The 57,671-nt window shown below is 71.5% G+C and carries 43 protein-coding genes and 1 pseudogene (2 of these 44 cut by a window edge); 34 read left to right on the forward strand and 10 right to left on the reverse strand.

Annotated features, from left to right (window positions below; all coding sequences use genetic code 11):
• On the forward strand, positions 1–56 hold the end of the coding sequence (locus tag AB0D18_RS06290) for a transaldolase family protein (RefSeq protein WP_362413518.1). Its footprint begins 1,084 nt before the window's first position; only the last 56 of its 1,140 coding nucleotides appear in the window; the start codon falls outside the window, past its left edge; the stop codon is at positions 54–56.
• Here the strand turns inward: AB0D18_RS06290 and pabB are convergent.
• Together pabB and AB0D18_RS06300 are read right to left on the reverse strand one after the other, a co-directional pair.
• Positions 28–2,283: an aminodeoxychorismate synthase component I gene (gene pabB, locus AB0D18_RS06295; protein ID WP_362413520.1), complete on the reverse strand. Its 2,256-nt coding sequence runs from the start codon at positions 2,281–2,283 to the stop codon at positions 28–30. The two genes, AB0D18_RS06290 and pabB, sit on opposite strands and share 29 nt — an antisense overlap.
• A gap of 49 nt (positions 2,284–2,332) precedes the next feature.
• Positions 2,333–3,043 carry a 50S ribosomal protein L11 methyltransferase gene (locus tag AB0D18_RS06300; protein ID WP_362413522.1) on the reverse strand — a complete coding sequence of 237 codons (711 nt, stop codon included), beginning with the start codon at positions 3,041–3,043 and terminating at the stop codon, positions 2,333–2,335.
• A gap of 198 nt (positions 3,044–3,241) precedes the next feature.
• Between AB0D18_RS06300 and AB0D18_RS06305 the strand changes: the two genes are divergently transcribed.
• Positions 3,242–5,209 (forward strand): helix-turn-helix domain-containing protein, encoded by a 1,968-nt coding sequence (locus AB0D18_RS06305; protein ID WP_362413524.1) that lies wholly within the window; start codon positions 3,242–3,244, stop codon positions 5,207–5,209.
• Here AB0D18_RS06305 and AB0D18_RS06310 read toward each other — a convergent pair.
• Positions 5,149–6,309 (reverse strand): transposase, encoded by a 1,161-nt coding sequence (locus AB0D18_RS06310; protein WP_362413526.1) that lies wholly within the window; start codon positions 6,307–6,309, stop codon positions 5,149–5,151. The two genes, AB0D18_RS06305 and AB0D18_RS06310, sit on opposite strands and share 61 nt — an antisense overlap.
• Before the next feature lie 224 nt (positions 6,310–6,533).
• Positions 6,534–7,139 carry a CGNR zinc finger domain-containing protein gene (locus AB0D18_RS06315; RefSeq protein WP_362413528.1) on the reverse strand — a complete coding sequence of 202 codons (606 nt, stop codon included), beginning with the start codon at positions 7,137–7,139 and terminating at the stop codon, positions 6,534–6,536.
• A gap of 385 nt (positions 7,140–7,524) precedes the next feature.
• Here AB0D18_RS06315 and AB0D18_RS06320 point away from each other — a divergent pair, with 385 nt between their 5' ends.
• From AB0D18_RS06320 to AB0D18_RS06350, 7 genes are all read left to right on the forward strand, one after another.
• Positions 7,525–8,010: a hypothetical protein gene (locus tag AB0D18_RS06320; protein WP_362413530.1), complete on the forward strand. Its 486-nt coding sequence runs from the start codon at positions 7,525–7,527 to the stop codon at positions 8,008–8,010.
• A gap of 92 nt (positions 8,011–8,102) precedes the next feature.
• Positions 8,103–8,993 carry a DUF2268 domain-containing putative Zn-dependent protease gene (locus tag AB0D18_RS06325; RefSeq protein ID WP_362413531.1) on the forward strand — a complete coding sequence of 297 codons (891 nt, stop codon included), beginning with the start codon at positions 8,103–8,105 and terminating at the stop codon, positions 8,991–8,993.
• A 189-nt stretch (positions 8,994–9,182) separates the two neighbouring features.
• Positions 9,183–10,538 (forward strand): carbohydrate-binding protein, encoded by a 1,356-nt coding sequence (locus AB0D18_RS06330; protein WP_362413533.1) that lies wholly within the window; start codon positions 9,183–9,185, stop codon positions 10,536–10,538.
• A gap of 295 nt (positions 10,539–10,833) precedes the next feature.
• Positions 10,834–11,223, forward strand: coding sequence for a cell division protein SepF (locus tag AB0D18_RS06335; RefSeq protein ID WP_362413535.1), 390 nt, complete (start codon positions 10,834–10,836; stop codon positions 11,221–11,223).
• 97 nt (positions 11,224–11,320) lie between these two features.
• On the forward strand, positions 11,321–12,559 hold the full coding sequence (locus AB0D18_RS06340; protein ID WP_362413537.1) for an ATP-binding protein: 1,239 nt from the start codon (positions 11,321–11,323) through the stop codon (positions 12,557–12,559).
• A 68-nt stretch (positions 12,560–12,627) separates the two neighbouring features.
• Positions 12,628–13,002, forward strand: a complete 375-nt coding sequence (locus AB0D18_RS06345; RefSeq protein WP_362414038.1) for a nucleotide pyrophosphohydrolase — start codon at positions 12,628–12,630, stop codon at positions 13,000–13,002.
• Between the two features lie 121 nt (positions 13,003–13,123).
• A complete protein-coding gene (locus AB0D18_RS06350) occupies positions 13,124–13,660 on the forward strand; it encodes a DUF6099 family protein (RefSeq protein ID WP_362413539.1) in 537 nt (178 codons plus the stop codon).
• 11 nt (positions 13,661–13,671) lie between these two features.
• Here AB0D18_RS06350 and AB0D18_RS06355 read toward each other — a convergent pair whose 3' ends face one another.
• The gene (locus AB0D18_RS06355; protein WP_362413541.1) at positions 13,672–13,956 is read right to left on the reverse strand and encodes a hypothetical protein; all 285 of its coding nucleotides are present in this window, start codon (positions 13,954–13,956) and stop codon (positions 13,672–13,674) included.
• Positions 13,957–14,202: 246 nt separating this feature from the next.
• On the opposite strand from AB0D18_RS06355, the gene AB0D18_RS06360 reads away from it, so the two are divergent.
• From AB0D18_RS06360 to AB0D18_RS06440, 17 genes are all read left to right on the forward strand, one after another.
• On the forward strand, positions 14,203–15,126 hold the full coding sequence (locus AB0D18_RS06360; protein WP_362413543.1) for an LLM class F420-dependent oxidoreductase: 924 nt from the start codon (positions 14,203–14,205) through the stop codon (positions 15,124–15,126).
• 88 nt (positions 15,127–15,214) lie between these two features.
• The gene (gene mmuM, locus AB0D18_RS06365) at positions 15,215–16,123 is read left to right on the forward strand and encodes a homocysteine S-methyltransferase (protein ID WP_362413545.1); all 909 of its coding nucleotides are present in this window, start codon (positions 15,215–15,217) and stop codon (positions 16,121–16,123) included.
• A 161-nt stretch (positions 16,124–16,284) separates the two neighbouring features.
• On the forward strand, positions 16,285–17,811 hold the full coding sequence (locus tag AB0D18_RS06370) for a 3' terminal RNA ribose 2'-O-methyltransferase Hen1 (protein WP_362413547.1): 1,527 nt from the start codon (positions 16,285–16,287) through the stop codon (positions 17,809–17,811).
• On the forward strand, positions 17,808–20,372 hold the full coding sequence (locus AB0D18_RS06375; protein ID WP_362413549.1) for a polynucleotide kinase-phosphatase: 2,565 nt from the start codon (positions 17,808–17,810) through the stop codon (positions 20,370–20,372). The genes AB0D18_RS06370 and AB0D18_RS06375 overlap by 4 nt, the downstream gene beginning before the upstream one ends.
• A 272-nt stretch (positions 20,373–20,644) precedes the next feature.
• Positions 20,645–21,385, forward strand: coding sequence for a Crp/Fnr family transcriptional regulator (locus AB0D18_RS06380; protein WP_362413551.1), 741 nt, complete (start codon positions 20,645–20,647; stop codon positions 21,383–21,385).
• A 68-nt stretch (positions 21,386–21,453) separates the two neighbouring features.
• Entirely contained in the window at positions 21,454–22,416 is a 963-nt protein-coding gene (locus AB0D18_RS06385; protein WP_362413553.1) for a hypothetical protein, read from the forward strand.
• Entirely contained in the window at positions 22,413–24,914 is a 2,502-nt protein-coding gene (locus tag AB0D18_RS06390; RefSeq protein WP_362413555.1) for a hypothetical protein, read from the forward strand. Before AB0D18_RS06385 ends, AB0D18_RS06390 begins: the two co-directional genes overlap by 4 nt.
• Entirely contained in the window at positions 24,911–26,572 is a 1,662-nt protein-coding gene (locus tag AB0D18_RS06395; RefSeq protein ID WP_362413557.1) for a hypothetical protein, read from the forward strand. Before AB0D18_RS06390 ends, AB0D18_RS06395 begins: the two co-directional genes overlap by 4 nt.
• Before the next feature lie 179 nt (positions 26,573–26,751).
• On the forward strand, positions 26,752–27,204 hold the full coding sequence (locus AB0D18_RS06400) for a Pycsar system effector family protein (protein ID WP_362413559.1): 453 nt from the start codon (positions 26,752–26,754) through the stop codon (positions 27,202–27,204).
• Positions 27,205–27,211: 7 nt separating this feature from the next.
• Complete coding sequence (locus tag AB0D18_RS06405) at positions 27,212–29,620, forward strand: vWA domain-containing protein (RefSeq protein ID WP_362413561.1); 2,409 nt, start codon at positions 27,212–27,214, stop codon at positions 29,618–29,620.
• Positions 29,621–29,680: 60 nt separating this feature from the next.
• The gene (locus AB0D18_RS06410) at positions 29,681–33,499 is read left to right on the forward strand and encodes a tubulin-like doman-containing protein (RefSeq protein ID WP_362413563.1); all 3,819 of its coding nucleotides are present in this window, start codon (positions 29,681–29,683) and stop codon (positions 33,497–33,499) included.
• A complete protein-coding gene (locus tag AB0D18_RS06415) occupies positions 33,496–36,267 on the forward strand; it encodes a hypothetical protein (RefSeq protein ID WP_362413565.1) in 2,772 nt (923 codons plus the stop codon). Before AB0D18_RS06410 ends, AB0D18_RS06415 begins: the two co-directional genes overlap by 4 nt.
• Positions 36,264–38,438, forward strand: a complete 2,175-nt coding sequence (locus tag AB0D18_RS06420) for a hypothetical protein (protein ID WP_362413567.1) — start codon at positions 36,264–36,266, stop codon at positions 38,436–38,438. Before AB0D18_RS06415 ends, AB0D18_RS06420 begins: the two co-directional genes overlap by 4 nt.
• Complete coding sequence (locus AB0D18_RS06425; protein ID WP_362413568.1) at positions 38,438–40,753, forward strand: hypothetical protein; 2,316 nt, start codon at positions 38,438–38,440, stop codon at positions 40,751–40,753. The genes AB0D18_RS06420 and AB0D18_RS06425 overlap by 1 nt, the downstream gene beginning before the upstream one ends.
• 51 nt (positions 40,754–40,804) lie before the next feature.
• Positions 40,805–42,037: an arginine deiminase gene (locus tag AB0D18_RS06430; protein ID WP_362413570.1), complete on the forward strand. Its 1,233-nt coding sequence runs from the start codon at positions 40,805–40,807 to the stop codon at positions 42,035–42,037.
• Positions 42,038–42,123: 86 nt separating this feature from the next.
• Positions 42,124–43,158: an ornithine carbamoyltransferase gene (argF, locus tag AB0D18_RS06435; RefSeq protein ID WP_362413572.1), complete on the forward strand. Its 1,035-nt coding sequence runs from the start codon at positions 42,124–42,126 to the stop codon at positions 43,156–43,158.
• A gap of 127 nt (positions 43,159–43,285) precedes the next feature.
• On the forward strand, positions 43,286–44,716 hold the full coding sequence (locus tag AB0D18_RS06440) for an amino acid permease (RefSeq protein WP_362413574.1): 1,431 nt from the start codon (positions 43,286–43,288) through the stop codon (positions 44,714–44,716).
• Between the two features lie 27 nt (positions 44,717–44,743).
• Here AB0D18_RS06440 and AB0D18_RS06445 read toward each other — a convergent pair whose 3' ends face one another.
• A complete protein-coding gene (locus AB0D18_RS06445) occupies positions 44,744–45,166 on the reverse strand; it encodes an ATP-binding protein (protein WP_362413576.1) in 423 nt (140 codons plus the stop codon).
• A 224-nt stretch (positions 45,167–45,390) separates the two neighbouring features.
• Between AB0D18_RS06445 and AB0D18_RS06450 the strand changes: the two genes are divergently transcribed.
• Together AB0D18_RS06450 and AB0D18_RS06455 are read left to right on the forward strand one after the other, a co-directional pair.
• Positions 45,391–46,218, forward strand: a complete 828-nt coding sequence (locus tag AB0D18_RS06450; RefSeq protein WP_362413578.1) for an enoyl-CoA hydratase family protein — start codon at positions 45,391–45,393, stop codon at positions 46,216–46,218.
• Between the two features lie 8 nt (positions 46,219–46,226).
• Positions 46,227–48,572 carry a bifunctional salicylyl-CoA 5-hydroxylase/oxidoreductase gene (locus tag AB0D18_RS06455; protein ID WP_362414040.1) on the forward strand — a complete coding sequence of 782 codons (2,346 nt, stop codon included), beginning with the start codon at positions 46,227–46,229 and terminating at the stop codon, positions 48,570–48,572.
• On the opposite strand, the gene AB0D18_RS06460 is transcribed toward AB0D18_RS06455, so the two are convergent.
• Genes AB0D18_RS06460 through AB0D18_RS06475 form a run of 4 tightly spaced genes read right to left on the reverse strand, consistent with a single transcriptional unit; the run spans position 48,553 to position 52,523 of the window.
• Positions 48,553–49,149: a hypothetical protein gene (locus AB0D18_RS06460; RefSeq protein WP_362413580.1), complete on the reverse strand. Its 597-nt coding sequence runs from the start codon at positions 49,147–49,149 to the stop codon at positions 48,553–48,555. The two genes, AB0D18_RS06455 and AB0D18_RS06460, sit on opposite strands and share 20 nt — an antisense overlap.
• Entirely contained in the window at positions 49,146–49,970 is an 825-nt protein-coding gene (locus tag AB0D18_RS06465; protein ID WP_362413582.1) for a GNAT family N-acetyltransferase, read from the reverse strand. The genes AB0D18_RS06460 and AB0D18_RS06465 overlap by 4 nt, the downstream gene beginning before the upstream one ends.
• Before the next feature lie 56 nt (positions 49,971–50,026).
• On the reverse strand, positions 50,027–50,869 hold the full coding sequence (locus tag AB0D18_RS06470) for a PaaX family transcriptional regulator C-terminal domain-containing protein (protein ID WP_362413584.1): 843 nt from the start codon (positions 50,867–50,869) through the stop codon (positions 50,027–50,029).
• 4 nt (positions 50,870–50,873) lie between these two features.
• Entirely contained in the window at positions 50,874–52,523 is a 1,650-nt protein-coding gene (locus tag AB0D18_RS06475; protein WP_362414042.1) for an AMP-binding protein, read from the reverse strand.
• 251 nt (positions 52,524–52,774) lie between these two features.
• On the opposite strand from AB0D18_RS06475, the gene AB0D18_RS06480 reads away from it, so the two are divergent.
• The 6 genes and pseudogenes from AB0D18_RS06480 to AB0D18_RS06505 all read left to right on the forward strand — a co-directional run.
• Complete coding sequence (locus tag AB0D18_RS06480) at positions 52,775–53,944, forward strand: acyl-CoA dehydrogenase (protein WP_362413585.1); 1,170 nt, start codon at positions 52,775–52,777, stop codon at positions 53,942–53,944.
• Positions 53,941–54,432, forward strand: coding sequence for a RidA family protein (locus AB0D18_RS06485; protein ID WP_362413586.1), 492 nt, complete (start codon positions 53,941–53,943; stop codon positions 54,430–54,432). Before AB0D18_RS06480 ends, AB0D18_RS06485 begins: the two co-directional genes overlap by 4 nt.
• 68 nt (positions 54,433–54,500) lie before the next feature.
• A pseudogene (locus AB0D18_RS06490) lies at positions 54,501–54,650 on the forward strand (FAD-dependent oxidoreductase); the annotation flags it as partial.
• Between the two features lie 251 nt (positions 54,651–54,901).
• Positions 54,902–55,762 (forward strand): dihydrodipicolinate synthase family protein, encoded by an 861-nt coding sequence (locus AB0D18_RS06495; RefSeq protein WP_362414044.1) that lies wholly within the window; start codon positions 54,902–54,904, stop codon positions 55,760–55,762.
• Positions 55,763–55,799: 37 nt separating this feature from the next.
• Complete coding sequence (locus AB0D18_RS06500) at positions 55,800–56,816, forward strand: proline racemase family protein (RefSeq protein WP_362414046.1); 1,017 nt, start codon at positions 55,800–55,802, stop codon at positions 56,814–56,816.
• Positions 56,813–57,671, forward strand: partial view of an aldehyde dehydrogenase family protein gene (locus AB0D18_RS06505; RefSeq protein WP_362413588.1) — the 5' portion only. Its footprint extends 536 nt past the window's final position; the window shows 859 of its 1,395 coding nt (coding positions 1–859); the start codon lies at positions 56,813–56,815; the stop codon falls past the right edge of the window. The genes AB0D18_RS06500 and AB0D18_RS06505 overlap by 4 nt, the downstream gene beginning before the upstream one ends.

The following is a 57,671-nucleotide window of genomic DNA, read 5'->3' on the forward strand; positions in this document are numbered from 1 at the left end:
AGCAGGCGGAGGACCGGGCGGCGCTCGTCAACTCGCTGCAGGAGCGTCCCCGTTAGGCGTACGGGAGCCGGCCGGGACAGGGGTCGAGTCGCGGCCGGGGAACGTGGCCCCCAGCGCCGCCAGCAGCGGCGCCGCTTTGACGGCCGTCTCCTCGAACTCCGCCTCCGGGTCCGACAGTGCGGTGATCGCCCCGCCGATTCCGTACCTCACCAGGCCCGGCGTGAGGACGGCCGTACGGATGACGATGCTCAGATCGGCCGCCCCGGTGAGGGAGAAGTACCCGATGGCCCCCGCGTAGATGCCCCGCGGTCCGCCTTCGAGCCGGTCGATGATCTGCATGGTCCGTTCCTTGGGAGCCCCGGTCATGGAACCGCCAGGGTGTGCCGCGCGCACGCAGTCGACGGCACTGCTGCGGGGGTCCAGGGTGGCGGTCACGGTACTGACGAGCTGGTGGACGGTGGCGTACGTCTCCACGCGGAAGACGTCGTCGGCAGCGACCGAACCGGGTCGGGCGCACCGTCCCAGATCGTTGCGGACCAGATCCACGATCATCAGGTTCTCCGCCAACTCCTTCTCGTCCAGGCGCAGTTCGGCGACGAGCGCGGTGTCCTGCTCGGGTGTGTTCCCGCGCGGCCTGGTGCCCTTGATCGGCCGTGATTCCGCGGTGCCGTCCGCGCCGACGCGCAGGAAGCGCTCCGGGGAACTGCTCAGCACCGACAGCTCGTCGAACCTCAGCAGCGCCGCGAACGGGGCCGGAGCGACGCGGCGCAGGTACCGGTAGCTCTGCCACGGGTCGAGGTTCACCCGTGCCGAGGCCATGTTGGTGAGACAGATCTCGTACGACTCGCCGGCTCCCAGCTCCGCCTGGCAGGACCTGATCAGGTCCAGGTACTCGTCGCGGTCGTGCCGCAGTTCCACCCGCACGCCGTCGGCGGCGGGAGGGGCGGGCGCGGGGGCCGGTTCCAGGCCCGCCAGGGCTTCGAGCCGGCGGGCGGTCTCCGCCAGCCAGGCGCCTGCCGCGTCCTGCTCGGAGCCCGTCGCCCCGTCGCATCCGTCGGGGCCCGTCGCCCCGTCGCTCTCCAGGGCCAGGAGGTACGTCATCCCCTCGCGGTGGTCGAGGACCACGGCGCGGTCGGCGAAGAGCATCGCCGCGTCCGGTTCCTGCGAAGGGTGCACCGGGACGCCGCCGGACGCGGACTGCAGCCCGTACCCCAGACACCCGACCCAGCCGAGGGCGAAATCGAAGGGCAGGTCCGGCGTTTGGGTGTCCGTACCGCGCAGGTCATTGTCGAGCCAGCTCAGGAAGTCGCCGGTGACGATCTCCGTTCCGGTGCGGGAGTCGACGTGGACCGTGCGGCTGGACACGTCGGCCGTGGCCACGCGGGCGAGCGGGCCCGAGGCATCGCCCATGAACGAGAACCGGCCGAGTCCACCAGCGGCGGTGGTTGCGCCGGAGGTGCTGCTGTCCAGCCAGAAGGACCGCGTGGCCGCTCCGTACAGCTGCCGGAAGACGACTTCGCCGTCCCACCGGGTCCGCAACCGCTCCGCACGGATCCGCAACCGGCGCTTCGGGGCCGCTTGTTGCACCGGCTCGGACGTGCCCTCCGGCGGGCGGCCGGAGGCCTGCCACGGGCGGCCGGAGACCTGCCACGGACGGTCGGAGACCTGCCACCGGGTACCGCCGAGGGAGACGGAGCGGGACGGCATCCGGCCCGGGGCAAGATCCACGAAATTCTTCAGGAGCCGCATTCCGAATTCGGTTCCGATCGATTCCGGATGGAACTGGACTCCGTGCAGCGGCCGGTTCCGATGCTGCATTCCCATGAGAACTCCGTCGGAACTCCAGGCTGTTGCTTCGAGTTCGTCAGGGAGCCGGGTGACAGCAAGCGAGTGGTAACGGACGGCATCGAAAGGGGAGGGGACCCCGGCGAACACCCCGGCCCCCGTGTGTGTCACCGGAGAAATTCGGCCGTGCCGGGGTTCCGGTGCCAGGGACACTTTTCCGCCACCGGCCAGAGCGATTCCCTGATGTCCGAGACACACGCCCAGCAGAGGAATTTGGGCGTCGTGGATGATTTCCTCACAGATTCCGAAATCTGCCCGTCGTGCGGCGCTTCCCGGACCCGGTGAAATGATCACCCGGTCGAAATCCCTGAGATGCGAGATCCGCCACCGTGGGTCGTCGTTGCGGACGACCGTCGGTTCTTCCCCGGTGATTTGTGCCAGGTAGTCGAACAGGTTGTAGGTGAAGGAGTCGTGGTTGTCGACCAGCAGGGTGCGCATAGGAGGTGGTGTCTCCTGAGAGTGGGGGGACGGTGCGGCGGTGCGGGGTTCAGGCCTCTGCCGGAAGCACTTCGAGCAGGAAGTGCTCGATCGGGTCGGCTCCTTCGAGCACCGTGCGGCGGCGCAGTACCCGCAGTTCACGACCGCACTCCTCGGCGATGCGCGCCAGTTCGGCCGCGTTGCCCCGTTCGCAGAAATGCAGCAGGGCGGATCCGGTGGCGGTCAGGTGATGCACCGCTTGTTCCAGATACCTGCGGTGGGTGCGGTATCCGGCGTCCATGTACGCGCGTTCATGGACCGACCCGTAGGAGTAGTCGGCCGGCGCCAGCACGTAGTTGGAGCTCCAGAAGATCCGGTCGAACCTGGCTCCTTCGCCGAGCGCGTCGAACAGGTCGCTGTGCAGCACCGTCACGCGATCGGTGACGCCGTGCCGCTCCGCGTTCATCCTGGTGTTCCGCACCGCGTTCGGATTGATGTCCGTCGCCACGGTCGTGCAGTGGGAGAGCGCGGCCTGGACGGAAATGACTCCGGAACCGCAGCCGATCTCCAGCAGGGAGGAAGGCGCTGCCCCGGGGTTCGGCTCGGTGAGTCCAAGGAATTCGAGCGATATTCTAGTGGACGGTGAATATACTGGTGCGAACACCTCGTCCAGTAAATCCCATTCACGACCCGAAAGGGAGAAAACCCGGGGGCGGTCCGGGTTGCTCATCGACAGTTTGCTGCGCTCCAAGGACTTGAGGTGGCTTCGCACGTCGAGCATCGAACCTCCGGGCTCTGCGGGTGAATCCTGCCTTGCCAATTACTCTTCTACGGTCCTCGGCCGGCCAGGAAGGTGACCCCGTGACAGGTCTGGCTGCGGCGATGGTGACGCGAACACCACCCAATGGGCGGGAGTGGAAAGCGTGCACGCTCCGTCGGATAAGGCAACGAAAAGATGAATTCAACTGAACATTCCGGTATGAGGGAAATGCTCAGCGTTCTTGAACTGCTGGCCGCGGAGGCGCCGTTGTCCGAGATCGAGGACCTGCTCGGGCGGGCTCGGGAGGCAGCCGCCGGATCCGACGAGGCGACGCACCTGGAGCGGGCGGGCCACATGGCGGCCGGCATCCACGCCCTGTTCTCGCGCCGTCAGCAGCGGGAGGCCGAACTGTCCGCGCTGGTGGACACCGCGCGCGACCTGACCCTCCCGTACGATCTCGACGCCCTGCTGGCGACCATCACCCGCCGCACCCGGACGCTGCTCGGCCTGGACATGTCGTACATCAGCTTCCGTGACGCCGAGGCGGGGGACAGCTTCGTCCGCACGGCGGACGGCCACGCGTCCGCACTGACGGTGGGCTACCGCGTCCCGTACTCCGCCGGCCTGGGCGACGAGGCCATCAACCAGTCCGTACCGATGTGGAGTTCCGACTACCTCGCGGACGACCGGATGCGGCACGCCGGGGTCCTGGACGACGTGGTCCGTGCCGAGGGGCTGCGGGCCGTCATCGCGGCCCCCCTGAAGTTTGGCGAAGACGCCTTCGGCGTGCTGTACGCCGCCGACCGCAACGTACGGCACTTCACCGTCGGCGACGTCTCCCTGATGAGCTCGCTCGGGGACATGGCCGCCGTGGCCATCGAGAAGACCCGCACGCTGGAACGCAGCCACGCCGATGTGCTCAGCCTCCAGTCCGGCACGTCGCAGATCACCACGCAGCTCAACGAGCTCCGAAGGCTCGCCGAGCGGCATGCCGCGCTGGTGGACCGTGCTCTCGGGGGAGGCAGTCTGAGCGCGCTCGTCTCCGAGGTGGCCGAGGCGTTCCGCGGTGCGGCGTGGGTGCGCGACATGGAGTACCGGCCGCTCGCGGGCTGCGGCACGTTGCCCGCGGTGGAGGAGACCGAGGTGTGGGAGGCGTCCCGCACAGTGTCCGCCCGGCGCGCGCCCGTCGTGCTGGCCACGGGCACCTGGGTCGTGCCGGTGACGGCCGGCGGCGAAGAACTCGCCGTGCTGCTCCTGCATCCCCGCGAGCCGCTGGACGGTCCAGGCGAGACCCTGCTGCGGCTGTCGGCCCAGTCGGTCGCGGTGCTGCTCCAGATGCACCGCGGTGAGGCGGCCGCCGCGAGCCCGTTCCGGGACGAGCTGTTCGAGGACCTGCTGGTCGCTCCGCACCGGTCGGCCGCGCAGTTCGTCCAGCGGGCCCGGAGGCTGAGCGTCGACCTCGAACGGCCGCACGTCGTCGTGGTTGTGCGCCCTGAGGGCGGCGCCCAGGGCAGGGCGGCCAGTTGGGCGGCGGCCTACGCACGGCGGATGGACGGGCTGAGGAGCATTCAGAACGGCTGCATCGCCCTGCTGCTGCCGTCCTTCGAGTCGTCGAGCATCGCGGCCGCGCAGGTCTCCGCCGAACTCACCCCTCTGCTCGGCCACCCGGTGACGGTGGGGGCGGCGGGCCCGGTCTCCAGCCCCGCCCTGATCCAGCAGGCTCACCAGGAGGCGCTGCGCTGCCTGGACGCGTTGGTCTCTCTCCACAGCGTCGGCGGCTACGCCTCCACCGAGGACCTGGGATTCCTCGGCGTGCTCCTGTCGGACGACCGGGACGCCGCGAGCTTCATCGCCGCCACCGTCGGACCGGTACTCGACTACGACGCCCAGCGCTCGACCGAACTCACCAGGACCCTCGACGAGTACTTCGCCGCAGGGGGCAGCCCGCGCCATGCCGCGGAGGCTCTCCACGTCCACCCCAACACCGTCTCCCGCCGACTGGAAAGGATCACCGAACTGCTCGGCGCCGACTGGCTCAGGCCGGAGCGGGCGCTGGAGGTGCAGGTGGCGCTCCGGCTGCACCGTACGCACGACGTACTGCTGCGGAAGAGGGACGGCGCGACCGCTCAGGCGACCAGGGAGGAGCCGCCCACGGACCCGGCGGACCGCAACTCCGCCATCGCGTAGGCGCAGGACGCCAGGGTCATGTGCCGGTGCCACCCCTGGAAGGAGCGCCCTTCGTAGTCCCGCAGCCCGACGTCCCTGCCGCGGGCCCGCCAGCCGGCGTCGACCCTGCGGACCAGCCGGGTCGCACGCAACAGGGCGGGCGACGACGGATCGCCGGCATTGGTGAGCCACAACTCGGCCGGGGCGCCGCGGAGTTCGTGCCACACGCCGAGGAGGGCCAGCCCGCCCGCAGTGCCCGTGCGCCCGGGGAGCCGCACGCTCACCGTCGCCGTCGCGAGCGGGCCCTCCCCGTACGGCGACCGGCCCGCGTAGCGCGTCCGGCGCGCCCGGTCGAGAGCCGAGTGGGCGGGAGCGAGGCGCTCGACGCGCCCGGCCCCCCGGCGCTGCTCGCCGACGGCGAGCAGCGTGCGCCCGCTGATGCGCACGGCGACGGGTGACGTATGCCCGAACAGCCGGGCCACCTGGGCCCGTTCGCCGACGCCCCGGGCGTCCGTCACGATCAGCCGCGGGGCGCCCTGCCCCGCGCGTGCGTCCGCGCGTGCGTCCTCGCGTACGTCCTCAAGGAGCTCCGCGACACAGTCCTGGGCGGTGCCGAGCCCGTCCGGCAGGCCGAGCCGCCAGCTGACCGGAGCGACCATCCGCGCCGAGGCGTACCACAGGGAGCAAGCCTGTTGCCCGACGACCCGGTGGCCGTCCTCGGCGGAGAAGTGCGGGGACACCCCCACCATGTGTCTGCCCGCCTTGGGGATCGACACCGGCAGGGCCACCCAGGCCGCATCGGGGTCGTCCCTGCCGAGGAAGGCCGCCAGCGCCCTGCGCACCGGGCTCACGGCCCAGCGGGAACTGTTGACGAAGTGGTGCAGGCGCTGTTCGTCCCCCGGTACGCCGACCGAGGCGGCGATGTTCGCGATCGACTTGCGTCCCTCGGCCTGGAGCAGCCCGTCCATGTACTGCCGCGCCCGGACGCGCTGGTCGTAGCCGCGGAACCTGGCGAAGAGGGCGGCGCAGAGCTCGGTGACGACGTCCGCGGGGCCGGCGGGGTGGGGGCGTGTCGTACGGGTGGGGGGAGCGAGGTCCTGGAGTGATGTGGCGTGGGCCATGGCGGCGCCTCCTGGTGCACGGGGTGTTCTCGCACTCCCACCAGGGTTCGGGTGCCGGGCCGTTGCGGGCGAGGTGTGACGGTGACACCGCGGCCGGTCCGGGTGGTGACCGGATCACCATGGACGGCTCCGTTCGCGACCTCAGGAGCGGGAACGGCGTCGCGAGGCGGTGGCCCGGCCACCGCCCCTCCTCGCAGCGCCGGCCACCGTCCCTTCGCGCGGCGTCACCCCTCGGCTCGCTGGGGGCGTGCCTCGCTCTCCTGGTGGCGGGCCCGGTAGTTGGCGACGTTCAGCCGGTTCCCGCACAGGCCGGGCATGCAGTAGCGGCGGCGGCCGGCCTTGCTGGTGTCGATGAACATGCCCGCGCACACCGGGGAGGCGCAGTGCCGGATACGGGCGTGGCTGAGGGTGTGCAGCACGCCTAGCAGCCCGATCCCCACGAGGGCGCCGAGCTCGTCGGCCGCGGAGGCCTGCGGGGAGGTGGCCACATGCCACTCCCAGTTCCCGGCAGGGTCCCGGAGCAGGGTCAGGCCCGCGGCTGCCCGCGCGGCCAGCTCGTTCGCGCCCTTGGCGACCTCGTCCTCGTCGTCGGTCTCCAGCAGTGCGCGCGTCTCCCGGCGCAGTGCGAGCACTTGGGCGAGGTCGGATTCGGTCGGCAGGGCGCCGCGGGGCAGGGCGTCGAGCCGTACCTCGTGTTCGTCCAGGAAGTGCGCCAACGCCTGCGGATCGGTGAGGACTTCACCCGTGCTGATCCGGACGGTGGCCGAGGTGTTGACGAGGTCGGTGGCGACACCGGCGCCGAAGCTGTAATTGGAAAAAACTGTCTTCACGTCTTACTCCATGCTAGCGTAATGAGAGAAGCTCGGTTATATCCGTTACTGACTCTACGCTCTACGCCGTGGAGTCGGATCGAGCGGCAGGCGCCCGGTTTTGCGCAGGTGCGCAGTCGTGCAGTCGCGCAGTCGCTCAGGAAGGAATCGCCGCAGATGCGTACTCTCCTCCGCTTCATGCTGCAGGCCGTCGGAGACGTGGTGTACGGGGTCAACGCAGGGCATGCGGTCAGGCACGGCCTGACGCCGCCCCCGCGACGCGGACTGCTCCTCTAGCCCCACCGCTCCGTATCGGAACCGCTCCGTTTCCGAACCGCGCCGTTTCCGAACCGCGCCGCAAGTGACCTGCTCCGCACCCGGGCCGTGCCCCCACAAGGAGAAATCCATGAACACCGCCGCGTTCCTCGCCTACCTCGACGGCCGACAGCTCCGCTGGGGGCTCGTTCTCGACGAGTGCGCCGGGGCGGCCGATCAGGATCCTCGCGCGCAGTTGCTCGCGGTCTTCGACGCGCTCACGGAGTGGGCGCACGCACCGTGCGACGGCTTCCGCAGCAACGCGTTCATCAACGCGCAGGCAGCACTGGCCGGGCCCGTCAGCGTGATCCACGAGGTCGTCGCCCAGCACAAGCGCGCACTGCGCGGCCGGCTGCTCGGCCTCGCCGAGGCCACCGGGACGCCCGACCCGGGCCTCCTCGCGGACCAACTGCTGCTGCTCTTCGAGGGGGCGATCTCCACCCACGCGCTGGGCAGCGTCGGAGAGTCCGCGGAGAAGGCACGCCACACAGCCTCCCAGCTCATCACCGCCGCCGCCCCGCGGACTCCCGGCCCTCGCAGGGGGGCGGGGCCGCGAACGGAAGAGCTCGGATTCTGACGTCCGGCGCTCTTCTGACGTCCGGCGCTGGTGTCACGGGCCTTCCGTACGCCTTGACCCTCCCGCAACAGGAGGGCCTAGCGTCCCGGGGCATGAAGATTGTTGTGCACGACACGGCGTCCGCCATGGCCGATCTCCTGAAGCGACCCCCGGAGGATCGGCCCGACGCGCTGCGGGAGATATACCGGCCGTTGGAGAGCGCGCTGTCCGTGATGGGTGAGGTGGACACGGTGCAGATGCACCGCACGGGCAACAGTGGTTTCCGGCTCGACCTGGAAGACCCGCGCCATTCGACGGCGCTGGGGCAGATGCGGGACGCGGGGGTGTGGAAGGAGGTCGAGGACCGTCTGGACGCCGCCCGGGAGCGGCTGGACGGTGCGGTGCCCGGGGTCAGGAGCGCCGAGACCGTGGATGTCGTTCTGGTGCTCGGGAACCCCGACGATCACCACCTGGTGGTGCGTTCGGAAGGCTACTTCGGGCTGGGCGGCTTCCCGGGAGGGATCCTTCTGGTGATGTGGCCCACCGAAACCAGCCTCGCGAAGATCGGCCACACCGCCGCGCACGAGCTCCACCACAACGTGCGGTACGCCAACGTCGTCTGGAACCCCGCGACGGTCACGGTCGGCGAGCAGGTCGTGGCCGAAGGGCTGGCGGAGGCGTTCGTACGGGAACTGGCCGGCGAGCAGGCCATGGGTCCCTGGGCGACGACGCTGACCGGTGCGGAACTGGACGAGGCCTACGAGAAGATCGTCGCGGCGATCGACGTGGCCGGGATGCAGAACCTGCCGCCGTACGTGCACGGCGACGCCACCGCGGAGCTCATGGGGCTCGAACCCGTCGGACTGCCGGACTTCGCCGGGTACGCGGTGGGCCTGCGGATCGTGGACGCCCACCTGGCGGCGTCCGGCCTGACCGCCGCCCAGAGCGTCGCGCTGCCGGCCCGCGAGATCCTCACCAACGCGGGCGTACCGACCGGCGCGTGACGCGGGATCCGGGAAGCCTGGCGGTACGAGCCGGTACGAGCCGGTACGAGCCGGTACGAGCCGGTCCGCTCGGTCCGTTCGGGCCGCTCGGGCCATAACACCGAGCGAGGGGGCAACTGGCAGCTCCCGCACAGCAGTTGTCCGACCCTACGGTTTCGGTACCCCCACCGAGATCGAGGAGATCCCCGCATGCTTCACAGACATGCCAGGGCAGCCTGTGCCGCGTTCGCCGCGGTCGGTGCGCTCGTACTGGCAGGGCTGCCCGGCACCGCGTCCGCGGACCCCGCCGCGGTCGCCGCGCCCTCGGCCGCCGACACCCTGGGCGTCGGCAAGGCGTCCCCCGAACTGCTGCGGGCCATGCAGCGCGACCTCGGCGTCACCGGGCAGCAGGCCAGAGTGCGACTGGCGAACGAGGCCGAGGCGGGTGCCGTCGCGGGCCTGCTGCAGAACGCGCTCGGGCGGGACTTCGCCGGTGCCTGGGTGCAGGGCGGCGACTCCGGGACACTGACCGTGGCCACCACCGACGCCGCCGATGTTCCCTCCATCGAGTCGAAGGGGGCACGCGCCCTCGTCGTACCGCACACCCTGCGGCAGCTGGACACAGCGCTGGCGAAGCTCGACAGGGCTGCCGCGGCGACAGTGGCGACGGACGTGCCCGTCCGCTTCGTGAACGTCAGGACGAACCAGGTGACCCTGCAGGCGCTCCACACGGCCGCCGGGAATGCCCTGGTCGCAGCCGCCGGTGTCGACCCCTCTCTCGTACGGACGGAGAAGTCCGCGCAGCAGCCCCGCCCGCTGTACGACATCAGGGGCGGTGACGCGTACTACATGAACGGCAGCGGCCGCTGCTCGGTCGGCTTCGCCGTCACCAAGGGAGCGCAGCAGGGCTTCGCCACCGCCGGACACTGCGGGCGGCCCGGCACCACGACCTCCGGCTACAACCAGGTCGCGCAGGGCTCCTTCCAGGCCTCCACCTTCCCCGGCCGCGACACCGCCTGGGTCGCCGCCAACTCCAACTGGACCTCGACGCCGTATGTGAAGGGCAGCAGCGGAAACGTCCAGGTCACCGGCTCGACGCAGGCAGCGGTCGGCGCCTCCGTGTGCCGGTCGGGATCCACCACCGGATGGCACTGCGGCACCATCCAGCAGCACAACACCAGCGTGACCTACCCCGAGGGGACCATCAGCGGGGTGACCCGTACCTCGGTCTGTGCCGAACCGGGCGACTCCGGCGGCTCGTTCATATCCGGCAGCCAGGCGCAGGGCGTCACCTCCGGCGGCTCCGGCAACTGCAGCTCCGGCGGCACGACCTTCTATCAGCCGATCAACCCCCTGCTCCAGGGGTACGCCCTGACCCTCAAAACCACCTCCGACGACCCGGGTCCCGGCCCGGGTGAGCCCGGCGGCACCTGGGCGGTGGGCACCGTCTACGCGACGGGCGCCCAGGTGACGTACGGGGGCACCACCTACCGGTGCCTCCAGGGCCATCAGGCGCAGGAGGGCTGGGCGCCCCCGAACGTCCCCGCCCTCTGGCAGGCCGTATGACCGCCGCCTCCTCATAGAGGCGGCGGCGCAGTAGGCAGCAACACAGCATGCAGCAGCGCAGTAGATCGTCGTCCGGTGCCGCGGTCCGCGGCACCGGACGCACTGCTGTGGCGGCGAGGGGCGCGGCGGCGAAGCTTGTGGCCGCGAAGCTTGTGGCGACAGGGGATGTGGCGGCGGGGGATGTGGCGGAAAATATGCGGCCGATCTTCCTCTGTACCGTGTCGCTGGTAGGCCGTACGGGTGAGGGGCGTCAGAATTGCCGGATGCAGATACAGCACGTGGGTGGGGTGATTCGGTGAGCAGGTATGACGTCACCGACGAGCAGTGGGAAGGGCTCGCCCAGGTCGTACCGCTGCGCAGCCGCAACGAATGGCCGTCCAGGACCGATCACCGGACGATGCCGCAGGAGTACGAGGCGGTGGAGCAGCGGCGGATGATCGTCCTGCGGGTGCAGATCTTCTCGGACGCCCGGGAGGTCGCCGAGTACCTGATCGCGCAGATTCCGGTGCTGCTGGACCTGACCAGCGCGGAGACCGACGTGGCCAAGCGGATCCTGGACTTCAGCAGTGGCGTGGTCTTCGGGCTCGGCAGTGGGATGCACCGGGTCGACCGGAACGTGTTCCTGCTCGCGCCGGTCGGCATGGAGGTCGAGGGCGCCGAGGCGGCGGCGGGCCCCCGGTCGTAGGAAGACCGCGGCGGCTGTCCCTCGATCGTAGGAAGGCTGCCCAGGTGTAACGGTTCGTCAGTGAGGTGGGTGCATGCGGATGCATAGCGTCCGCATCATGACTGTGCCTTCGCTCGCCCGCCCGTCCGTTCTCTCCTCCGCCACCTCCACCTCCGTCCCCACCTCCGCGGCTGCCGGTTCCGCTTCGGCTTCCGGTTCCGCTTCCGCTTCCGCTTCCGCTTCTGTACGCCCGCACCGCCCCGAGGTCACCGAACTGCGGCTCTCCGCCTTCGGTCCGCACCGCGGGGCGGTCTTTCCGCTCGCTCCGCTGACCTTCTTCGCGGGTCCGAGCGGGAGCGGCAAAACGACCGTGCTGCGGGTGTACGAGGCGCTGGCCAGGCTGGCGGCCGGCGACGAGCTCGGCGAGGTGTTCCCGGAACCGGCCGACTGCGTGCCGGAGCGGGTGGCAGCCGACGGCCAGGGGCGCCGCGGATTCCGTATCGGCTGCACGGTCGACGGCCCGGCCGGACCCGTACATCTCGATCTCGCGGTCCAGGCGGAGCCGGAACTCAGGATCGTCAGCGAACGTTTGACGTGCGAGGGGCAGGAACTCCTGACCACCGTGCTGTGCGACCCGAGGCAGAGCACGGTCCAGGCGGCCTGGTACACGGCGGGTGCGGTGCTGATGACGCGCGCGCCGCTGCCGGACGACCGGCTGGGTACGGCACTGCTGCCGCTGCGGGTGGCAGGCAAGACGGAGGGGCAGCTGCGGGTGCTGGCCGCGGCCGAGCAGGTGCTCGTCGCGCTGCGGTCGGCGTACGTCTGCGACCCCCAGCCGCAGCGGATGCGCGCACCGGTGGCGCTCGGCGAGGGGCTGCTGCGGCGCGGCTGCGACAACCTCGCGGCGGTCCTGCGGCGTACGGGAAGCGAGTGCGCGATCCGCCACACGGCACTCGTCGCGGCGGCCCGGGAGGGGTGCGCCGGCCCCGTCGAGGACCTGACGGCCCAGGACCTGGCCGACGGTTCGGTCCGGGCGGTGCTCGGCCGGGGCGCGCGGGGAGCGACACCCCTCGGACGGCTGGGCGAGGGCGAGTTGAGGTATCTGGCGTTCGCGGTGGTACTGCTGACCGGGCCGCGGGTGCTGGACATGGAGTACGTGGCCGAGGTGCCCGACGCGCACCAGGCGCTCGCGGTGCTGGCCGACGGCTTCGACCGGGGGCTGGACCGGAGGCAGGCGCGGGCACTGGGAGAGCTGGCAGGGAGGATGTGCGGGCGCGGTCACATCAGGCTGGTGGGTACGGTCACGGACGCCTCGTGCGTGCGTGAGACGGCAGGTGTGACGGTGGTAGACCTGTAGCCGTGAGAGACGATTCGAGAACGGTGGCGGGCGTGAACGGTACGGAACCCGAGGTGGCGGTGGGCCAGGTGGCGGAGCTCCAGCGCCGGCTGGCCGCGTTCGCCGCGGCGCGGGACTGGGAGCAGTACCACACGCCCAAGAACCTGGCGGCCGCGCTCAGCGTGGAGGCGTCCGAACTGGTGGAGATCTTCCAGTGGCTGACCCCGGAGCAGTCCGCCCGCGTGATGGAGAAGCCGGATTCCGCACACCGGGTGGCCGACGAGGTCGCGGACGTACTGGCCTATCTGCTGCAGTTCTGCGAAGTGCTGGGGATCGACCCGCTGGCGGCGCTGTCCGCGAAGATCGAGCGGAACGAACTGCGTTTCCCGGTACCGGGAGCCGGGGGGCCGGAAGCCGATGTTCCGGAAGTCATGGAGAAAGAGGTCCGTCACTCTTCGGAGTGACGGCAATATCCACAACCGCTTTTGTGTCCACAGATTTCCGCATAGCCCTGGTTTTCCTGGCCCCTTCCCCTCACTCTGGGTAGTGGACAGGGAGTGAGTGGGACGGCAACGGGGGTCGCTGATGGACGCGGTGAGACTCATTCGGGTCGGCAGACATGCGCTGGCGCAGAGTCAGGCGCCGCTGGACATCCTGACAGAGGCCTGGCAGGCACAGGCACTGACCCAGGCCATCGGCGGGATGCTGGCCATGAAGGGCCCGCCGGAGCTGCGGGGCGAGGCGCAGGGGCTCTGCGAGGCAGGCGGCAGGGGCTGCGGGACGATCGACTGGTCGACCCTGTGCGCCGGCGGGTCGTCCGTGCCGGGCTTCCCGGCCGGACAGCCTCCTGAACTGCGGCCGCGGGCCGCCCAGCTCGTCGAAATCGCCGATGCGCGGGGGGCGTTGGTGGGACTGGGCGCCCTGCTGGGAGAGGTGGGGATCGCGCTCGTCGGGGTGGCCTGCGCCTCGGACGAGGAAGGGTTCTACTGGCAGACCATCGAGGCGATCGACGCCGCCGACGAGTCGAACGACCGGGTGCGCGGACTGCTGCGCCGGCTCACGATGTGGGAGCACGGCAGGCTGCAGGGCGCCGCCCATGACTCGGCGGCGGGGCCGTCATGACCCTGCTCCGGTCAGTGGGACCGGTCGCGGCCGCCCTCGTGGCGGCCGGTGTCGCGGCTTTCGCGGCTTTCGCGGTGACCCTCCTGGCTGCCGGTGGTGCCGGTAGTGCCGGTGGCCGGCGGGCGGTCGCCCGTGGTCTGCAGATCGGCGTCGAGCTGCGAAAGGTCGGCGGTCAGCGCCGCCATCAGTTCCTCCATCTGCTGCAACAGGCCCTTCGGAGCGGCCTGCTGGCCCGGTACGGACTGCTGCACCGGATCTGCGGACGCGGCCTGTTCGGGCACGGCTTCCTGGGACATGGCGGCCTCCTCGGCCCAGGCCCTCCCGGTGGGGGAGAGCGGTGTTGCTGTCAATGCCCCGGCAGCGGTCGTCGGAGCGCGGGCCGGGCTGTCCGGCTCCGCCCGACCAAACGAGCACTTCGGGCACGGGTCACCGGCACGGCAGTGCGAGGACCCCCACGGTGACGAGTTTTCACCCGACCGGGCAGATGGGGGACAGGCGAGGTCAGCGGGGTTGACGACAGTTCGAAGGTGCAGGATGGAGGCATGGATCTTCGAATCTTCACCGAGCCCCAGCAGGGGGCGAGCTACGAGAAGCTGCTGACCGTCGCAAAGGCCACCGAGGCCCTCGGCTTCGACGCCTTCTTCCGGTCCGATCACTTTCTGAAGATGGGCACTGTCGACGGGCTGCCCGGACCGACCGACGCCTGGATCACGCTGGCCGGGCTCGCCCGGGAGACCGAGCGGATCCGGCTGGGGACGCTGATGACCGCGGGCACGTTCCGGCTCCCCGGGGTGCTGGCCATCCAGGTCGCACAGGTCGACCAGATGTCGGGCGGGCGGGTCGAACTGGGCCTGGGAGCAGGGTGGTTCGAGGAGGAGCACAAGGCGTACGGAATCCCCTTCCCGAAGGAGAAGTTCGGCAGGCTGGAGGAGCAGCTGGCCATCGTCACGGGGCTCTGGGAGACGGAGGTGGGCCAGACCTTCAGCTATGACGGGACGTACTACCAGCTGGCGGACTCGCCGGCGCTGCCCAAACCGGCCCAGCGCAAGGTGCCGGTGCTGATCGGAGGCCACGGAGCCGTCCGTACGCCGCGGCTCGCCGCGCAGTACGCCGACGAGTTCAACATTCCGTTCGCCTCGCTGGACGACACCGCGCGGCAGTTCGGCCGGGTCAGGGCGGCGGCGGAGCAGGCCGGGCGGAAGGCGGACGACCTGGTGTACTCCAACGCGCTGGTGGCGTGCGTGGGGAAGACCGACGCGGAAGTGGCGCGCCGGGCGGCGGCCGTCGGACGGGAGGTGGAGGACCTCAAGGCGAACGGACTGGCGGGATCGCCCGCCGAAGTGGTGGACCGGATCGGACAGTTCGAGGCGATCGGATCGTCCCGGGTCTATCTCCAGATGCTGGACCTGGACGACCTCGATCACCTGGATCTGATCTCCTCGCAGGTGCTGTCCCAGCTGAGCTGAGCCGGCCCGGCCGGCCCAGCCTGGCCCAGCCCGGGGCTGAGCCGAGCTGAGCCGGCCTCGTTCCTTCGTTCGTTGTCAGGAGTTCGTCGTGCAGCCCACCCGCCCGCTCGCCGCTGTGCTCGCCGAGGGGACCCTCGTCCTCGACGGCGGGTTGTCCAATCAACTGGAGTCACAGGGCTGCGACTTGTCCGACACGCTCTGGTCGGCGCGGCTGCTCGCCGACGACCCGGAGCAGATCCGCGCGGCCCACGCGTCGTACGTGCGGGCGGGTGCGCAGGTGCTCATCACCTCCAGCTACCAGGCGACATACGAGGGGTTCGCCGCGCGGGGCACGGGGCGCGCGGAGGCGGCCGGGCTGCTGGCCCGCAGCGTGGAGCTGGCACGCGCGGCGGGCGCGGCCGGGCCGCTGCCGGTGTGGGTGGCCGCCTCGGTCGGGCCGTACGGGGCGATGCTCGCCGACGGCAGCGAGTACCGGGGGCGGTACGGGCTGTCGGTGCGGGAGCTGGAGCGTTTCCACCGGCCCAGGGTCGGGACGCTGGCCGAGGCCGGGCCCGATGTGCTCGCGCTGGAGACGGTGCCGGACGCCGACGAGGCCCAGGCGCTGCTGCGGGCGGCCGAGGGGTGCGGTGTGCCCCTCTGGCTGTCGTACAGCATCGCGGGGGAGCGGACCCGGGCCGGGCAGCCGCTGGCCGACGCGTTCGCACTGGCGGCGGGCAACGACCAGGTGATCGCGGTCGGGGTGAACTGCTGCGAACCCTCCGACGTCGACCGGGCGGTGGAGATCGCCGCCGAGGTCACCGGGAAACCGGTCGTCGTCTACCCGAACAGCGGCGAGGAGTGGGACGCGTCCGGGCGCGGCTGGAAGGGGGACGGCACCTTCGACCCCGGCCGGGTACAGGGCTGGCAGTCGGCCGGAGCACGGCTGGTCGGAGGCTGCTGCCGGGTAGGACCGGAGCAGATCGCCGGACTGGCGGCGAGCGTGGGGCCCCGCCGCTGAGTCGCAGGGCCGCGGAGTTGGGTTCGGGAGCTGAGCCCGCGGAGTTGGGTTCGGGAGCTGAGCTCGGGGAGCTGGGTCCGGGGGGGGGGGGCTTCGGGGGCTGGGCTTCCTTCTGGGAAAACCCATGGTCGTAGCGGGCGAACCGGGTGATACTCGGACGCGTGTTCATGACGATCAGTACCACCGGCACCCAGGAACGCCCGGCGACCGACCTCGGATTTCTGCTGCACAAGCATCCCGGGCGGAAGCAGACGTTCTCCACCTCGCACGGCACGGCGCACGTCGTCTACCCCGAGGCGACCGCCGAGCGCTGCACGGCCGCGCTTCTCCTTGAGGTGGATCCGGTGGCGCTGGTCCGGCGAGGCAAGGGCAAGGGGCGCGGCGGTTCCCCCGACGCGGCGCTCTCGCAGTACGTCAACGACCGCCCCTACGCGGCCTCTTCACTGCTGGCCGTGGCGCTGAGCACCGTCTTCAAGAGCGCCCTGCACGGGGTGTGCAACGCCCGCCCGGAGCGTGCCGCCGAGCCGCTGCCGCTGCGCATCGAAGTCCCGGCGCTGCCCGCGCGCGGCGGCGTCGCACTGGTGGAGAAGCTGTTCGCACCGCTGGGCTGGAGCACGGTGGAGGCGGTGCCCGTGGCACTGGACACCCAGTTCCCGGAGTGGGGCGACTCGCGTTACGTACAGCTTGTGCTGGAGGGGGAGCTGCGGCTGGCCGATGCGCTGCGGCACCTCTACGTACTGCTGCCGGTGCTCGACGACGCCAAGCACTACTGGGTCTCGCCCGACGAGGTCGACAAGCTGCTGCGGGCCGGTGAGGGCTGGCTGCCGCAGCACCCCGAACAGAAGCTGATCACCAGCCGGTACCTGTCGCGGCGCTGGGGACTGACCCGGCAGGCCACCGAGCGGCTGGAGCTGGCCAGGCTCGCCGACGCCGACGACATCACGGTCGAGGAGATCGACAACGCGGTGGCCGAGGAGACCGAGACCGAGGAGCGGCCGACCCCGCTCTCCGTGCAGCGGCGCGAGGCGATCCTCGCCGCGCTGCGCGGGGCCGGAGCGGGCCGGGTGCTCGATCTCGGCTGCGGGCAGGGGCAGTTGGTGCAGGCGATGCTCAAGGATGTGAAGTTCACCGAGATCGTCGGTGTCGACGTGTCCGTGCGCGCGCTGACCATTGCCTCGCGACGGCTCAAGCTGGACCGGATGGGCGAGCGGCAGGCCGAGCGGGTCTCGCTGCTGCAGGGCTCGCTGACCTACACCGACAAGCGGCTGGCCGGGTACGACGCGGCCGTACTGAGCGAGGTCATCGAGCACCTGGACCTGCCGCGGCTGCCCGCGCTGGAGTACGCGGTGTTCGGGTCCGCGCGGCCCCGGACGGTGGTCGTGACCACGCCGAACGTCGAGTACAACGTGCGCTGGGAGGCCCTGCCCGCCGGACACGTCCGGCACGGCGACCACCGCTTCGAGTGGACGCGGCAGGAGTTCCGCGACTGGGCGGGCACGGTGGCCGAACGGCACGGGTACGGAGTCGAGTTCGTGCCCGTGGGGCCGGATGACCCGGAGGTCGGGCCGCCCACCCAGATGGCGGTCTTCACGATGACCGAGAAGCCGGGTACAGAGAAGCCGAGTGCCGAGAAGACGAGTAAAGACAAGACGAGTGCCGAGAACGTGAAGGAGGCGAAGGTCGCATGAGCAGCACCACCGAAGCAGCACCGAGCACCACCGCACCGCGCAGACTGCCGGTCACCGACCTGTCCCTCGTGGTACTGGTCGGAGCCACCGGTTCCGGCAAGTCCACCTTCGCGAGCAGGCACTTCAAGCCCACCGAGGTCATCTCCTCGGACTTCTGCCGCGGCCTGGTCGCCGACGACGAGAACGACCAGAGCGCGAGCCGCGACGCCTTCGACGTGCTGCACTACATCGCGGGCAAGCGCCTCGAAGCCGGCCGGCTGACCGTCGTCGACGCCACCAACGTCCAGTCGGAGAGCCGCAAGCAGCTCGTCCAGCTCGCCAGGAAGTACGACGTCCTGCCGATCGCGATCGTCCTCGACCTGCCAGAGGAAGTGTGCGCGGCCCGCAACGCCGAACGCCCCGACCGGGCCGGCATGCCCCGCCACGTCATCCAGAGGCACAAGCGCGAACTGCGCCGCTCGCTGCGCGGACTGGAGCGCGAGGGGTTCCGCAAGGTGCACATCCTGCGCAGCGTCGAGGAGGTCGACGCCGCCGGGATCGTTCTGGAGAAGCGCTACAACGACCTCACCCACCTCACAGGGCCCTTCGACATCATCGGCGACATCCACGGCTGCCGCTCCGAACTGGAGACGCTGCTGGGGAAGTTGGGTTACGAGGACGGGGCGCACCCGGAAGGGCGCACCGCCGTTTTCGTCGGCGACCTCGTAGACCGCGGCCCGGACAGCCCCGGCGTACTGCGCCGGGTCATGGGAATGGTCGCCTCCGGAAACGCGCTGTGCGTGCCGGGGAACCACGAGAACAAGCTCGGACGTTGGCTCAAGGGAAGGAACGTCCAGCACACCCACGGACTCGCGGAAACCATCGAGCAGTTGGACAAGGAGGAGGATGACTTCAAGGAGCAGGTGAAGGTCTTCATCGACGGCCTCGTCAGCCACTACGTCCTCGACGGCGGCAACCTCGTCGTCTGCCACGCCGGGCTGCCCGAGAAGTACCACGGGCGTACGTCCGGACGCGTCCGCTCCCACGCGCTGTACGGGGACACCACCGGCGAGACCGACGAGTTCGGCCTGCCCGTGCGCTACCCGTGGGCCGAGGAGTACCGCGGCCGCGCGGCCGTCGTGTACGGACACACACCTGTCCCCAACACCTCGTGGATCAACAACACCATCTGCCTCGACACCGGCGCGGTGTTCGGCGGGAAGATGACCGCGCTGCGCTGGCCCGAGCGCGAACTCGTCGAGGTCCCCGCCGAGAAGGTCTGGTACGAGCCCATCAAGCCGCTGCTCACCGAGGCGCCCGGCGGGCACGACGGGCGTCCGCTGGACCTCGCCGACGTCGCCGGGCGCCGGATCGTGGAGACCGGTGAGCACGGGCGCGTGGCGGTCCGCGAGGAGAACGCGGCGGCGGCGCTCGAAGTGATGAGCCGGTTCGCCGTCGACCCGCAGCTGCTGATGTACCTGCCGCCGACCATGGCGCCCACGGGGACGTCCCGGGTGGACGGCTACCTGGAGCACCCGGCCGAGGCGTTCGCGCAGTACAGGTCGGACGGGGTCGCGAAGGTCGTGTGCGAGGAGAAGCACATGGGCTCGCGCGCTGTGGTGCTGGTCTGCCGCGATGCCCGGGCCGCGCGGGAGCGGTTCGGCGTGGACGGCCCCACCGGGGTCGTGCACACGCGCACCGGACGGCCGTTCTTCGACGACGCGGCAGTCACCGAGCTCGTGCTCGACCGGCTGCGCACCGCGGTCGATGAGGCCGGGCTCTGGGACGAACTCGCCAGCGACTGGCTGCTGCTGGACGCCGAACTGATGCCCTGGTCGCTCAAGGCCTCCGGCCTGCTGCGGCAGCAGTACGCCGCCGTCGGCGCCGCGTCCGGGGCCGCCTTCCCCGGAGCGCTCGCCGCTCTTGAAGCTGCCGTGGCGCGTGGTGTCGAAGGTGCGGACGAGCTGTTGGTGCGCCAGCGGGAACGGGCGGCGGACGCCGGCCTGTTCACCGAGGCCTACCGGCGGTACTGCTGGCCGACCCAGGGCCTGGACGGGGTGCGGCTCGCGCCCTTCCAGCTGCTCGCTGTGCAGGGGCGCTCGCTCGCGGACGTACCGCACGACCGGCAACTCGCCTGGCTTGACCGGCTGGTGGAGCACGACTCGACCGGACTGCTGCAGACCACCCGCCGGCTGGTCGTCGACACGGGCGACGAGTCGTCGGTGCAGGCGGGTGTCGACTGGTGGCTGGAGATGACCAGCAGGGGCGGCGAGGGCATGGTCGTCAAGCCGCTCCAGGCCCTGGTGCGGGACGGCAAGCGCCGTCTCGTGCAGCCGGGCATCAAGGTGCGCGGCCGCGAATACCTGCGGATCATCTACGGCCCCGAGTACACCAGGCCGGAACAGCTGGAGAAGCTGCGGCAGCGGTTCCTCGGGCACAAGCGTTCGCTGGCGCTGCGGGAGTACGCGCTCGGGCTCGAAGCACTCGAACGGCTGGCGGCGGGTGAACCGCTGTGGCGGGTGCACGAAGCGGTGTTCGCGGTGCTGGCGCTAGAGTCGGAGCCGGTGGACCCGCGTCTGTGACCGACCGGCCGCCGCGTCTGTGACCGGCCGATCCGCCGACGTTGAGGCCGTAGCCGAAAGGCTGCGGCCTCAGCCGTTTCCGGGCGGGCCGGGGCCTCGTCCGTTCCCCTGCATCGCATGTGCTTTCGATCTGAGTGATCATCAACTGTGCTTCTGCAAAAGAGGAGTTGATCGTTCTTGACTAGTGTCTGGCGGGGTGCCTAGTCTTCCTTTCCTCTCAGCTTGACGCATCGTCACCACGTCGCGTCCTAGGCGCCATCGGGGGCGAGGCGATGAGTCTGTTCGGGCAGGGCCGTCCCTTTCTCGACGCCCTCACGAGGCAGGACCGGGAGAGCCTGTTGGCCCTGGGCGTGCCGCGCACCTACGAACCGGGGCAGGTCATGCTCCAGGAGCGTGACACCGGCACCTTCGTGCTCGCCGTGCGCAGCGGATGGTCCGTCGTCTCCGTCTCCACCGAGCGCGGCGCCCGTCTCATCCTCGCGCTGCGCGGAGCCGGCGAAGTAATAGGAGACCTCGCCGCGGTCGACCAGGGGCCGCGCAGCGCGACAGTGACCGCGCTCGGTCCCGTCGAGGCGACCTCCATCAGCGGGGAGCGGTTCCGGTACTTCCTCTCCGCGCGGCCGCACGCCACCGCGCTGATCATGCGTCAGCTCAGTGCGCGGCTGCGCAGCGCGGACAGCGAGCGGCGTTCCCTCGCTTCCGAGACGGTCCTGCGGCGTCTTGCCGTACGGCTGCTCGAACTCGCGCAGCGGACCGGGCGGACCGGCGACGACGGTGCGGTGGTCGTCGAACTGCCTCTTCCCCAGCACGACTTGGCCTCCGCGGTGGGTGCCACCCGGGAGGCGGTCGCCAAGGCGTTGCGGCTGCTGCGCGAGCAGGACGTCGTGCACACCGGAAATCGGAGGGTGACCGTGACCGACATGGAGTTGCTCCTTCTGCTGGCCCAGGGCAGGGCCGGGCCCGGGTCGGGGACCGGATCCGGGCCGGGGAAGAAAGCCGGACCGGATGTGTAAACGGCTACATCGCGCGGTGGCGGACGGTACGAGAGTGAAACCGGCGGACGAGCACGCAGGAGGCGACGGTGTACGGATCGACAGGCGCGGGGGCGAACGGGGAGGGACCGGGCGGGCCGGGAACGCAACCGGCTCCGGTCAACCGGCTCGTGGTCTTCGGCGACGTCTGCGGGTCCGGGTCCATGGGCCTGGAGACGAAGAAGCGGATGCGGACGGCGATGTACGCCGCGTTCGGGGAGGCGTTCGAGGTCGTCGGGGTGTCGCCCGGCAGACTCCACCAGGAGGACCGGGGCGACGGGATCCTGGCCGCGCTGCCCGCCGACATGCCGTCCTCGCTGATGGTCGGGCGCTGGCTGAGCACCCTCTACGAGAACCTGCGGGAGCACAATCGCGACAGGTCCGAGCGGTTGCGGATGCGGGTGGGGATGCACGTCGGGCCGGTGCTGGACGACGGGCGGGGGCTGGTGGGCAGAGCCGTCGATCTGACCTGCCGACTGTGCGACAGCGACACCGCGAAGCGGGTCATGGAGGCGGCGCCGGCCTCCGGGCTGATGCTCGTCGTCTCCGAGTGGCTCTACGCGAACGTGGTCGCCGAGGGTGGCCGGTACATCGAGCCGCAGCAGTATCTGAGCGGTCGGGTCCGTGCGAAGGAGACCGACGAGACCGCCTGGTTCCATGTCCCGGGGCTGGAGGCGCCGCCGATGGAGGCGGTGTCCTCACCCCGGGGTCCGACCGCGGTGAAACAGGCCGCGGAGCCCGGACGCGGCGGTGGGCCGAAGGGGGACAGCCCACCGCCGCCCGGTGTGCGGGGCGGGGAGCGTCCCGGGCCGGGGCTGTCGCAGGAGTTCCACGTCGGGGGCGACAACCTGAGCGTCACCGGGAGCACGATCAACGGGGGTTTCACCGGGTTCCGCAAGGACGCGCGAGGAGAAGCGGCACGGGGCGAAGAGACGCGGGTCGAAGAACCGCGGGGCCGGGACGAGGACGAAGAGCGCCCCGTATCCGCCGGTGAGAGCGAGGACCGGGCATGAGCGATCCGGACGAGGGCGCCTCCCCGGAAGTCGCGGCCGACCCCCCGCAGGACCGGGGAGCCGGTCAGGGAGGGGGCGGCAGAGGCGGGGACAAGGGCGGGGACAAAGGCGGGGGCAAAGGCGCCGACAAGGGTGGCGGCAGGGACAAGGGTGGCGACAACAAGGACGACAAGGCCGCCTCCCCGTCCGCCGACGGCAGCGACGAGGACGCCGAGCAGAAGCCCGAGGCGAGCCCCTTCGACCAGGTGGGGCGCGGCCCGCTCGGCGGCGCCGGCGGCGGCACCGGCGGTTCGGGTGCCGCGCACGCCGCGCTGCAGAACTTCGCCGCGCTCGGTGCCCTCGGCGCGCTGGGGCAGCGCTTCGACACGCACGGCGACAGCGTGCTGCTCCAGGGCAACCACGTGTACAACCAGTACGGTCCCTCCGGGCGCGGCGGCAGTGCCATGGTCGCGGGCCCCGTCCCCAAGGAGGAGCTGGACCGGCTCGCCGACGTCTACTGCGAAGCGGCCGGCTACCAGCGGATGAAGGACCTGCTGCGGGACTGCCGGCTCCTGGTCCTGTGCGGCGAGCCCGGCAGTGGCCGCACCGCCACCGCGCTCACCCTGCTCTCCGAGCTCACCGGCGACCGCGTCGACCGGCTGGACCCGAGCATCCCGCTGCACCGCATCGAAGCCTCCGACATCGAACACGGGCACGGCTATCTGCTGGAACTTCCCCCCGATGCGGGCAGTCAGCAAGCGCTGCACGAACGAGAGTTGAGGGGCTTCGAGCACTCGGCCCCGTACCGGCCCGGTCCCGGCCGCCCCACCGAGCTGCACCTCGACCGGCTCAGCGGACTCCTCGCGAAGCCCGGGGCCGAGCCCGGGGCCGAGCCCGGTTCCGAGCCCGAGGCCGGTTCGGAGCCCGGGGCGTACGCGGTGGTGCTGGCCGGGGGCGGGGAGCTGGCGAGCCAGTTCCTGCGCGGGAGGTACGGGCTGCTCTGCCGGCCGCCTCGCACCGAGGCGGTGATCCACCGCCATCTCCGCGTACTCCTCAAGGAAGAGCCCGAAGAGGCTCTGCGCGACGCGCGGCGGCTCTTCGCCGAGGAGGGTCTGCAGAAGGCGCTAGGGCTGGACGAGCTGCGGCCCAGGGAGGCCGCACGGCTCGCCGGTCAGCTCGCGCGCCGACAGCGTGAGGAGCTGACGGACGAGCAATTACGGCTGGACTGCGGCTCGTTCGTACGGGCGCAGGCGCGTGCGTGGTTCGCCGACGCGGACCGCCCCGGCACCCTTCCGGCGGCCGCGCCCACCCTCGGTGTCACCGCCTTCCGGATCGCGGTCGCCGTCTTCAACGGTTCTCCGTACAGCCTCACCGCGGAGGCGGGCGAGCAGCTGGCCTGGGAACTCGCGATGACGCTCGATCCCGAACAGGCGGTGGGGCGACGGCTGTTCGGGGTGCACGACGAGGACCGTCCGGCCCTCGCGCGGGCCGTGGTCGAGGACGGTGAACTCGACCTGGGGGACGCCAGGGTGCCGGTGCGGGCGGTCCGCTTCCAGGGGCAGGGGCTCGCCACCGCAGTGCTCCAGGAGGTGTGGCACGGATACCACAACTCGCGTGGCCCGCTGGTCCGCTGGCTGCGCTCGCTCTGCGACGACCCGCGCCCCCAGCTGTGGGTGCGGGCCTCCATCGCCGCCGGGGTGCTGTGCTCCTGGGACTGGGTGTACGGGGCCGGTGAACTGCTCGGCCCGATGGCCGCGTTGGACAGCCCCACCCTCCAGATGGCCGCGGCGACCGCGCTCGCCGAGGCCTCGCGCGAACCCTCCGTACGTCCGGCCGCCCGCGCGCTGCTGAAGGAGTGGGCGCGAAGCGGCGACGAGGCGCTGGTGTCGACCGCGCTGCTCACCCACGGCTACGGCATGACGGCCGGGTCCGTCGGGGCCTCGCTCGACGAACTGGCCAAGGTGGTACGGCGGGAGGAGACGGACCTCGACGAACTTGTCACCGCCGCCTTCAGCGTGACGCGGCTGCTGGCGGGCGCGGAACCCGCCACCGTCGTCGAGCGGCTCGGCAGCTGGCTGCGCGAGGACCGCAAGGATCTCGCCAACCTCGTACTGCTCGCGGTGATCGGCGCGGTGCGCACCAAGGCCACGTACCTCTGGGGGCTGCACGAGGACGAGGAGATGGAGCAGCACGGGTCGAAACCGCTCGTCGCCGCGCTGCTGGCGACCCGGCCGGAGCTGGCGAGGAGGCTGGCGGACCTGATCCGGCACGGCCTGTCCACCGCCCGTTCGGGCGAGGCCGCGCTGGACGCGCTCGCCAGTTGGATGCGCCGGGCGGCGGGGGACGCGGAACAGCTCGCACTCCTCTGCCGCTTCCTGCCGCTGATCGCCGTCGACCGCCGCGACCGCGACCGGCTGCGGCACCTGCTGGACCGGCTGGTGCACGACCCCGGTGACGCACTGGACAGAACGGCGGCCCACCGGATGTGGAACGCCGTGGGAGAGGGAGCCGAAGCATGACGGACAGGGAGCCGAACGGGCGGCGGCCGGAGCAGCCGCAGCGGCAGCAGCAGCCGCAGCGCCAGGACCGGCAGGACGAGCGGGCCCGGCAGGACGGACGAGGTCGGCAGGACGGGCAGGGTCGGCAGGACCGGCAGGGCGGGCAGGGCATCGGGGACCGCGCGCAGGATCCGCCCGTACGGCAGATGCGGCCCGGGCAGCCCCAACAGCCGCACGCATCAGTCGAGTCGGGGCAGGAGGCGCAGCCCAGGGGGCCGCTGATCGGCGAGTACGCGCCTCCGTACGTCCACCGGAGCGGCCAGGTCGCGGCCGTGCTGCTCTACAAGAAGGGCGGGTACAGCGTCCTGTGGCCCGATCGCCGCGAGGACTTCGACAAACCGTGGATGGGCTCGCCGTACACCGTCTTCGAGGTACGGCTCGGCTGGTATCTCACCTCCTTCGACCTGCGGCTGCCCGCATCGGGCGACGCGGCGTTCTTCGACGCGACGGCGCGGGTGCGCTGGGAGGTCGTCGACCCTCGTACCGTCGTGCGCCAGAACGTGCGGGACGTCGGCGAGCTGTTGCGCGACGAACTCCTCGCCGCGCTGCGGAACGTGTCGCGCCGCTTCCGGCTGACCGAGTCCCAGCGTGCCGACGACGCCGTCAGAGCGGCGGTGGAGGCGGGGCACATCGACCTCGGCCGGGAGCTCGGTCTCTCGACCCGCGTCCATGTCTTCATCGACCTCAGCGAGGACGTCAAGACGCGTGTCCACGAGAAGGACACCATCGCCATCGACATGGACACCGATGGCCTGAAGGCGGAGGCGGAACGGCGCAACGCGGCGCGCAGGCGCGAGGCGCTGCGCGAGGAGGCGGCGGAACTCCTGCACATGCTCAGGCAGGGCGACGACAGCGAGATCGCCTACCACATGGCCACGAATCCGGACAAGCAGTGGGAGATCCGGCAGGCGATCCGGGAGGAACGCCGGGAGGGCCAGGCCGACTTCATCGGTCTGTTCCACAAGCTGCTCGACACCGGGAACCTGGAGCGCCACGACATCGGCGAGCACATGTACGAGGTCCTGCAGTACTTGCGGGAGAACTCGGGCGGCGTCCTCGGCGGCGTCACGGAATCCGTCCTGCCGCCGCCCCGGCGCGGGGGGCCAGGCCGGGCGCTGGGCAGGGCCGGGGGCCAGGGCAGGGGCAGCGGCGGTGGCAGGGAATTGGAGAGCGGAGGCGGCCGGGGGGAGCGGGCCGAACCCGGGAGGCCGTACTGGGAGGAGGACGGGCCGGACTCCGGGTCGGGGGCGCAGCCGCCCGGCCGTCAGCGGCACGTGCACGAACCGACCCGGGTCGACTCCTCGGCGGACCTGGAACTGGAACGGGACCGGGGCCGGGACCGCGAACAGAACCGGAACCGGAACCGGGACGAGGAAACGGGCCGGGAACGCAACCGCGGGCGCACCGCAGAGCGTGGTCGAGGTCAGGACCCGGATGTCGACTGGCGCGACGGGTGGGACAACGACGCGTACGCCCAAGGGAGTTCGGGCCGCGGTGGCGGCTCCGGCGGCAGTTGGGGCGACGACGGGCGGGAGCGCGGAGGCGAACAAGCAGGCCGGGGCGGTGGAGGACGAGCCTCCCGACCGAGCGCGGATTTCGACGACTGGGACGACGAATGAATACGGAACCGCGCCGCCGCACGACGGGCACCCGGCGTGCCCCGGATCCGGTTCCCGAACCCGCCCAGACGCCCGCGCCGGTTCCCACCCCTGCGCCGGCCCCAGACCTTGGGCAGGTTCCGGTTCCGGTTCCGGGCCAGGGTCCTGAGCCAGGCCGGGACTCAGCCACCACCCCCGACGTGCGGTTCGTCGCCGAGCGGGTGCTGGACTCCGTGCGCGAGGACATAGGGCGGGCCGACGCCAAAGCGGCGGTTCTGCTGTCCGGAGGGCTGGCGTTCCTGGCCGTGGTGTGGGTCAGGGACGGGTCGGTCGTTCCCGAGGGGGCAGCGCTCGGACTGGTGGTGGCGGGTGGACTGCTGTGGCTGGCAGGGCTGTTGATGCTCATCGGCGTGGTGCTGCCGCGTACCCGGATCGGCGCGGACATCACGTTCCTGCGCGATCTGAGCGTCGGCGCGTCGCCCGAAGCGCTGCGGGACCGGCTGACCGTGTCCGGTGCGGATGTCGTGCGTTGGATGATCAGTGAGGCGACCGTCCTCGGGGCGGTCCTCACCGCCAAGTACCGCTGGCTGCGCGCGGGGGTCTGCTGTCTGACCCTCGGCGTGGTGCTTTCCGTAATCGGCCAGGTGTGGTGACGAGACGATGAATCAGCAGATGAAGCAGACCGCACGGAGTGGCCGTGGCCGTGGGTGGGTGCGGGGCCGGACGCCGTGGCGTGCGGCGGGGGCCGGGCTCGTACTCCTGGCGCTGGCAGGGGCCGCCGTACCCGTACAGGCACAGCAGCAACAATGGCGACAGGTTGCCGAAGGGCCCGATCCGATCGACTTCGCCGTCGTGGTGGACCTCTCCAAGAGCCTCTCCGAGAAGGACCTGGCCCGCGAAGTGGAGGCCGCCGCGCTGCTCAGCCAGGGCGAGATATCCGAGCGGTCGCGCGCCGCGGTGATCGGATTCGGGAGTTCCGAGAAGGCCGGGCAGTCCGCCGTGCGCGAGGTGTGCGGGCTGACCGTGTCCGACGCGGCGGGCCGCCAGACGCTCAGCGACTGCGTGCAGCAGCTGGGGAAGCGGGACAAGAACGGCACCGGGCCCGGCACCGACTTCCCGTCCGCCGTCCGGCAGGCGGTGAACCGGCTCACCAAGGAAGGCAGACCGGGCACCCCCAAGGTGGTGTTCCTGCTCACCGACGGGAAGCTGGACGTCGGCGACAGCCCCTCGTACGGACCGGACCGGCCGTCCCGGCAGGCCAACGCCGCCAAGCAGCTCACCGACGAACTCGCCCGCGCCCAGCGGGAGTCGGTGCAGATCTGGCCGCTCGGCTTCGGCAACGAGATCGACCGCGGGGCGCTCGCCGCGATGGCGAACGGCGGCTACCGCAACGGCTGCGCCGACCTCCCCGACGCCACGCCCCGCATGCGCGTCGTCGACAACTCCGAGCAGATCGACAAGGCCCTCCAGGAGACCTTCGCCGCCGCCCGCTGCGCCCAGGTCGTCGAGGGCACCCGCGGCAAACCGCCGGGGGAGCTGTCGGTGGTCATCCCGCCGATCGCCACCGACGGCTCGATCACGGTCAGCAAACACGACCCCAAGGTCTCGGTGACGTACTACGACCCCACCGGCAAGAAGGTCCCCACTAGCGGTTCCGCCGACGGGTCCAGCTTCGAGGTCAGCGGCAGGGACGGTCCTGTGGAGGCGCTGCGGGTGAAGAATCCGCTGCCGGGCAGGTGGAAGGTGCGGGTCGAGGCGCCCGAGGGACACCGGGGCCAGGATGTCGCCGTACGTGCCATCTGGCAGGGCAGGCTCAGCTCCACGATCATCCTCGACCCCTCCTCGCCGCGCGCCGGTGAACAGGCCGTCGTGGAGATGCAGATGCAGACCAGGCGCGGTGTCGTCATCGACCAGAGCCAGCTCAAGGGCATCCGGGTCGGCGTCAAGGTCACCGGGCAGGGCTTCGGGCCGGTCGACGCCACGCTCAAGGACGACGGGACCAAGCCCGACGCGAAGGCAGGGGACGCCCGCTTCACCGGCACCGTCGACATCCCCAAAGGGGCCGCCGGGAACATCGAGGTCATCGGCGAGATGTCCGCCCCGGGAGTGACCGGCGACCACCGGCCGCTGCACACCACCCTCGCCTCCGGCGCCGCGCAGGTCGAGGGCCAGGTCACCGTCGAGCGCAGCACCGTGTACCCCGGGGGAACCCTCCGGGGGACCGTGGACGTGACGAACAAAGACACCGTTGCGCACACCCTTGGCCTCGCTCTCGCGGGCCGGCCCGCGGGTTCGCCGCTGAGCGTCACACCGGTCAAGGTGCGCGCGGAGCCCGGCAGTTCGCACCACACGTTCACCGTGTCCGTCGGGGCGGACGCCCCCCTCGGGGAGCTGGCGGGCGGCGTCGTGCTCACCGACGCCGACGACGGCGGGCGCACCCTGGACACCACCTTCCTCAACGCCCTCGTCGAAGCGGAGCCCACCTGGTGGGACCGCTGGTGGTGGGGTGTGGTCGGCGCCGTCGCCCTGGTGCTGGCCGTCGCCGCGTTCGTGGTCGTACGGGTGAAGGCCGGCGCCAGGCGGCGCGACCTGACCGGCGTACGGCTGGAACTGCGCAGGGACGGGCGGGCGGTCGACGAGCTGACCGTACGGTCCGGGCAGGGCGGCGGCGAATTCCGCTTCGCGGTGGAGCGGGCGAGCGGATCCGTGCCCAAGCTCAAGCGGGTCAGCGGTGGCGGGGACGTGCACCGGGTGCGGCGCACCACCGCCGGAGTGATCATGATCAAGCCGTACCGCGGCGGCGAACGGGCCCTGCCCGCAGGAGAGTCGGTCGAACTGGGCGAGGGCATCGAGCTGCTCGTCCACGACAACCGCCGGGCCCCGGGCGGAGGTTCCGTTTCCGGCCGGCCACGGCGAGGTCCCTTCCGGCCGAGGCAGGGCCGCAGGGAGAGCGGGGCCGCACGGGGCGGCGGCCGGGGCGGCGCCCCCCGGGATCCGGGCGCAGGTTCCGGTTCCGCCTCCGGTTCCGGTTCCGCACCCGGCCCCCGTCAGTACGACGCCAACTTCTGAGCCCGGCCCACGGGGCCCGCCAACCCGGGGCCCAGGCACCAAGGGGAGACAAGAGACGACATGAAGATCTACCAGCCCATGCTCTTCGTCGGACTGGGCGGCACCGGCGGCCGCATCGGCGCCGAGCTGGAACGCGGACTGCGCCGCGAGCTCTGCGGTCCCGACGGGACCAAGCTCGCCGGCGACGACCGGCGCAAGCGCTTCCAGCTGCCCGACTGCCTCCAGTTCGTGTACGCGGACTTCAGCGAGTCCGAGCTCGACCAGCTGCCGCACCTCCAGGCCAAGGGCGCGGAGGCGGCCGCGTACGCCCGTACCTCCAGGGTCGTCCACGACCTGCTGCCCGCCGACTACGACAGCTCTCCGGACGTCGCCCGGATGCTGCGGGTGGCGCTGCACGACGAGACGAAGAGCTGGCTGCCGCCCAAGGAGCGCGAACCCCGGGTCGCCCCGCTGCACAACGGGGCCGGTCAGCTGCCGACCGTCGGCAGGTCCGCGCTCTTCGCGACCCTGCGCGGCGGCCTTGACCCCGTACTGGGCCAACTCGGCGCGGCCATCAGCCTGATCAGCAACTCGGCGGGCGACCTGCGGGACGTGGGAGGGCGGCAGATCCGCGGCTGCGACGTCTTCGTCGCGTTCTCCGTGGCGGGCGGCACGGGCGCCGGGATCTACTACGACTTCATCCACCTCATCGGGCACGAGTTCCGCAAGTCCAAGGTGCCGGGGGTGAAGATCTACCCGCTGGTGGTCATGCCGTCGGCGTTCCCGCCGGGGGCGGGCGGCGGCCGGGACGCCGAACTCAACGCGGCGCGCGCCCTGGTGGACCTCTCCCGGCTGGTCGACGACCAGAACGTGCCCAGCGCGCAGTCCGACTTCGGCGACGTCGAGCAGCGCGGTTCGCTGGCGGTGCGCTACCCCAGGGAGGGCGTGATCCGGCTGCGCCCCTCCACCGTCCAGACGGCGTTCCTGTTCAGCAAACCGTCCGGGATCCGGCCGGAGGACCTGCGCCGGTCCGCCACCGCCATGGTGATGTCGCTGATCGGCACCGAACTCGGCGACAACACCACGAACGGCCGCACCGAGGGCGACTACCAGTCGTTCGCGGCGAGCTTCGTCAACAAGAGCGTGGAACGCTCCACCCCGTCCCGCTCCGGCATCGGCTACCGCGGCATGTCGACCAGCCTGGCGGCCTCGCTGACCGTGCCGGTGGACGACCTCGCGGAGATCGTCGCGAGCAGACTGCTGGCGCAGGCCGTACGGGACATGAGCGAGCGTGCGAAGAAGGGCGACGAGCAGGGCACCGAGCGGGTCCGCGACATGTTCGACCGCTCCGGCGTCGGCAGGCTCTGGACCCGGGAGGCCCCCGAGGTGCCGGCCCCCGACCCGTTGCCCAAGGGCACCCAGGACATCGGGCAGGCCCTCCGGGACCGGATCGGCGACATGGACGACGGCCTCGTCCGGCTCAACCGGGAACTGGACCGTGAAGTCCCGCGCATGGTCGAGGACTTCAAGCCGGGTGTCGGGGCGCGTGAACTCCTCGGCCTGATAGGCCCGTTCAGGGCCGAGCGGGTACTGCTCGGCCTTCCCGAGCACGAGCAGCGGGCCGCCGCGGCCGGCTTCGCCGGGATGCTCGACAACCGCAAGAACGACCCCGAGAAGCCGGACGGGGTCAACGCCTCCGCGCCCCAGGTCCCCCGGATCAGGCGCAGCGTCGGCGGCCTCGTCCCGGCCCGCTGGGGCGACCCGGACGTGCAGGAGGCCATCGAGGAGCAGGACCGCTGGTACCAGTGGCGGGCCAACCGGCTGTGGCACCGCAGCTGGAAGGACCACGAGCTGCGCTGGCGCTCCCCACTGGTCCGTACGGTCAAGGAAGTCACCGCGCTGGTAAGGGCGTTGAAGGTGCACGAGGAGGACGAGCGCAAGTCTTTCCGCGACCGCCGCAAGGAGCTCTACCGCGACGACCGCACCGGAGTCTCCTACCTGCTGCCCCCGCAGGGCACCCTCAGCGCCTTCTACGACGACGTCGTCACCCGGCTCCAGGAGAACGAGGGGCTTCCCCCGAACCCGAACGCCGCCGGCCTGCTCGACAAGCTGGTCCAGCCCGCTGACTGGCAGCTCGCCCTGGATGCCGTACGGCGCTCCCCGCACGACGCGGTCAAGCAGATCAAGCAGGTCGTCGAGCGGCGCGTCAAGGGCCTCTTCGGTGAGGCCAGCATGCTCAACGACCGCCCGCTGCTGCCCTCGCTGGGCGTGCTGCTCCAGGCGGCGGCCGGGGACGAGGACGCGGAGGCGTCGGTCGACGCGCGCTGGCTGGAGCAGTTCCGCTCCCAGCTCGCGAGCCTGCTGCCGGTCGGTTTCACACCGGACGGCAACGGCCCGCTGAAGGTTCTGATCGTCTACCCGCAGAGCGAGACCAACGAGCGCAACTCCCAGTTCCTGCAAGAAGAGTTGAACCTGCCGCGCGATCTCGGCGGAAGGCCGGAGAGCCGGGCGGTGGACACCCAGGCGATCACCGTGGTGCTGTTCCGCAGCGGGATGAGCCTCACCGACGTCTCGGAGGCGCGGCACGTGCTGCGGCTCTGGGCGGAGTCCCGGGACGCCGCCGGAACCGACGACTTCCTGCACTGGCGGCAGCGGCTCGGCTACCGCGACGACTGGCTCGCCAGTACGGAGGACGACCGCCGGCGCATCCTGCACCGCATCCTGTGCGCGATGTGGAACGGGCGGGTCGAGGTGCGCGGCCCCGCCGCCTCGCCCGAAGCCATCCGGATCCGTCTCCAGGACGGCGACTCCGCGACGATGACGCTGCGGCTCGAAGCGTTCGACGAGTCGGTCTCCAGCTGGTCGGGCCTGCTGCGGGCGTACGAGCAGTGGGCGCTGCTCGACGAGGGGCAGATCATCGAGGACTTCTGCGACCAGCTGATGGCCGCCCAGCCGCACGGCCTCACCACCACGCCCACCCCTCCCTCGGGCCTCTTCCGCACCCTGGTGGAGGAGGTGGCGCCGCAACAGCTCGTGCGTCTGGAGGAGTTGGCGGGGCAGTACGGGGCGGAGGGCGAGGAGTGGATGGTTCCGCTGCGTGGCTTCTGGGAGCACACCTTCCAGGGGGCGCTCGACCTCCGCTTCCCCGGCGCACAGCGCCCGATCCACCCGAACCTGCGGGCGCTGTACGGGCGTTACGGGCAGGGCAGGGGCGCCGGTCCCGGCCCGTACGTGAACGGACGTCCCCCGGCGGACGAGTGGTCCGCGCCGGACGGGCGGCCCGCACGGGCGGGCCACCTCCGGACGAACGGCCACGGTCCCGAGCCGGAGCCTTTGCAGGGGGAGTGGCGTCAGGGCGAGAGGCAGAGCGAGAGGCCGGGCGAGCGGCAGGCCGGGCGGCAGTCCGACCGCGCCTGGGACGACGCCCCCGTGTGGGCGGCGGACGAGGCCGAGTGGCCTGAGGAGCCGTACGAGGCGTACGAGAAGTACGAGTCTGGTGAGGAGTACGGGGCGGACGGGGCGGACCAGCGGGGAAGGCCGACGGGGCCGGAGCGGCACACGCGGCCGGAGAGGGCGACGGGGCCGTTGGGGCCCGAGCGATCGGAGCGGCGGGAGCGGTCGACGGGACCCGAGCGACCGGAGTGGGTGAAGCGGGCGGAGGAGTCCGGCGGGCGGGGCGACCCCGAGTGGTCGGACGGGGCCGGTCACGGCCACGGCGAGGACGCCCGGCCCCAGGGCGGTCGGAGAGCGTCCGACGGCGCTCCCGCTTCTGACGGCCGGCCCGCGTCCGGCAGCCGGTCGACGCCCGACGGTAGTCCCGACTTCGACGCCGACGGCCGGGACCCCCGGGACCCCCGTAAGCCCTCCGGCGACGACTGGGCGGAAGGGGATTCCTGGTGAGCGTCGAACAGGGAGTGCCGGGGCACGCGGTCCGGCTCGATCTGCGGGACGCCGCCGGGCCGGGCGCCGGGCCCGGCGACGGTGCCCGTGCCGTGCGCGACGCGCTTGCGCTCGTACGGTCGTCGCAGGCCCGGCGGCGGTTCCTCGTCGTGGACGACGCCGCCAGGCTCGACCGTAACCAACTGCTCTACGAGCAGCTCTTTGCACACGGCTCCGCCCGTATCGTCTGCCTCGCGGTCGGAGCCGCCGACGGCTGGGATCCGGCCGATGCGCAGGGCGCCGCCCCGGTCGACGGGATGCTCGGGGCAGTGGTCCGGCCGTTGGCGCGGCCGTTGTCGCTGCGGCCGCCGGACGCAGGAGTGCTGTGGGTTCTCGACGCGCTCGCGGGGGAGACGGCTTCCGCGGGCACGGGCGACGACGTCCTGCGGCCGCTGACCGAGGTGCTGTCCGAGCCGGGGGTCTTCGACGCCGTACTGCACGCCCTCGGGCAGGTCATGGACGGCGTCGCCGTGCCCGCCGTACGCATCCTCGAACACGACCTGACCGAGGCCGCACGGCACCGGGCCTGGCGGCAGGCGCTGGACACGCTGGCCGGTGAGGAGGTTCCGGCACCCGCGCTCGTCACGGCAGCCTCGCCCGCCGCTCACTCCGGTTACGCCGACGACGACCTCGGCGAGACGGCCGGCGGCGGGTCCGCCGGGGCGTCGGAGGCCGTGCCCGCCGAGCTCGCCCCGCTGCTCGGCGGCGGTGTGCCCAAGAGCATCCGGGAGCGGGCCTGGCTGGTGCAGGGCGGGGACGCCGAGCACAAGCACCGCCGCTGCGAGCAGGCGCTGCGCGAGGCGACGGGGGCGTACGAACAGACCTGGCCCGCCTCCGGCCTGTTCGCCTCCGCAGGCCGACAGGCGGACGTGGCCGGCCCGCTCGTGGAACTCGCCGACGCGTTCCACGACTTCCGCGAAGCCGTCGCAGGCGCCTTCACCGACGGCGACGGCCTGCGCCTCCTCCCCGAACAGCGCAGCCGCCTCAGCCGGCGCGGCATCGAGCTGCCCGAGATCACCGAGGTGTCCCGGGAGAGCGTCGCCCCCGGTCTGCGCGGCTACACCGAGCGGCTGCTCGGCCGGGGGCTTCCGCTGCGTTCGGTCGCGGCCAGACTCGGGGCGCTCTCCGACCTGTCCGCGCCTGCCGGCAGCGCGGCCCGGCTGACCGAGCTCAAGCGGATCTGCCCGGGTGACTACCTGCGGCGGCTCGCCACGCCCGCCCTCTTCGTGGTCCGGGAACGGCCCAGGGCCGCCGACTTCTCCCTGGCCTTCCTCCTGGCGTTCGTCGCCGGACTCTGGCCGTGGCTCGGCTGGCTGATCGGCCCGCTGGCGGGCGCCGCGATGGCGGTGCCCGCCCTGCTGATGCTGAAGCGCAGGCCCAGCCGCTCGCCGGACGGACGGCTGGACGGCGGTGGTGACACGGCCTGGCTCGGCCGTCTCGCCGCCGGAGCGGTCGGCGGGGTGGTGGGCGGTCTTGTCGGACAACTCGCAGGTGTACCACGCTGGTTGGGGGCCTGCGCCCTCGTGCTGGCGGTGGCCGCCTCCGTGCTGCTCTCGGTGCGCGACTGGACACGCTCGGTGGAGGCCTGGTGGGCGGAGATGCGAGTGGACGAGGCCGCACAGTGCCTGCAGAGCATGGACGCCCTGATCGCCGAAACCGCGGTGCACGACTGGCTGTTCGCCGATGCCCGTTACCACTGCTCGGACGGTGCACGGGCAATTGCCGCACTGCTGCGGAGAGTTGCGGTGAACGTGGAGACGTACGAGGTACGCCAGTCGCTTCCGCAGCAAAGGCAGCAAAGGCAGCAGAGGCAGCAGGGGCAACAGCAGCCCGATCCCTCGGAGGTCGGGCACGGCTACGAGTACGAGACCGTGGGTCATGACGATCCGGACCTCGCCCCGGAGCCCGACCCGGACCCGGCTCCCCCGTCCGACCCGGCCTCCACCGCATGGAGTTGGGACAACTGGAGCGAAGCCATCGAGGCCGAGCCCGCCGGTGGCGGACTCGACGATCCCCTCCCGCCGCCGCCCAGGCCTGCCGCTCCGGCCCCCGACCCCTCCGCACCCTCCCGCACGGGCGCGAGTACGCGCGAACTCCGGGCGGATGAATGGCAGTTGGACGAGCCCGTGCAGCCACCATGGCTGGAACGGGAGACCGGTGACGGCGGTGCCGCCCTCGTCCCGACCCTCGTGTCCGACCTGGTGGACGGCATCACCCAGCTCCTGGGCACCTGCTGGGCGACCGTCGAACGCGATCCGGAAGCCGCCGGCCGCCTCAGGCTGGCCCCGAAAGTGGGCGAGTTGCTGGAGCAGGAGCACGCGGCCCTGTGCCGCGACGCCGCTGCGGCGCCACCGCCGTTCGCCCGTACCTCCGGGGACCGGCCCGGCGTCGCCCTGCTGATCGGCGTCGCCATCGACCGTACGGCCGAAATGCTCGACTCCGACGGCTTCGGCGGGCGGACGGTACGCCTGTGCGCCGCCGAACACCGCCGGATGCTCTCCAAGGACCCGGAAGCGGAACGCCGGGTGCGGTTCGCGCCCGAGGCCGCCCGCCGGGGCGCGGAGACGGTGGACCCGGACGGCTGGCGCGGCGCGACCGACGACGTGGTGTGGACGCCGGGCGGCCGGCGCGCGGGCGTGCTCGGCCTGGTGCCGCTGCGCGCGGGGGGCGTCCGCACGGTGCGGTCGTACGACGGACCGGAACCGGAAGCGGAGGGCGAATACGCATGACAGGGGTACTGCCGGTCGAAGAGCTGGAGATCTTCCTGCCCAAGGGGGGCTCCATCCGCTTCGCGGCCGGGTTCGGCGAGGACCGCAGGGCACCGGGCCGGGCCGGGACGCTGACCCGCGACGCAATCCTCGGCGAGGGCTGGCAGGTGGTCCAGCACCGGCTGCCGCTCTCCGCCCGGGGCAACCCGTCGGCGTACGACGCGCTGGAACGCGAGATCGCCGCCGCCATGACCGTCGAGTGGAGCTACGGGGAGGAAGAGTACGGCGAGATCTTCACCCGGCTCGTCGGGTACAACCTGGAGGTCGCCGAGCCCTTCGTCCTCTACCCGCGACCGTCCGGTGAGCCGCTCGCGTCTCTCGCCGGGTCGCTCGGCATCCAGGCGCAGCGCAATGTCATCGGCCAACTGGTGCTGTCCGTAAGGCTGTTGGGGTCGGCCGGGCTCGTCCACCGGGACCTGACCCCGCACACCGTCCGCTGGGACGGTGCCAAGGTGCAGCTGACCGAACCGTACTGCGCGGCCCGCGTCGGCGACCCCCGGGACGCCTTCGGCACCGGCCCCTGGGCCTCGCCCGAACAGCGCGCGGGCCAGGGCGACGCCGACGAGCGCGACGACGTGTGGTCCGTCGCCCAGCTCGCGTACACCCTGCTCTCCGGCCGGCCGGGCAGCGGAGCCGGCCCGCCCGCCGACCTCGCCGACTACCGCCAGCTCGCCGCCCTCGGCAACAGTGGGGCCTTCAAGTCGCAGGTCGCCGAACGCCCTGCGGCGGCAGGTCTGTTGCGGCTGCTCGGCGCCCCCGACCCGCTCGCCGCGGCTCCCACGCGCAGCGACCCGCTGCAGCGCGCCCGCGCCGACTTCGACACCCGTTCGGCGGCGAAACGGCAGGCCAGAGGGATAGCCGAGCCCTCGTACAACGGTGCGTCCGGTACGAACGGGCCGGGCGACGCCGACGGTGTCAACGGGCAGGGAATGTACACCGGTTCCGAGTACCCACCGTCGCGCTCCGGTCGCCGTTCCCTCCCGGGCTGGTTCACCCGGGGCACGCCGCGCCGTCGCTCCGCACCGTCCGAAGCGGAACCGGAAGCGGAGTCCACGTCCCCGCCGTTCGCCACCCCGCGCCCGCCGCTCTGCCCGCACTGCCGGCTCCCCGTCGTCTACGACGAGGGCCGGCTCTTCGCGCGCAACGCCAAGAAGGAGTACAAGCCCCTCGACCTCGCCGCGGAGCTTCGGCCGATGCACCGGACGGAAGCCCTCCGGCACGCCTTCCAGAAGTGCCCGCACGCCCCCGGCGACCGGCCGCACTACCTGCCCGTCCCGTACCTCACCCACGGCGAACCGCTCACCGTCGCCATGGTCGGCAGTTCCGCAGCGGGCAAGACCCACCTGCTGGCGGCGATGCTCGGCGAGATCGAACAGGGCGGCCTCGAACCGTACGGACTGACCTGCCTGCCGTTGAACCCGGACTGGCACCGGGAGTTCCTCCAGGAGAAGGTCCAGCGTCTGCACCAGGGCGAAATGCTCGACGGCACCATCCAGGAGCCCTTCGCGGACTTCGCCGACGGGCTGCTGGTCTCCGGGAACGGGACGACCCGCCCGGTGCTCTTCTTCGACCTCGCGGGCGAGGACCTGGCGCAGGACAACGAGGTGACCCGCTTCCTCGGCGAGGTCGGCGCGTTCATCTTCGTACTCGATCCGCTGCGTGCGCTGCGGCTGGCCTCCCTGGACCCGGTGCGCGAGCGGGTCGGGATCCAGCAGCGGAACCTGGGCGACGAGGCGTTCACCACCGTCCTCAACCGCATCCCCAGGAACGGGCGTTACGTCGAAGCAGCCGCGGCCGTCGCGGTCAACAAGAGCGATCTCGTACGGTTCGACCCGGCCGTGGACCGCTGGCTGAACCGGCCGCCCGCCGCCCGCTTCGACAGGGGCACGGTGCGCGAGGAGAGCAGGGACGCCTACGCGTACGTCCAGCACCACGGCAGCCGGGCCTGGCTGAAGCCGTTCGACGACTGCGGGCGGTGCACGCTGCACTTCGTGGCGGCCACCGGCGGACAGGAGCGGGACGCGGCGTTCCCGCACGGGGTGCGGCCCCGGCGGGTGCTGGCCCCGCTGCTGTCGATCTTTGCCATGTGCGGGCTGCTGCCCGGCGCGGACCGGGAAGAGGTGGGGACCTGATGGGCGGCACGACAGGCAGACGGCAGGACGGGCAGAACGGGCAGGACGGGCAAGCGGGGCAGGGCGAGCAGGACGGGCGGGACACGCAGGACGGGCAGTACGGGCCGCCCGAGGAGCTGGTCGATCAGATCGTCTTCCGCTGGGACGCCGCCAACCGGTCGGGCAACACCGGCTTTGGCCCGGTCGCCTGGTCCTGTGAACGCACCCAGGCGCAGGAACTCCTCCGCAGCAGCGTCGCCCCGCTGCTGCGGGGGAACTTTCAGGCCTCCGACGGGCCGGACGCCTCCGGCCTCGTACGGCTGAAGCAGCACGGGCAGGGCAACGCCATGCTGCTGCGCCGCACCCCGCACCGCGAACCGGGCGGCCGCCCCGGCACCCTCTGCCACGCCCTCATCGGCCCCGCGCAGGTCCTCGACCCCGACACCTGCATCGGACTGGACAGCTGGGCCTGGGCGGACGACTTCTTCGGCGACGCGGACTGGGGAGAGATCCAGGGGGACCTGCCCCCGGTCCCCGGCAGGGCACTGCGCGAATCCGCACTGCGGGGATACGCCGAACTGGTCGACGAGGTCGACGGCACCGGGCCGGATACGGCCCGGTCCCTGGTCGCGGCGGCGGCGGAACTGCTCCGGCACCCCAAGCGCGTGCAGATGCTGCTGGACCGGGAGGGCGGGCGCAGCGCGTGCCGCACGCTGATGGGCCTGTACGGGATCTTCAGCGGCATCGTCCCGGACCGCTGGACCTACGCGACCCGGGACACCGCCGAGTCCACGCTGATCCGGTTCGCCTTCGTACGCCGCTGGCCGGGCTCGGCGGCGCCGGACACCCAGCGCACCCGGGTGGACCCGGACGAAGGGCGCGGCGACCGCGCCGAGGAGCTCGCGCACCACCTGGTCGGCCACTATCTGGCCCGGGTCGGCAGGCAGTCCCGGATGTTCGAGGTCGCGGACGCGCTCGGCCACGCCGCCGAAACGAACCGCTCCGCCCCCCTGGACGCCGAGCACATGCACCGTACGGCCGAACGAGCCCTCCGCGAACTGGAACACCAACAGGCACACGCCCAACGGGAGTTCCAGCGTCTTCAGGACCTCAAGCTCCGCGAGGAACGGGCACTTCAGCAGGAACAGGACCGCGTACGCGAACGCGAGGAACTGCAGGCCAGCGCCCTGGAGCGGCGCCTCGCCCACGACCGTGAGAAGGAACGCCAACTCCAGCTCCAACTGGAACGCGAACGCAACCTCCGCCGCGAGAACCCTGCCCGGCCCGCGGTCTCGTATCCGCCGGCTCCGTACCCTCAGGCCTCGCCACCCCCGGCTGCCCCGCCCCAGGCCTCTCCGCCCCAGACCTCTCCGCCCGAGGTCTCGCCACCCCCGATCTCTCCGCCTCCGGCCTCTCCACCCCCTGTTGCCCCACCCCCTGTGGCCCCACCCCCTGTGTCTCCACCGCCGCCCGGTGGGCAGCCGGAGTCGTACGCCGCCGCCCACTGGGCCGTCCCCTCCGGGGCCCGGCGCGCACGGCAGGTGTGGCGTCGCAAGCCGTCGCTGTCGTACCCCGACCTCCTCGACCGGCTCCGTCCGCTCGACGAGCGGACCGCCGACGAGGAGCTGCGGCAGGTGCTGGCCGATTTGCCGGAGGTCGCGGACGCTGACCTGGTCAGGGCGGTGCGCGAGGACTTCAGCTACACGGCCACGACACTCCTCGTCACGGAGGTGGCCGAGCGCCTGCCGCAGTGGAAGGAGGCCGTCCGCCACCAGCTGTGCGAGGCCGTGCTGGACGTGGAACTGTTCCTGCCGCGCTGGCAAGGGCCCGCCGGTAGCTACCCCGGCGACGAGACCCGGGCCGCCAACGCCGCCGCCCTCTACCGCTGGGCGGTCCAGCCGCTGGCCGGCGAGGACGGGCCGAGCGCGCGGCTGGCGAAGCTGCTGCCCGCGCTGCGCACCGGACCCGACCCGGCCGCCAGGGCCGCCGTACGGCAGATCCTGGAGGAGGGCGAACTGCCGGGGCTGCGCGAGGAGGTGTGGCGGGCGCTGCTCACCAGGGGGCGCGAGCCACGTGGCAGCGGGTCCACAGGGCAGGAGGGGCCGGACCGACCACCCCCGGAGGGCGCCCCGCACCCAGTGGCGGCGCGGCCCTCCGTACCCCCCACACCCGCCGTACCCCTCATATCCGCCGTACCCCCCACACCCGCCGTACCCTCCGCCCCGCACGAGGACGGCGACGGCTATGAGCGCCGGATCCGGTACGTCCTCATCCTGGTCGGTGCCCTCGTGGTGCTGTTCCTCACCCTGCTGGTGGTGGTCGTGGTGGCGCTCTGATCCTGGCCATCAGCAGGGCGCGGGCCGCCGGTCTCGGCCAGGATGGGAGCCATGGGATTCCATGTTGATTCCGAGACCGGGCGGCTGCGCCGCGTCATCCTCCACCGCCCCGATCTGGAGCTGAAGCGGCTCACGCCCAGCAACAAGGACGCACTGCTCTTCGACGACGTGCTGTGGGTGCGCCGGGCCCGCCAGGAGCACGACGGGTTCGCGGACGTACTGCGTGACCGGGGCGTGGAGGTGCACCTCTTCGGTGACCTGCTGACCGAGGCCCTGGAACTGCCGGACGTCAGACGCCTCGTACTGGACCGGGTCTTCGACGAGAAGGAGTACGGGCCGCTCGCCACCGACCATCTGCGCGCCGCCTTCGACGAACTGCCCGCCGCCGAGCTGTGCGAGGCGCTGGTCGGCGGAATGACCAAGCGGGAGTATCTGGAGCGGCACCCGGAACCGACCTCGGTCCGCTTCCACGTCATGGACCTGGACGACTTCCTGCTCGGACCGCTGCCCAACCACCTCTTCACCCGGGACACCTCGGCGTGGATCTACGACGGGGTGTCCATCAACGCGATGCGCTGGCCGGCCAGGCAGCGTGAGACCGTGCACTTCGAGGCGATCTACAAGCACCACCCGCTGTTCACAGGACCGGAGGCGGGCGGCTTCCACACCTGGTCGCAGGGGCAGAGCGACTACCCCTCGACCATCGAGGGCGGCGACGTCCTGGTCATCGGCAACGGTGCGGTGCTGATCGGGATGAGCGAGCGGACTACCCCGCAGGCCGTGGAAATGCTGGCCAAGGGCCTCTTCGCGGCCGGCTCCGCGCAGACCATCGTGGCCCTCGACATGCCCAAGCGGCGGGCCTTCATGCACCTCGACACCGTGATGACGATGGTCGACGGCGACACCTTCACCCAGTACGCGGGCCTCGGCATGCTCCGCTCGTACACGATCGAGCCGGGCGTCGGCGGCAACGAGCTCAAGGTCACCGACCATCCGCCGGAGCACATGCACCGGGCGATCGCCGCCGCGCTGGGCCTCGACTCCGTACGCGTACTGACCGCCACACAGGATGTTCATGCGGCGGAGCGGGAGCAGTGGGACGACGGCTGCAATGTCCTCGCCGTCGAGCCCGGGGTGGTCGTGGCGTACGAGAGAAATGTGACGACAAACACCCACCTGCGCAAACAGGGCATCGAAGTGATCGAGATCAGGGGCAGCGAACTGGGCAGGGGTCGGGGCGGGCCACGGTGCATGAGCTGCCCGATCGAACGTGAGGCCGTATAGTGATGCGCTTCCACGCATACAGTTTCACTGTTGGCGCGGTTCCCTAGTCACCTGGTTACTCGTCTAGTCGCATCCGGAGCGTCCCCATGGCGTCATATCTCGAAGGCCGTCACTCCCTGAAGGGCCGGCACTTCCTCAAGGAGAGCGACTTCTCCGCAGCGGAGTTCCGCGGTCTGGTCGAACTGGCCGCCGAGCTCAAGGCGGCGAAGAAGGCCGGCTCCGAGGTGCAGTGGCTGCGCGGCAGGAACATCGCGCTGATCTTCGAGAAGACGTCGACCCGCACGCGCTGTGCCTTCGAGGTCGCGGCGGCCGACCAGGGCGCCTCGACTACCTACCTCGATCCGGCGGGTTCGCAGATCGGGCACAAGGAGTCGCCGAAGGACACCGCGCGGGTGCTGGGCCGGATGTTCGACGGCATCGAGTACCGGGGCGACGCCCAGGCCACCGTCGAGGAGCTCGCCGCGTACGCCGGGGTCCCGGTCTTCAACGGGCTCACCGACGACTGGCACCCCACCCAGATGCTCGCCGACGTGCTCACCATGACCGAGCACAGCGACAAGCCCCTGGAACGGACCGCCTTCGCCTACCTCGGCGACGCGCGCTTCAACATGGGCAACTCGTACCTGGTGACCGGGGCGCTGCTCGGGATGGACGTGCGGATCGTCGCCCCCCGGGCCTACTGGCCCGCGGAGGAGATCGTCGCGCAGGCCCGCGAGCTCGCCGGGGCCAGTGGTGCCCGCATCACCCTCACCGAGGAGGTCGAGGAGGGCGTGCGCGGCGCGGACTTCGTCGCCACCGACGTATGGGTGTCGATGGGTGAGCCCAAGGAGATCTGGGCCGAGCGCATCGAGGCACTCGTCCCGTACGCGGTGACCATGGACGTACTGCGTGCCACAGGCAACCCGGACGTGAAGTTCCTGCACTGCCTGCCCGCCTTCCATGACCTGGGCACCAAGGTCGGCCGGGAGATCCACGAGCAGTACGGTCTTTCCTCGCTCGAAGTCACCGACGAGGTCTTCGAGTCGGCGCACTCCGTCGTCTTCGACGAGGCCGAGAACCGGCTGCACACGATCAAGGCCGTGCTGGTCGCGACGATGGCCACCCCGGCAAGCGCCGAATAGCAATGCACCTAATTGGGTGAATATGCAGTGCAGTGGTTACCATTGCGGTGCTTGATGGGGTTCGGGCTCACATGCCCGGACCCCATTTGCTTGTTCACATAGGCACCAGAGATGAGAACCACCCCCCATGCAACGCGTCAAGTCCCCCGCCCTGCTCGTCGCCGAATCCGGCGCTGACCTGGAGGGTCATGGCCTGAAGCGCACCATGGGGCTCTTCCAGCTGGTGTGCTTCGGCGTCGGCGCCATCGTCGGCACCGGCATCTTCGTCGGCCTGTCCGACAGCGTCGCCGAGGCAGGCCCCGCGGTCGTCGTGTCGTTCGTACTCGCCGCGATCACCTGCATCTTCACCGCGTTCTCCTTCGCAGAGCTGGGCGGCGCGATCCCGGTCTCCGGCAGCTCGTACTCCTTCGCGTACGCCACCCTCGGCGAGCGCATCGCCTTCCTCGTCGGCTGGTGCCTGCTCCTGGAGTACGGCATCTCAGTCTCGGCGGTCGCCGTCGGCTGGGGGCAGTACCTCAACGAGCTGCTCAACAGCCTCGTCGGCTGGCAGCTGCCCGCCGCGCTCTCCAGCCCGCCCGGCGACGGCGGCATCGTCAACATCCCGGCGGTCGTCGTGATACTGCTGGCCGCGCTGCTCCTGGTGCGGGGCGTCCGGGAGAGCGCCCGCGCCACCGCGGTGATGGCCGTCGTGAAGATCGCCGTGCTGATCCTGTTCTGCGCGATCGCCTTCACCGCGTTCAACTCCGACAACCTGTCGCCGTTCGCCTCACACGGCCTGATGGGCGTCACGTCCGGCGCCTCGGTCGCGTTCTTCTCGTACATCGGCTTCGACGCGATCACCACGGCCGGCGAAGAGGTCAAGAACCCGCGCAAGAACATCCCCATCGCGATCATGATCTGCCTCGGCGTGGTCACGCTGCTCTACTGCCTGGTCGCGATCGCCGCTATCGGTGCCATGTCCGCCGACGACGTGGCCTCCAAGCCCGCCGCACTGTCCCTGATCGTCAACCAGGTGACGGACTCCTCGCTCGGCGGTGGCATCATCGCCTTCGGCGCGGTGGTCGCGATCGCGTCCGTCGTGCTGGCCGTGATGTACGGGCAGACCCGCATCCTGATGTCGATGTCCCGGGACGGCCTCATCCCGCGCGTCTTCGAGCGGGTCTCGCCGAAGACCTCCACGCCGGTCGCCAACACCTGGATCGTCGCCGCCGTCTTCGCGATCCCGGCGGCCGTCGTTCCGCTCGACGTCGTCATGAATCTGACGACCATCGGGACCCTGGCCGTGATGGCCGTCGTGAACGTCGCGGTGATCGCGCTGCGCCGCCGCAACCCGGACCTCCAGCGGTCCTTCCGGGTGCCGCTGTTCCCCGTGCTCCCGGCGCTGGGCGTGCTCTTCTGCCTGTACCTGATCTACGGAACCGGCTGGAAGACCTGGCTCCAGTTCGGCGTCTTCCTGGTCGTCGGCGCGGTGGTGTACGCGCTCTACGGGCGCAGGCACTCGCGGCTCGGGGCTTCCCCGGCAGGCTCCCCGGAGGTCAGTGCGACGCCCGGAGCGTGAAGCGGGTCAGGGCGGGGCGTGCGTGTGTCACTGAGACGCCGGGAGCGTGAACCAGACCGCCTTGCCGGAGTCCGTCCGCCGGTGCCCGCAGTCCGAACTGAGCGTACGGATCAGCAGCAGCCCGCGGCCGTGCTCCTGCCAGGGGTCGGGGCACTGGTCCGCCGTCGAGGATTCGAGATTGCCGGGCGGCCCGGGATCGCCGTCGTGCACCTCGACCTGGCAGCCCGTCGGCAGCAGTTCCACCACCAGCTCGATGGGGGAGGAGTCGCTGGTGTGCTCCACGGCGTTCGCCACGAGCTCCGCGGTCAGCAGCTCGGCCGTGTCGCTGTCCGCCGCCGGGGTGTCCAGATCCGCCAGCGCCGTACGGACCAGGGCGCGCGCCAGGGGCACCGCGGACGGCGAGTGCGGCAGTTCGATGCGCCAGGAGGTGGGGCCGGAGGCAGGAAGCACGGTGGGGTCCGATCGCGGAGCAGAGTTCCTCTCTTCCACCGTACGAAGCGAATAGCTGTTCCCCTAGGGCCGTCCTCCGGAAGTGCATGGGACCTGCGCCACACCATCGCGGGACCTAAGACGTACGGACGCGCTGGGGAACGGGTTATCGCGTACTCGTGACGGAAGTCACGGACCGGTGATAACTTCGAAGGACTGGCATCGGCATCGGGAGGCCGCGTCCCATGAGCCCGTTCCTCAGTTCCGCCCCGCGCACCGAGAAGTGGCACCACTTGCGGCTGACCCTGGACGACGGGGTGGCAACCGTTACCCTCGCCCGCCCGGAGAAGCTCAATGCGCTCACCTTCGGGGCCTACGCCGACCTGCGCGACCTCCTCGCCGAGCTGGCCAGGGAGCGCACTGTGCGCGTCCTGGTGCTGGCCGGCGAGGGACGCGGGTTCTGCTCCGGCGGGGACGTCGACGAGATCATCGGTGCCACCCTCGGCATGGACACCGCCCAGCTCCTCGACTTCAACCGGATGACCGGGCAGGTCGTACGGGCGCTGCGCGAGTGCCCGTTCCCGGTGATCGCGGCCGTGCACGGGGTGGCGGCGGGGGCGGGGGCGGTGCTCGCGCTCGCGGCGGACTTCCGGATCGCGGACCCGACGTCCCGGTTCGCGTTCCTCTTCACCCGGGTCGGTCTCTCCGGCGGTGACATGGGCGCGGCGTACCTGCTGCCGCGGGTCGTCGGGCTCGGCCACGCCACCCGGCTGCTGATGCTGGGCGAGCCGGTGCGCGCCCCGGAGGCCGAAAGGATCGGCCTGATCAGCGAGCTGACCGAGGAGGGCGAGGCCGACAGCCGGGCCGCCGCGCTGGCGCGCCGGCTCGCCGAGGGCCCCGCGCTCGCATACGCCCAGACCAAGGCGCTGCTGACCGCCGAACTCGACATGCCGCTGGCCGCCTCCGTCGAAATGGACGCCGCCACCCAGGCACTGCTGATGAACGGCGAGGACTACGCGGAGTTCCACGCCGCCTTCACCGAGAAGCGGCCGCCGAAGTGGCAGGGACGGTAGTCATGCCGATGCCGCCGCCCCAGCCGCTCTCCGTCACCTCTTCCGCCTCCCGCACCGCCCGCACCTCCTCCGGTACGCCCCTGCGGATAGCCGTCGTCGGCGGCGGACCCGGCGGGCTGTACGCCGCGGCCCTGCTCAAGCGGCTCGGCCCGGACCGCGAGGTCACCGTCTGGGAGCGCGGCGCCCCCGAGGACACCTTCGGCTTCGGCGTCGTCCTCTCCGACGAGACCCTCGGCGGCATCGAACACGCCGACCCCGAGGTCTACCGTGCACTGACCGCCGAGTTCGTCCGCTGGGACGACATCGACGTCGTGCACCGGGGCCACCGCCTCACCTCCGGCGGGCACGGCTTCGCAGCCCTCGGCCGCCGCAGGCTCCTGGAGATCCTGCACGCCCGCTGCCTCGCCCTCGGCGTCGACCTGCGCGTCCGCACCGAGGCCCCGCCCACCGCAGAACTCTCCGCCACCCACGACCTGGTGATCGCCGCCGACGGAGTGCACAGCCTCACCCGGCAGGCCCACGCCGACGTCTTCGCACCCCGCATCACCTCCCACCGCTGCCGCTACATCTGGCTCGCCGCCGACTTCGCCTTCGACGCCTTCCGCTTCGAGATCGCCGAGACCGAACACGGCGTCATGCAACTCCACGGCTACCCCTACGCACAGGGCTCCTCCACCGTCATCGTCGAGATGCGCGAAGAGGTCTGGCGGGCCGCCGGCCTCGACACCTGCGACGAGGCCGAGTCCACCGAGCGCTGCGCCAAGATCTTCGCCGACGCCCTCGGCGGACGCCCGCTCAAGGGCAACAACTCCTCCTGGATCGCCTTCCGCACCGTCGTCAACGAGCGCTGGTCGCACGGCAACATCGTGCTGCTCGGCGACGCCGCGCACACCGCCCACTTCTCCATCGGCTCCGGCACCAAGCTCGCGGTCGAGGACGCCCTCGCGCTGGCCGCCTGCATCGAGGAACAGCCCGACCTGCCGACCGCCCTCGCCGCGTACGAGACCGAACGCAGGCCCGTCGTCGAGTCCACCCAGCGCGCGGCCGCCGCCAGCCTGCGCTGGTTCGAGGACCTGGCCGGCTACCTCGACCAGCCGCCGCACCAGTTCGCCTTCAACCTCCTCACCCGCAGCCGCCGTGTCACCCACGACAACCTCCGGCTGCGCGACAGCACCTTCACCGAATCCGTCGAGCAGGACTTCGGCTGCCCCTCCGGCACACCCCCGATGTTCACCCCCTTCCGGCTGCGCGGTCTCGAACTGCGCAACCGCGTCGTCGTGTCACCCATGGACATGTACTCCGCCGAGAACGGCGTCCCCGGCGACTTCCACCTCGTGCACCTCGGTGCCCGCGCCCTGGGCGGCGCCGGGCTCGTCATGACCGAGATGGTGTGCGTCAGCCCCGAGGGCCGCATCACCCCCGGCTGCACCGGCCTCTACACCCCCGAACAGGCCACCGCCTGGCGGCGGATCACCGACTTCGTGCACCAGCAGGCCCCCGGCACCGCCATCGGCGTCCAGCTCGGCCACTCCGGACGCAAGGGCTCCACCAGGCTGATGTGGGACGGCATCGACCAGCCGCTCGACGAAGGCAACTGGCCCCTCGCCGCCGCCTCCCCGCTGCCGTACCGTCCCGGCGTCAACCAGGTCCCGGCCCAGCTCGACCGCATCGGACTGACCGACATCCGCGAGCAGTTCGCCGCCGCCACCTGGCGGGCCGCCCGCTGCGACTTCGACCTCCTCGAACTCCACTGCGCCCACGGCTACCTGCTCTCCGGCTTCCTCTCCCCCCTCACCAATCAACGGACCGATTCCTACGGCGGAACCCTCGACCGCCGCCTCCGCTTCCCCCTCGAAGTCTTCGACGCCGTCCGCGGCATCTGGCCCGACGACAAACCCATGACCGTCCGCATCTCCGCCACCGACTGGGCCGCCGGCGGCACCACCGAGGAGGAGGCCGTCGAGATCGCCCGCGCCTTCGTCGCACACGGTGCCGATGCCATCGACGTCTCCACCGGGCAGGTCGTCTCCGACGAGGCCCCCGAATTCGGCCGCTCCTACCAGACCCCGTACGCCGACCGGATCCGCAACTCCCTCGGCGTCCCCGTCATCACCGTCGGCGCGATCTCCTCCTGGGACGACGTCAACTCCCTTCTCCTCGCCGGCCGCGCCGACCTCTGCGCCCTGGCCAGGCCCCACCTCTACGACCCGCACTGGACCTTGCACGCCGCCGCCGAGCAGGGCTACTCCGGTACGGGCGCACCCTGGCCGCTCCCGTACGGCGCCGGCAGCCGCAGGCCCCCGACCGGTCGCACCGACGGCCCCAAACCCCGGCTCAGCCTGAGGAGTTCGTAGCAGCCGCTCCTGCGGAGCCCGCGGCGGCCCCGCCCGAACAGTCCGCAACGGCCCCGCCCGAGGAGTCCGTAACGGCCTTCACCGCCCCGGGCCCCGCGCACTCGTGACACCGGCACGGGTCCGGGTGCGGCGAACCCCGCCAGTGGCCCTCGCGGTTCTCCCGCGCCAGCGCCTCCAGCCGAACCGCCCACTCGCGGGCGGACTCCGGATCGCCCGCCCCGATCCTGTCCGGCCTGGGCCCGACAGGTCCGACGGGCCCGTAGTCGGCGTGCCGCCGCAGGACCGCCGGGCTGTGCACCGAGGAAGCCCGGAAGGTGTGCAGATTGCGCACCGGTATGTCGATGGTGAGGTACGCCCCGGTGCGCCGGGAACGGCCGACCACCGTCACCTCCTCGTACCCCATCCCGGGGTACCCGCCGACGAGGTACACCTTGGCGCCGCCCTTCAACGCCTTGGTGCCGGGCCGCAGTTCCTGTCCTCCCTCCCCGTAGCGCCGGAAGCGGACCACGTTCGCCACAACCAGCCACACCGGCGGTGATTCTCCTGTCGGTTCCGTCACTGCCTCCTCGTCGGTCATGCTGCGCAGATCACCGTCCTGTCCATGACCGGCCGGTAGCCGATCCGCTGGTAGATGCCGTTGCTGGTCGGGTTGGCCAGGTCCGTGAAGAGCAGCACATCCGGTGCCCCGGCGGTAAGCGCGGCCCCGCTCATCGCCGCCGTCACCGCACCCCCGTACCCATGACCCCGGTGCTCCGGCGGCGTGTAGACCGGGGCTATTCGCGCTGTGCCCCCGGCCGGGCGGCTCATCCCCGCCATGGACACCGGAACCCCGTCGAGCACCCAGAGCATCAGCCCGCCGTACGACAGCCGGTCGTCCACCGCGGTCTCGGCCCCCGCCACCTGCACGCCGGTGTCCCGGCCGAAGGCCCGGTACCAGTCCACCAACAGGGCGCGGTCGGCGACTGCCGCCTCCCGGGCCTGCCCAGGAGGCGGGGGCGACGGTGGTATCAACTCGCCCAGCCGGTACAGGCGTTGGCGCATCAGGACCCGGTGCGCCGGCCACTCGGCGGCCAGCAGCCCCGCGGTGCCCCGGTCGGCGTTGACCATCGTCACGCCGTGCTTCTCGCAGCTGCGGGCCAGCGGGGCCACCGCCTCGGCGGGAACCGCGCTCACCATCAAGGGATGCGGTGGCGCCCACACCGCCGCACCCTCCACCGCGCCGCCCGCCCCGCGCCACCACCCGAAGAGCGGCGCAGCGTCTCCGTACGCCTGCGCGCCGCGTCTGCGGAGCGTCGCCACGACGGTCAGCAGCAGAGTGTTCTCCACCGGGCGGGCGGCCACTGCCTCTGCGGCCACACCCAGATACGTATCGAGGTCATCGCTGAATTTCCAGGTCATGCCTCATCATGCGCAGGCCCGCACGGGCCGTGCGCGCGACTTTCCACAGGGGCGGTCTATGGTCGTACAAATGCGGCGCCCGCATCCCGCAGCCGGCTGTGCAGCTCTGCGAAGACCTCCGCCGAGCGCCCGCCCGGCCAGTCATCGGGCAGCAGCTCGACGGGCAGTCCCGGGTCCGCGTACGGCAGCCGGCGCCAGGAGTCCAGTGCCTGCAGATAGTCCCGGTACGCCTCCTCGGCATCCGTCCCGCCGGCCGTCGGCCGTGACTCCCACGCCCGCAGCACCGGCTCGTGCCGCTCCAGGAAGTCCTCGTGCTGCTTGGCCATCCCCGGTAGGTCCCACCAGCGCGCCACCGAGGCCGCCGTCGCCGCGAAGCCCAGATGATCGCCTCTGAACAGATCGACGTACTCCACCAGTTGGAGCCGCTCCAGGGTGTGCCGGGTCTCCTCGTACAGCCCGCCGGGCGCGATCCACACCCCCGGCGCCGCCGTCCCGAAACCGAGCCCGGCCAGCCGCGAGCGCAGGACGTGCCGCTTGGCGCGCTCGGCCTCCGGCACGGAGAACACCGCCAGCACCCATCCGTCCGACAGGCGCGGCTGGGCACGGCCGTAGATGCGGCGGTCGCCGTCGTCCAGGAGCTGCCGGGCGTCGCCGGACAGCGCGTACCCGGCCGCGCCGTCGGCCGTACGTGCGGACACCAGCAGCCCGCGCCTCTTGAGGCGCGACACCGCCGACCGTACGGACGGTGCGTCGACGCCGACGGCAGCGAGCAGCCGGATGAGCGCGGCGACGGGCATCGGCCGGTCACTGTTGCCGTCGCTGCTGCCGTCACTGTCGCCGCGCCCGTAGGCGCCGTACAGCGTGATGATCAAAGAGCGGGGAGTGTGCAGGTCAGCCACTTGATCACTGTACGTTCCCGGCGCTCCGCAGGCGGAACCGCTGCAGCTTCCCGGTAGGCGTGCGCGGCAGCACCTCCAGGAAGACGATCTCGCGCGGGCACTTGTACGGCACCAGCTCCGCCTTCACGAAGTCCCGCAGCAGCGCCACCGTGTCCTCGCTCCGCGGCACCCCGTCCCGTACCACCACATAGGCGGTGACGACCTGTCCGCGCAGCTCGTCGGACCGGCCGACCACCGCCGCCTCCAGTACGTCGGGATGTCGCAGGAGGGCGTCCTCCACCTCGGGGCCGGCGATGTTGTACCCGGCCGAGACGATCATGTCGTCCGCCCGCGCCACATAGTGGAAGTACCCGTCGGCGTCGCGCACATAGGTGTCGCCGGTGAGGTTCCAGCCGTGCTGTACGTACACCTGCTGCCGCTCGTCGGCCAGATAGCGGCAGCCCACCGGCCCCCGGACGGCCAGCAACCCCGGCTCGCCGTCCGGCACTTCGATGCCGTCCGCCGCCACTACGCGCGCGTGCCAGCCGGGAACGGGCAGCCCCGTGGCCCCCGGGCGGGTCTCGTCGTCCGCCGCCGAGATGAAGATGTGCAGCAGCTCGGTCGCGCCGATCCCGTTGATGATGCGCAGCCCGGTGCGCTCGTACCAGTCCTGCCAGGTCGCCGCCGGAAGGTTCTCGCCCGCCGACACACAACGGCGCAGAGCGCTCAGATCGTACGAGGCGGCCGCCGCCAAAGCCGGGGGCGCCGCCAGCTCGTCGAGCATCAGCCGGTACGCCGTCGGCGCCGTGAACACCACCGACACCCGGTGCTCGGCGAGCGCGGGCAGCAACTGCTTGGGGCCAGCCTGTTCGAGCAGCAGCGCCGAGGCCCCGACCCGCAGCGGGAAGATCACCAGGCCGCCGAGCCCGAAGGTGAAACCGAGCGGCGGGCTGCCCGTGAACACGTCGTCCGGCTCCGGTTTGAGCACGTGCTTGGAGAAGGTGTCGGCGATGGCCAGCACGTCCCGGTGGAAGTGCATGCAGCCCTTCGGCCGTCCCGTCGTCCCCGACGTGAACGCGATCAGCGCGACGTCGTCCGACGCCGTGTCCACCGCCTCGTACCGCGTCGGCTTGATCGCCGCCCGGCGCACCAGGTCGTCCGGTGCGTCCCCGCCGAACGCCGTGATCCGAAGCCCCGGCACCTCGGCCTTCACCAGGTCCTCCACCGTCCGTGCGTCGCACAGGGCATGGCTGACCTGCGCGATCTCGCAGATCGTGGCCAGCTCCGACGCCCGCTGCTGCGCCAGTACGGTCACCACCACCGCGCCGGCCTTCAGCACGGCGAGCCAGCAGGCGACCATCCAGGGCGTGGTCGGGCCGCGCAGCAGGACGCGGTTGCCGGGAACGACGCCCAGATCGTTCGTCAGCACGCACGCGATCTGGTCGGTGTGCTCCCGCAGCTCGCCGTACGACCAGATCTCGCCGGACGGGACCCGCAGTGCCGGACGGTCCGCGCGGAACTCCTCAAGAGGGCGGTCCACCAGCTCCGCGCCACAGTTGAGGCGGTCGGGGTAGTGGAGTTCCGGCAGCTCGAAGAGGAGCTCGGGCCACTGTTCGGGGGGCGGCAGGTGGTCGCGCGGAAAGGTGTCGGCGTGGGCCGAGGGGTGCAGTTCCATGGCCATGGCGGGTTGGCCCCCTTGCAGCGAGCAGTCCGGGATGCGACTGGCGATCTGACGGGTGGGTGATCCTGCAGTGCGATGCTGCCGCACTGTGGTGCCGTTCCGTGTGGTGTCGCGGTGCTGTGTTCGTGGTGCGGTGCGTAAGTGCGGCCGTCTGCAGTACTGGTGCTCCCGAGCGTATCGTGATGGTGACGACAGTCAACGGTCCGCGATAACACGCGGGGTGAGCGAGCTGAGAGGGGCCGCAGATGCCCGGATTCGCACTGGAGCCGGAACAGCTGACGTGGTGCGAGAAGTTGCGCACGCTGGCGGAGGAGCGGTTGCGCCCCCTTGCCGAGAAGGGGGAACCGGGGCAGCTCAACCGTCCGCTCGTCGCGGCCTTGGGGGAGCTCGGCCTGCTGGAGCGGCTGTTCACTTCGGGGGCGCTGGACCTGTGTCTGATGCGGGAATCGCTCGCCCGAGGCTGTACGGAGGCCGAGACCGCCCTGGCGCTGCAGGGGCTCGGAGCGGCCCCGGTGGCCCGCGCGGGCACCGATGAGCAGCGCGCCCGCTGGATGCCCGGAGTGCGGGCGGGGCAGGCCGTCGCCGGGTTCGCGCTGAGCGAGCCGGGGGCGGGATCGGACGCGGCGGCACTCGCGCTGGCGGCGGAGCCAGAGGGGAGTGGGGGAGCGGGTTGTGAAGCGGGATCCGACACTGGTTCCGGAGCGGGTTCCGGAGCGGGTGGCTGGCGGCTCAGTGGTGAGAAGTGCTGGATCTCCAACGCGCCGTACGCCGACTTCTACACCGTCTTCGCCCGTACGACACCGGGCGCCGGTGCGCGCGGCATCACCGCGTTCCTCGTGCCCGCGGACCGGCCTGGACTGACCGGGACCGCGCTCGACATGCTGTCCCCGCACCCCATCGGGGCGCTGGCCTTCGACGGCGTGCGGGTCACTTCGGCCGATGTCGTCGGCGTACCGGACAAGGGCTTCCGGGTCGCCATGGACACCCTGAACCTCTTCCGGCCGAGCGTGGGCGCGTTCGCGGTCGGCATGGCGCAGGCCGCGCTCGACGCGACGCTCGCGCACACCGCCGGACGGACGGCCTTCGGTGGACCGCTGAAGGACCTTCAGTCCGTGTCCCACCGGGTCGCCGAGATGGCCACCCGCACCGAGGCGGCCCGGCTGCTCGTGTACGCCGCTGCGGCCGCGTACGACAGGAACGAACCGGGCGTGCCGAAGAGTTCCGCCATGGCGAAGCTCTTCGCCACCGAGGCCGCCCAGTTCGTCGTCGACTCGGCGGTCCAGCTGCACGGCGCCCGCGCACTCCAGCGCGGCCACCTCCTGGAACACCTCTACCGGGAGGTCCGCGCCCCGCGCATCTATGAGGGTGCGACCGAGGTCCAGCGCACGATCATCGCCAAGGAGCTGTACGCATGAGTCCTCAGCAGGACAACACCTCTCAGCGGGACAAGCCCTCTCAGCGGGCCAACGCCCCTCAGCAGGGGACCCCCTCCAGGCGGGACAACCCCCTCCAGCGGCACAACCCCGCCGCGCTCTCCCCGCCCACCGGCTTCTCGCACGCCGTCAGTGTCGCGGCGAGCGGCTCCCGCCTGGTCTTCCTGGCCGGGCAGACCGCGCTCGACGGGGCGGGCAAAGTGGTCGGGCAGACGCTGGTCGAGCAGTTCGAGACTGCGCTCACCAATCTGCTGGCCGCGCTCGCCGAGGCCGGAGGCGCCCCGGGCGATCTCGCCAGGGTCACCGTGTACGCCACGGACGTCGCTGACTACCGCGAGAACGCCCACGAACTCGGGCGCATCTGGCGGAGGCTGGCGGGCCGCGAATACCCCGCGATGGCGGTGATCGGCGCGGTCCGGCTGTGGGACGAGCAGGCACTGGTGGAGCTGGACGGAATTGCCGTGCTCTGAGGGGCGGTTGAGGCGGGGGAGCCTCAGGATCCCTTGGCAGCCACTGTGTCGTGTGACATATTACTGATGTGTTCACGAGACGCCCTCTTGATGTTGCCGTCGTCGGGGCCGGAGTTGTCGGCGCCGGCGAGGGCAACCCGCCCGTCTCCGACAAGGAGCCGGGACCCGGGCCGGACCTCGCGCTGCTGTCCACAAGACCGTGGCGCGAGCTTGCCGAGACCCGCAGCCCGCGCCGCTACCGGGGCGCACATCCCCTCCATGCACTCTCGGTGAACTCGCCCATGAAGAGCGTGAGTCGGCCCCGAGGCCCTCTTGCCCGGCCCGTATGGCATTCAATAAAATGTCACACACCACTCTAGGGAGTTCTTGCATGAACGCGATGGACAGCAACGCAGGCAGCGACGCAGACAGCACCACGGGCAGCAGCACCACTGCGACCCCCACCCGCCTCCGCCCCTGGCACGGCGTCATGGTCGCCACCACCCTCCCCTTCCGCGACGATCTCACCGTCGACTACGACGCTTACGCGGCCCAGGTGGCCCGTCTCCTCGAAGCGGGCTGTGACGGCGTCGTGCCCAACGGCTCGCTCGGCGAGTACCAGACCCTCACCGACGACGAGCGCGCCCGCGTCGTCCGCACCGCCGTCGAGGTCGCGGGCGGCGACCGCGTCATGCCCGGCGTCGCCGCCTACGGCAGCGCCGAGTCCCGCCGCTGGGCCGACCAGGCCGCCGGGGCGGGAGCCGGTTCCGTGCTGCTCCTGCCGCCCAACGCCTTCCGGGCGGAGCCGAGTTCGGTCCGTGCGCACTTCGCCGAGGTCGCCCGCGCGGGCGTGCCCGTCGTCGCGTACAACAACCCCTTCGACACCAAGGTCGACCTGACTCCGGACCTGCTCGCCGCGCTCCACTCCGACGGAAGCATCGTTGCCGTCAAGGAGTTCAGTGGCGACGTCCGCCGGGCGTACGAGATTGCCGAACTCGCCCCGGATCTCGACCTGTTGATCGGTGCGGACGACGTACTCCTCGAACTCGCCCTCGCCGGAGCAGTCGGCTGGATCGCCGGATACCCGAACGCACTGCCCGTCTCCTCCGTCGCCCTCTACCGGGCCGCCGTCGCCGGGGACCTCGCCGTCGCCCTGCCGCTCTACCGGGCCCTGCACCCGCTCCTGCGCTGGGACTCCAAGACCGAGTTCGTCCAGGCCATCAAGCTCTCCATGGACCTCGCGGGGCAGCGCGGCGGCCCCACCCGTCCGCCGCGCTTCCCGCTCCCCTCCGGACAGGCGGCAGCCATTCGGGCCCTCACCGAGAAGCTCATCGCCGACGGTCACCGCTGAAGTCCGGACCCCACAACACCCTTGCCCGGAGGCCATGTTGCGCACCCGTCACGTCTTCCACGCCGTCGACACCCACACCGAGGGGATGCCTACCCGCGTCATCACCGGCGGCTTCGGCACCCTCCCCGGCGCCACGATGGCCGAACGGCGTCTGAACTTCGCCGAGCACCGTGACGACCTCCGCACCCTCCTGATGTACGAGCCGCGCGGCCACGCCTCGATGAGCGGCGCGATACTCCAGCCGCCGACCCGCCCCGACGCCGACTACGGCGTCCTGTTCATCGAGGTCTCCGGCTACCTCCCCATGTGCGGCCACGGCACCATCGGCGTCGCCACCGCCCTCGTCGAGACCGGCATGGTCGAGGTCCACGAACCCGTCACCACAGTCCGGCTCGACACCCCCGCCGGGCTCGTCTCCGTCGACGTACAGGTCAAGGACGGGGCCGCCACCGCCGTCACCTTCACCAACGTCCCCGCCTTCAGCGTCGCCCTCGAGCGCAAGATCGACGTCCCCGAATTCGGCACGCTCACCTACGACTTGGCGTACGGAGGCAACTTCTACGCCTTCGTCCCGCTGGACTCCGTCGGCTCCGACGGCATCCCCTTCGACCGCTCCCGCAAGGAAGACATCCTCGCCGCCGGACTCGCTCTGATGGGCGCGGTCAACGCGTCCCCCGACCACCGGCCCGTACACCCCGAGGACGACCGCATCGGCGGCCTCAAGCATGTCTACTTCGCCGCCCCCGGCTCCGACGCCGTCCGCTCCCGGCACGCGATGGCCATCCACCCCGGCTGGTTCGACCGCTCGCCGTGCGGCACCGGCACCTCCGCCCGCATGGCCCAGCTGCACGCCCGGGGCGAACTCCCGCTCGGCCGCGACTTCGTCAACGAGTCCTTCATCGGCACCGAGTTCACCGGCCGTCTCATCGACACCACAACTGTGGGCGGCATCCCCGCAGTTGTTCCCACCGTCACCGGGCGGGCCTGGATCACCGGCACTGCCCAGTACTTCCTCGACCCCACCGACCCCTTCCCCGGAGGATTCCTCCTGTGACCGGCACGCCGGTGGGCCCTCTCCTCTCCTCCCGCGTCGTGTCCCGCAACCCGTCGGATCCAAGAGACGTCGTCGTCGACGTGGCAAGCACCGGTGTCTGGCGCACCGTTGAGGCGGCAGACCACGCCCGGGACGCGTACCGCTCCTGGTACGCGGCCGGGGCCGCCGCCCGCTCCGCGGCGCTCACCGCCGCCGCCCACTCCGTCGAGCAGGCGGCCGCCGAGCTGGCGGACCTGGCCGTACGAGAGGTGGGCAAGCCCCTCACCGAAGCGCGCGCCGAAGTGTCACGTACCGTCTCGATCCCCCGCTGCTACGCCCAACTCCCGTACGAAGCAACGGGATCCGTTCACGAACCGGCATCGGGCGCCGGCCTCCTCCTCACTCGCCGGCGGCCACGCGGCGTCGCCGGGCTGATCACGCCCTGGAACTTCCCCTACGCCCTCCCCGTCTGGAAGGCGGCGCCGGCACTCGCCGCCGGAAACACCGTCGTTCTGAAGCCCGCCCCCGAGGCCACCGCCTGCGCACTGCGCCTCACGGAACTACTCCAACAGGCTCTGCCCAAAGGGGTGTTCACGCTGGTTCCCGGTGGTGCGCCCGAGGGAAACGCCCTGGCCTCCGCCGTCGACGCCGTCTCCTTCACCGGCTCCGCGGCCACCGGCAACGCGGTCGTCCGCACCGCGACCGCGCACGGCATCCCCGTACAGGCCGAAAGGGGCGGTCTCAACGCGGCGCTCGTCCTGCCCGACGCGGACCCGGCCCGTGCCGCCGCCCACATCGCCACCGCGATCGCCGGATACGCGGGCCAGAAGTGCACCGCCACCAGCCGCGTCATCGCTGTCGGTGCGGCGCTCGGGC

The sequence above is a fragment of the Streptomyces sp. NPDC048442 genome (genome assembly GCF_040651475.1).
Taxonomy (GTDB): Bacteria; Actinomycetota; Actinomycetes; order Streptomycetales; family Streptomycetaceae; genus Streptomyces.

What these genes read in the sequence shown, in the direction of transcription:
- AB0D18_RS06305 (WP_362413524.1), top strand. Translation starts at nt 3,242, where the DNA reads ATGAGGGAAATGCTCAGCGTTCTTGAACTGCTGGCCGCGGAGGCGCCG.
- AB0D18_RS06320 (WP_362413530.1), top strand. Translation starts at nt 7,525, where the DNA reads ATGAACACCGCCGCGTTCCTCGCCTACCTCGACGGCCGACAGCTCCGC.
- AB0D18_RS06360 (WP_362413543.1), top strand. Translation starts at nt 14,203, where the DNA reads ATGGATCTTCGAATCTTCACCGAGCCCCAGCAGGGGGCGAGCTACGAG.
- argF (WP_362413572.1), top strand. Translation starts at nt 42,124, where the DNA reads ATGGCGTCATATCTCGAAGGCCGTCACTCCCTGAAGGGCCGGCACTTC.
- AB0D18_RS06300 (WP_362413522.1), bottom strand. Translation starts at nt 3,043, where the DNA reads ATGCTCGACGTGCGAAGCCACCTCAAGTCCTTGGAGCGCAGCAAACTG.
- AB0D18_RS06495 (WP_362414044.1), top strand. Translation starts at nt 54,902, where the DNA reads ATGGTCGCCACCACCCTCCCCTTCCGCGACGATCTCACCGTCGACTAC.
- AB0D18_RS06405 (WP_362413561.1), top strand. Translation starts at nt 27,212, where the DNA reads ATGAATCAGCAGATGAAGCAGACCGCACGGAGTGGCCGTGGCCGTGGG.
- AB0D18_RS06310 (WP_362413526.1), bottom strand. Translation starts at nt 6,309, where the DNA reads ATGGCCCACGCCACATCACTCCAGGACCTCGCTCCCCCCACCCGTACG.
- AB0D18_RS06450 (WP_362413578.1), top strand. Translation starts at nt 45,391, where the DNA reads ATGAGCCCGTTCCTCAGTTCCGCCCCGCGCACCGAGAAGTGGCACCAC.
- AB0D18_RS06475 (WP_362414042.1), bottom strand. Translation starts at nt 52,523, where the DNA reads ATGGAACTGCACCCCTCGGCCCACGCCGACACCTTTCCGCGCGACCAC.
- AB0D18_RS06460 (WP_362413580.1), bottom strand. Translation starts at nt 49,149, where the DNA reads ATGACCGACGAGGAGGCAGTGACGGAACCGACAGGAGAATCACCGCCG.
- AB0D18_RS06355 (WP_362413541.1), bottom strand. Translation starts at nt 13,956, where the DNA reads ATGTCCCAGGAAGCCGTGCCCGAACAGGCCGCGTCCGCAGATCCGGTG.
- AB0D18_RS06420 (WP_362413567.1), top strand. Translation starts at nt 36,264, where the DNA reads ATGACAGGGGTACTGCCGGTCGAAGAGCTGGAGATCTTCCTGCCCAAG.
- AB0D18_RS06480 (WP_362413585.1), top strand. Translation starts at nt 52,775, where the DNA reads ATGCCCGGATTCGCACTGGAGCCGGAACAGCTGACGTGGTGCGAGAAG.
- AB0D18_RS06465 (WP_362413582.1), bottom strand. Translation starts at nt 49,970, where the DNA reads ATGACCTGGAAATTCAGCGATGACCTCGATACGTATCTGGGTGTGGCC.
- pabB (WP_362413520.1), bottom strand. Translation starts at nt 2,283, where the DNA reads ATGCGCACCCTGCTGGTCGACAACCACGACTCCTTCACCTACAACCTG.
- AB0D18_RS06380 (WP_362413551.1), top strand. Translation starts at nt 20,645, where the DNA reads ATGAGTCTGTTCGGGCAGGGCCGTCCCTTTCTCGACGCCCTCACGAGG.
- AB0D18_RS06390 (WP_362413555.1), top strand. Translation starts at nt 22,413, where the DNA reads ATGAGCGATCCGGACGAGGGCGCCTCCCCGGAAGTCGCGGCCGACCCC.
- AB0D18_RS06340 (WP_362413537.1), top strand. Translation starts at nt 11,321, where the DNA reads ATGACTGTGCCTTCGCTCGCCCGCCCGTCCGTTCTCTCCTCCGCCACC.
- AB0D18_RS06440 (WP_362413574.1), top strand. Translation starts at nt 43,286, where the DNA reads ATGCAACGCGTCAAGTCCCCCGCCCTGCTCGTCGCCGAATCCGGCGCT.
- AB0D18_RS06375 (WP_362413549.1), top strand. Translation starts at nt 17,808, where the DNA reads ATGAGCAGCACCACCGAAGCAGCACCGAGCACCACCGCACCGCGCAGA.
- AB0D18_RS06325 (WP_362413531.1), top strand. Translation starts at nt 8,103, where the DNA reads ATGAAGATTGTTGTGCACGACACGGCGTCCGCCATGGCCGATCTCCTG.
- AB0D18_RS06350 (WP_362413539.1), top strand. Translation starts at nt 13,124, where the DNA reads ATGGACGCGGTGAGACTCATTCGGGTCGGCAGACATGCGCTGGCGCAG.
- AB0D18_RS06455 (WP_362414040.1), top strand. Translation starts at nt 46,227, where the DNA reads ATGCCGCCGCCCCAGCCGCTCTCCGTCACCTCTTCCGCCTCCCGCACC.
- AB0D18_RS06410 (WP_362413563.1), top strand. Translation starts at nt 29,681, where the DNA reads ATGAAGATCTACCAGCCCATGCTCTTCGTCGGACTGGGCGGCACCGGC.
- AB0D18_RS06330 (WP_362413533.1), top strand. Translation starts at nt 9,183, where the DNA reads ATGCTTCACAGACATGCCAGGGCAGCCTGTGCCGCGTTCGCCGCGGTC.
- AB0D18_RS06430 (WP_362413570.1), top strand. Translation starts at nt 40,805, where the DNA reads ATGGGATTCCATGTTGATTCCGAGACCGGGCGGCTGCGCCGCGTCATC.
- AB0D18_RS06395 (WP_362413557.1), top strand. Translation starts at nt 24,911, where the DNA reads ATGACGGACAGGGAGCCGAACGGGCGGCGGCCGGAGCAGCCGCAGCGG.
- AB0D18_RS06425 (WP_362413568.1), top strand. Translation starts at nt 38,438, where the DNA reads ATGGGCGGCACGACAGGCAGACGGCAGGACGGGCAGAACGGGCAGGAC.
- AB0D18_RS06485 (WP_362413586.1), top strand. Translation starts at nt 53,941, where the DNA reads ATGAGTCCTCAGCAGGACAACACCTCTCAGCGGGACAAGCCCTCTCAG.